At 62.7% G+C, this 56461-nt stretch carries 50 protein-coding genes, 2 tRNA genes and 4 pseudogenes (2 of these 56 only partly in view); 24 read left to right on the forward strand and 32 right to left on the reverse strand.

Annotation, left to right across the window (positions count from 1 at the left end; genetic code table 11):
- Positions 1-1353, reverse strand: the 5' portion of a protein-coding gene (locus SPYCA_RS07405) for a CDC48 family AAA ATPase (protein WP_120219618.1). It extends 969 nt beyond the left edge of the window; 1353 of the gene's 2322 nt are visible here — the first part of the coding sequence; the start codon lies at positions 1351-1353; its stop codon lies off the left edge, out of view.
- A 143-nt stretch (positions 1354-1496) separates the two neighbouring features.
- Between SPYCA_RS07405 and SPYCA_RS07410 the strand changes: the two genes are divergently transcribed.
- A complete protein-coding gene (locus tag SPYCA_RS07410; protein ID WP_120219619.1) occupies positions 1497-2375 on the forward strand; it encodes a LysR substrate-binding domain-containing protein in 879 nt (292 codons plus the stop codon).
- A 28-nt stretch (positions 2376-2403) separates the two neighbouring features.
- Here SPYCA_RS07410 and SPYCA_RS07415 read toward each other — a convergent pair.
- A tRNA-Thr gene (locus SPYCA_RS07415) sits at positions 2404-2478 on the reverse strand.
- A 118-nt stretch (positions 2479-2596) separates the two neighbouring features.
- Between SPYCA_RS07415 and SPYCA_RS19690 the strand changes: the two genes are divergently transcribed.
- Positions 2597-2725, forward strand: a complete 129-nt coding sequence (locus tag SPYCA_RS19690; RefSeq protein ID WP_269462443.1) for a hypothetical protein — start codon at positions 2597-2599, stop codon at positions 2723-2725.
- Here the strand turns inward: SPYCA_RS19690 and SPYCA_RS07420 are convergent.
- Complete coding sequence (locus SPYCA_RS07420) at positions 2715-3095, reverse strand: DUF1905 domain-containing protein (RefSeq protein ID WP_232003582.1); 381 nt, start codon at positions 3093-3095, stop codon at positions 2715-2717. The two genes, SPYCA_RS19690 and SPYCA_RS07420, sit on opposite strands and share 11 nt — an antisense overlap.
- Before the next feature lie 34 nt (positions 3096-3129).
- A complete protein-coding gene (locus tag SPYCA_RS07425; protein WP_120219620.1) occupies positions 3130-4107 on the reverse strand; it encodes a peptidylprolyl isomerase in 978 nt (325 codons plus the stop codon).
- A 132-nt stretch (positions 4108-4239) separates the two neighbouring features.
- Here SPYCA_RS07425 and SPYCA_RS07430 point away from each other — a divergent pair.
- A tRNA-Ser gene (locus tag SPYCA_RS07430) sits at positions 4240-4330 on the forward strand.
- Positions 4331-4586: 256 nt separating this feature from the next.
- On the opposite strand, the gene SPYCA_RS07435 is transcribed toward SPYCA_RS07430, so the two are convergent.
- The 3 genes from SPYCA_RS07435 to SPYCA_RS07445 are packed head-to-tail and all read right to left on the reverse strand — an operon-like array spanning position 4587 to position 7191.
- Positions 4587-6281 carry a recombinase family protein gene (locus SPYCA_RS07435; protein WP_120219621.1) on the reverse strand — a complete coding sequence of 565 codons (1695 nt, stop codon included), beginning with the start codon at positions 6279-6281 and terminating at the stop codon, positions 4587-4589.
- Complete coding sequence (locus SPYCA_RS07440) at positions 6278-6706, reverse strand: DUF2924 domain-containing protein (protein WP_120219622.1); 429 nt, start codon at positions 6704-6706, stop codon at positions 6278-6280. The genes SPYCA_RS07435 and SPYCA_RS07440 overlap by 4 nt, the downstream gene beginning before the upstream one ends.
- A complete protein-coding gene (locus SPYCA_RS07445; RefSeq protein ID WP_120219623.1) occupies positions 6706-7191 on the reverse strand; it encodes a DUF3489 domain-containing protein in 486 nt (161 codons plus the stop codon). Before SPYCA_RS07445 ends, SPYCA_RS07440 begins: the two co-directional genes overlap by 1 nt.
- Before the next feature lie 156 nt (positions 7192-7347).
- Here SPYCA_RS07445 and SPYCA_RS07450 point away from each other — a divergent pair, with 156 nt between their 5' ends.
- Together SPYCA_RS07450 and SPYCA_RS07455 are read left to right on the forward strand one after the other, a co-directional pair.
- Positions 7348-7638: a hypothetical protein gene (locus SPYCA_RS07450; RefSeq protein WP_146625099.1), complete on the forward strand. Its 291-nt coding sequence runs from the start codon at positions 7348-7350 to the stop codon at positions 7636-7638.
- Between the two features lie 216 nt (positions 7639-7854).
- A protein-coding gene (locus SPYCA_RS07455) for an IS3-like element ISSpma3 family transposase (protein WP_120218809.1) occupies positions 7855-9026 on the forward strand; the annotation gives its coding sequence in 2 pieces (ribosomal slippage) (positions 7855-8107 and positions 8107-9026; 1173 coding nt in all).
- Positions 9027-9104: 78 nt separating this feature from the next.
- Here SPYCA_RS07455 and SPYCA_RS07460 read toward each other — a convergent pair.
- Together SPYCA_RS07460 and SPYCA_RS07465 are read right to left on the reverse strand one after the other, a co-directional pair.
- Positions 9105-13973, reverse strand: a complete 4869-nt coding sequence (locus SPYCA_RS07460; protein WP_197715374.1) for an ATP-binding protein — start codon at positions 13971-13973, stop codon at positions 9105-9107.
- A gap of 262 nt (positions 13974-14235) precedes the next feature.
- Complete coding sequence (locus SPYCA_RS07465) at positions 14236-15405, reverse strand: DUF6414 family protein (protein WP_443029505.1); 1170 nt, start codon at positions 15403-15405, stop codon at positions 14236-14238.
- A 29-nt stretch (positions 15406-15434) separates the two neighbouring features.
- Between SPYCA_RS07465 and SPYCA_RS07470 the strand changes: the two genes are divergently transcribed.
- On the forward strand, positions 15435-16514 hold the full coding sequence (locus SPYCA_RS07470) for an IS5 family transposase (RefSeq protein WP_120220341.1): 1080 nt from the start codon (positions 15435-15437) through the stop codon (positions 16512-16514).
- 92 nt (positions 16515-16606) lie between these two features.
- Here the strand turns inward: SPYCA_RS07470 and SPYCA_RS07475 are convergent, their stop codons facing one another.
- The 3 genes and pseudogenes from SPYCA_RS07475 to SPYCA_RS07485 form a co-directional block, all read right to left on the reverse strand.
- Positions 16607-16909, reverse strand: a complete 303-nt coding sequence (locus SPYCA_RS07475; RefSeq protein WP_120219626.1) for a DUF6414 family protein — start codon at positions 16907-16909, stop codon at positions 16607-16609.
- Positions 16910-18139 carry an ATP-binding protein gene (locus SPYCA_RS07480; protein WP_120219627.1) on the reverse strand — a complete coding sequence of 410 codons (1230 nt, stop codon included), beginning with the start codon at positions 18137-18139 and terminating at the stop codon, positions 16910-16912.
- Between the two features lie 453 nt (positions 18140-18592).
- Positions 18593-19033 (reverse strand): annotated as a pseudogene (locus SPYCA_RS07485) (transposase); the annotation flags it as partial.
- A gap of 158 nt (positions 19034-19191) precedes the next feature.
- Here SPYCA_RS07485 and istA point away from each other — a divergent pair.
- Positions 19192-20433 carry an IS21 family transposase gene (gene istA / locus SPYCA_RS07490; RefSeq protein ID WP_114268144.1) on the forward strand — a complete coding sequence of 414 codons (1242 nt, stop codon included), beginning with the start codon at positions 19192-19194 and terminating at the stop codon, positions 20431-20433.
- Positions 20430-21275: an IS21-like element helper ATPase IstB gene (gene istB / locus SPYCA_RS07495; protein WP_053554354.1), complete on the forward strand. Its 846-nt coding sequence runs from the start codon at positions 20430-20432 to the stop codon at positions 21273-21275. Before istA ends, istB begins: the two co-directional genes overlap by 4 nt.
- Before the next feature lie 66 nt (positions 21276-21341).
- Here the strand turns inward: istB and SPYCA_RS07500 are convergent.
- From SPYCA_RS07500 to SPYCA_RS07510, 3 genes and pseudogenes are all read right to left on the reverse strand, one after another.
- Positions 21342-22115: pseudogene (locus tag SPYCA_RS07500) on the reverse strand (IS256 family transposase); the annotation flags it as partial.
- A gap of 116 nt (positions 22116-22231) precedes the next feature.
- Positions 22232-25642 (reverse strand): hypothetical protein, encoded by a 3411-nt coding sequence (locus tag SPYCA_RS07505; RefSeq protein WP_120219628.1) that lies wholly within the window; start codon positions 25640-25642, stop codon positions 22232-22234.
- Between the two features lie 375 nt (positions 25643-26017).
- Positions 26018-26461 carry a very short patch repair endonuclease gene (locus SPYCA_RS07510; protein WP_120219629.1) on the reverse strand — a complete coding sequence of 148 codons (444 nt, stop codon included), beginning with the start codon at positions 26459-26461 and terminating at the stop codon, positions 26018-26020.
- 69 nt (positions 26462-26530) lie between these two features.
- On the opposite strand from SPYCA_RS07510, the gene SPYCA_RS07515 reads away from it, so the two are divergent.
- From SPYCA_RS07515 to SPYCA_RS07540, 6 genes are all read left to right on the forward strand, one after another.
- Entirely contained in the window at positions 26531-28048 is a 1518-nt protein-coding gene (locus tag SPYCA_RS07515; RefSeq protein WP_120219630.1) for a DNA cytosine methyltransferase, read from the forward strand.
- Positions 28049-28175: 127 nt separating this feature from the next.
- Complete coding sequence (locus SPYCA_RS07520; RefSeq protein ID WP_120219631.1) at positions 28176-28397, forward strand: hypothetical protein; 222 nt, start codon at positions 28176-28178, stop codon at positions 28395-28397.
- Positions 28398-28437: 40 nt separating this feature from the next.
- Positions 28438-30288, forward strand: a complete 1851-nt coding sequence (locus SPYCA_RS07525) for a hypothetical protein (RefSeq protein ID WP_146625101.1) — start codon at positions 28438-28440, stop codon at positions 30286-30288.
- Positions 30272-31036 carry a hypothetical protein gene (locus tag SPYCA_RS07530; protein ID WP_120219633.1) on the forward strand — a complete coding sequence of 255 codons (765 nt, stop codon included), beginning with the start codon at positions 30272-30274 and terminating at the stop codon, positions 31034-31036. The genes SPYCA_RS07525 and SPYCA_RS07530 overlap by 17 nt, the downstream gene beginning before the upstream one ends.
- Entirely contained in the window at positions 31033-31743 is a 711-nt protein-coding gene (locus tag SPYCA_RS07535) for a hypothetical protein (RefSeq protein ID WP_146625102.1), read from the forward strand. The genes SPYCA_RS07530 and SPYCA_RS07535 overlap by 4 nt, the downstream gene beginning before the upstream one ends.
- Positions 31744-31769: 26 nt before the next feature.
- The gene (locus tag SPYCA_RS07540) at positions 31770-32048 is read left to right on the forward strand and encodes a hypothetical protein (RefSeq protein ID WP_120219635.1); all 279 of its coding nucleotides are present in this window, start codon (positions 31770-31772) and stop codon (positions 32046-32048) included.
- A 77-nt stretch (positions 32049-32125) separates the two neighbouring features.
- Here the strand turns inward: SPYCA_RS07540 and SPYCA_RS19525 are convergent, their stop codons facing one another.
- On the reverse strand, positions 32126-32344 hold the full coding sequence (locus SPYCA_RS19525; protein ID WP_120219636.1) for a DUF5818 domain-containing protein: 219 nt from the start codon (positions 32342-32344) through the stop codon (positions 32126-32128).
- 122 nt (positions 32345-32466) lie between these two features.
- Between SPYCA_RS19525 and SPYCA_RS07550 the strand changes: the two genes are divergently transcribed.
- Entirely contained in the window at positions 32467-32673 is a 207-nt protein-coding gene (locus SPYCA_RS07550; protein WP_120219637.1) for a helix-turn-helix domain-containing protein, read from the forward strand.
- Between the two features lie 6 nt (positions 32674-32679).
- On the opposite strand, the gene SPYCA_RS07555 is transcribed toward SPYCA_RS07550, so the two are convergent.
- The 3 genes from SPYCA_RS07555 to SPYCA_RS07565 are packed head-to-tail and all read right to left on the reverse strand — an operon-like array spanning position 32680 to position 34876.
- Positions 32680-33075: a DUF5681 domain-containing protein gene (locus SPYCA_RS07555; protein ID WP_120219638.1), complete on the reverse strand. Its 396-nt coding sequence runs from the start codon at positions 33073-33075 to the stop codon at positions 32680-32682.
- Positions 33072-33551, reverse strand: coding sequence for a DUF5681 domain-containing protein (locus tag SPYCA_RS07560; RefSeq protein ID WP_120219639.1), 480 nt, complete (start codon positions 33549-33551; stop codon positions 33072-33074). Before SPYCA_RS07560 ends, SPYCA_RS07555 begins: the two co-directional genes overlap by 4 nt.
- On the reverse strand, positions 33548-34876 hold the full coding sequence (locus SPYCA_RS07565; RefSeq protein ID WP_120219640.1) for a site-specific DNA-methyltransferase: 1329 nt from the start codon (positions 34874-34876) through the stop codon (positions 33548-33550). Before SPYCA_RS07565 ends, SPYCA_RS07560 begins: the two co-directional genes overlap by 4 nt.
- A 412-nt stretch (positions 34877-35288) precedes the next feature.
- Here SPYCA_RS07565 and SPYCA_RS19000 point away from each other — a divergent pair, with 412 nt between their 5' ends.
- Together SPYCA_RS19000 and SPYCA_RS07575 are read left to right on the forward strand one after the other, a co-directional pair.
- Entirely contained in the window at positions 35289-36095 is an 807-nt protein-coding gene (locus SPYCA_RS19000; RefSeq protein WP_146625104.1) for a hypothetical protein, read from the forward strand.
- 84 nt (positions 36096-36179) lie between these two features.
- Positions 36180-37001 (forward strand): IS5 family transposase, encoded by an 822-nt coding sequence (locus SPYCA_RS07575; protein WP_066114500.1) that lies wholly within the window; start codon positions 36180-36182, stop codon positions 36999-37001.
- 203 nt (positions 37002-37204) lie between these two features.
- Here SPYCA_RS07575 and SPYCA_RS07580 read toward each other — a convergent pair.
- Positions 37205-37345 (reverse strand): annotated as a pseudogene (locus SPYCA_RS07580) (IS3 family transposase); the annotation flags it as partial.
- 158 nt (positions 37346-37503) lie between these two features.
- On the opposite strand from SPYCA_RS07580, the gene SPYCA_RS07585 reads away from it, so the two are divergent.
- Positions 37504-38715, forward strand: a complete 1212-nt coding sequence (locus SPYCA_RS07585; protein ID WP_066120009.1) for an IS256 family transposase — start codon at positions 37504-37506, stop codon at positions 38713-38715.
- A gap of 55 nt (positions 38716-38770) precedes the next feature.
- Here SPYCA_RS07585 and SPYCA_RS07590 read toward each other — a convergent pair.
- Both SPYCA_RS07590 and SPYCA_RS07595 read right to left on the reverse strand, forming a co-directional pair.
- Positions 38771-39810: pseudogene (locus SPYCA_RS07590) on the reverse strand (IS3 family transposase); the annotation flags it as partial.
- Positions 39756-40661: a phage head morphogenesis protein gene (locus SPYCA_RS07595; protein ID WP_120219642.1), complete on the reverse strand. Its 906-nt coding sequence runs from the start codon at positions 40659-40661 to the stop codon at positions 39756-39758. The pseudogene SPYCA_RS07590 and the gene SPYCA_RS07595, both read right to left, overlap by 55 nt.
- 93 nt (positions 40662-40754) lie before the next feature.
- Here SPYCA_RS07595 and SPYCA_RS07600 point away from each other — a divergent pair, with 93 nt between their 5' ends.
- The 4 genes from SPYCA_RS07600 to aguB all read left to right on the forward strand — a co-directional run bounded on the left by SPYCA_RS07600 (position 40755) and on the right by aguB (position 45174).
- Positions 40755-42446: a M28 family metallopeptidase gene (locus SPYCA_RS07600; protein WP_120219643.1), complete on the forward strand. Its 1692-nt coding sequence runs from the start codon at positions 40755-40757 to the stop codon at positions 42444-42446.
- A gap of 129 nt (positions 42447-42575) precedes the next feature.
- Positions 42576-43559: an agmatine deiminase family protein gene (locus SPYCA_RS07605; protein WP_120219644.1), complete on the forward strand. Its 984-nt coding sequence runs from the start codon at positions 42576-42578 to the stop codon at positions 43557-43559.
- Positions 43556-44215 (forward strand): energy transducer TonB, encoded by a 660-nt coding sequence (locus SPYCA_RS07610; RefSeq protein WP_120219645.1) that lies wholly within the window; start codon positions 43556-43558, stop codon positions 44213-44215. Before SPYCA_RS07605 ends, SPYCA_RS07610 begins: the two co-directional genes overlap by 4 nt.
- A gap of 107 nt (positions 44216-44322) precedes the next feature.
- Complete coding sequence (gene aguB, locus SPYCA_RS07615) at positions 44323-45174, forward strand: N-carbamoylputrescine amidase (protein ID WP_120219646.1); 852 nt, start codon at positions 44323-44325, stop codon at positions 45172-45174.
- 109 nt (positions 45175-45283) lie between these two features.
- Here aguB and SPYCA_RS07620 read toward each other — a convergent pair whose 3' ends face one another.
- The 9 genes from SPYCA_RS07620 to phhA all read right to left on the reverse strand — a co-directional run bounded on the left by SPYCA_RS07620 (position 45284) and on the right by phhA (position 53656).
- Complete coding sequence (locus SPYCA_RS07620; protein WP_120219647.1) at positions 45284-45907, reverse strand: PilZ domain-containing protein; 624 nt, start codon at positions 45905-45907, stop codon at positions 45284-45286.
- A 273-nt stretch (positions 45908-46180) separates the two neighbouring features.
- Complete coding sequence (locus tag SPYCA_RS07625) at positions 46181-46933, reverse strand: maleate cis-trans isomerase family protein (RefSeq protein WP_269462444.1); 753 nt, start codon at positions 46931-46933, stop codon at positions 46181-46183.
- A 7-nt stretch (positions 46934-46940) separates the two neighbouring features.
- Entirely contained in the window at positions 46941-47849 is a 909-nt protein-coding gene (locus SPYCA_RS07630) for a fumarylacetoacetate hydrolase family protein (RefSeq protein ID WP_120219648.1), read from the reverse strand.
- A gap of 16 nt (positions 47850-47865) precedes the next feature.
- Entirely contained in the window at positions 47866-48999 is a 1134-nt protein-coding gene (locus SPYCA_RS07635; RefSeq protein ID WP_120219649.1) for a cupin domain-containing protein, read from the reverse strand.
- On the reverse strand, positions 48999-50012 hold the full coding sequence (locus SPYCA_RS07640) for a carbon-nitrogen hydrolase family protein (RefSeq protein ID WP_120219650.1): 1014 nt from the start codon (positions 50010-50012) through the stop codon (positions 48999-49001). Before SPYCA_RS07640 ends, SPYCA_RS07635 begins: the two co-directional genes overlap by 1 nt.
- Positions 50009-51250 carry a kynureninase gene (kynU, locus tag SPYCA_RS07645; protein WP_120219651.1) on the reverse strand — a complete coding sequence of 414 codons (1242 nt, stop codon included), beginning with the start codon at positions 51248-51250 and terminating at the stop codon, positions 50009-50011. The genes SPYCA_RS07640 and kynU overlap by 4 nt, the downstream gene beginning before the upstream one ends.
- Complete coding sequence (kynB, locus tag SPYCA_RS07650) at positions 51247-51876, reverse strand: arylformamidase (RefSeq protein WP_120219652.1); 630 nt, start codon at positions 51874-51876, stop codon at positions 51247-51249. The genes kynU and kynB overlap by 4 nt, the downstream gene beginning before the upstream one ends.
- Positions 51873-52778: a tryptophan 2,3-dioxygenase gene (locus SPYCA_RS07655; protein WP_120219653.1), complete on the reverse strand. Its 906-nt coding sequence runs from the start codon at positions 52776-52778 to the stop codon at positions 51873-51875. The genes kynB and SPYCA_RS07655 overlap by 4 nt, the downstream gene beginning before the upstream one ends.
- On the reverse strand, positions 52775-53656 hold the full coding sequence (phhA, locus tag SPYCA_RS07660) for a phenylalanine 4-monooxygenase (RefSeq protein ID WP_120219654.1): 882 nt from the start codon (positions 53654-53656) through the stop codon (positions 52775-52777). Before phhA ends, SPYCA_RS07655 begins: the two co-directional genes overlap by 4 nt.
- Positions 53657-53842: 186 nt before the next feature.
- On the opposite strand from phhA, the gene SPYCA_RS07665 reads away from it, so the two are divergent.
- Both SPYCA_RS07665 and SPYCA_RS07670 read left to right on the forward strand, forming a co-directional pair.
- Positions 53843-54322: an Lrp/AsnC family transcriptional regulator gene (locus SPYCA_RS07665; protein WP_120219655.1), complete on the forward strand. Its 480-nt coding sequence runs from the start codon at positions 53843-53845 to the stop codon at positions 54320-54322.
- 123 nt (positions 54323-54445) lie between these two features.
- Entirely contained in the window at positions 54446-55582 is a 1137-nt protein-coding gene (locus tag SPYCA_RS07670; RefSeq protein ID WP_232003584.1) for a GGDEF domain-containing protein, read from the forward strand.
- A 72-nt stretch (positions 55583-55654) separates the two neighbouring features.
- Here the strand turns inward: SPYCA_RS07670 and SPYCA_RS07675 are convergent, their stop codons facing one another.
- Positions 55655-56461, reverse strand: the 3' portion of a protein-coding gene (locus SPYCA_RS07675; protein WP_120219657.1) for a sugar MFS transporter. The gene runs 489 nt beyond the window's last position; the window shows 807 of its 1296 coding nt (coding positions 490-1296); its start codon lies off the right edge, out of view; its stop codon occupies positions 55655-55657.

Consider the following 56461-nt stretch of genomic DNA (forward strand, 5'->3'; position numbering starts at 1 on the left):
CAGCACACTGAGTTCGTCGAGCACCTCGGGCGGGATCGTCCCGTCCTCGAGGTTCAGCCTGGGCATGATTCGCCGCACGGCCTCGATTGCCGCCTCGCGCGTCAGCGCGGCCATGTCGGCGCCGACGAAGCCAAAGGTGGTGCGCGCCAGCTCGTCGAGGTCGACATCCTCGCCCAGCGGCATCCCGCGCGTGTGAATCCCCAATATCTCGCGCCGTCCCTTTTCATCGGGGACGCCGATCACGATCTCGCGGTCGAAGCGGCCGGGCCGCCGCAGGGCTTCGTCGATCGCGTCGGGGCGGTTGGTCGCCGCGATCACGACGAGGTTGGTGCGCGGCTCCAGCCCGTCCATCAGCGTGAGCAATTGCGCAACGAGGCGCTTTTCGGCCTCGCCCTGCACCTGTCCGCGTTTCGGCGCGATCGAATCGATCTCGTCGATGAACAGGATCGACGGCGCGGCCTTGGCCGCCTGCTCGAAAATATCGCGCAGCCGCTTTTCGGACTCGCCATAGGCGCTGCCCATGATCTCCGGCCCGTTGATGAGGAAGAATTGCGCCTCGCTCTCGTTCGCGACCGCGCGCGCGAGCCGCGTCTTGCCCGTTCCCGGCGGGCCGTGCAGCAGCACGCCGCGCGGCGGATCGACCCCCAGGCGGCGGAACAGCTCGGGATAGCGCAGCGGCAGCTCGACCATCTCGCGCAGCTGGTCGATCGTCTCACCCAGGCCGCCAAGATCGTCATAGGTGACGTCGGTGCGGCGCGCGTCGTGCGGCTCCTGATATTCGGGGAGAAGTTCGACCTCGGTATTCTCGTCGATCGTGACGACGCCCTTGGGGCTCGCCGACACGACGAGCAGCCGCACTTCGGCCAGCGCATAGGCCGGCGCATTGAGCATCTGGCGCAGCTGTGGCGGCATGTCGCCCGCCGACACGCGTTGCTGCCCCGCGGTCGCCACCGTATCGCCCGCGACGAGCGGACGACCGAAAAAACTGCGCTTCAGCGCGTTCGCCGAACCTTGCAGCCGCAGATTCTCCTGCGCGGGCGCAAAGACGACCCGCGTTGCCGCGCGTGTTTCGACGCGGCTCAGAACCACCACATCGCCCGCGCCCGCTCCGGCGTTGGCCCGCTGCAGCCCATCGAGGCGGATGACGTTCAGGCCCTCGTCCTCGGGATAGGGGGCGACGACGCGCGATGCCGTGTCGCGCTTGCCGCTGATCTGCACGATGTCGCCTTCGCTGACGCCCAGCGCGGCCATCGCCGCGCGCGGAATGCGCGCGATTCCGCCGCCGCTTTCCTCGGCGCGGGCGTTCGCAACCTGCAATTTGACCTGTTTTTCTTTTACCGCTGCATCGGCCAAGGCGTGTCTCCCGCAAAATGGTCAGAATGCCGAAGATAGGAGGCCGGTTCCCGATTTGCGACCCCCCGGCGCCCGGCGATTCATGCCGCAGCGCACAAAACTATGGCATGTCCCGCGCGCCCATGTCATCAACCGCGGTCGTTATGCCTCGCCTTCCTCCCCTCAGCAGCATGGAAGCCTTTCTGGAGGTTGCCCGTCACGGCACGGTCAAGGCGGCCGCGATCGAGCTCGGCCTGTCGATGCCCGCGTTGTCGCGGCGCATCCAGACGCTCGAACATGTCGTCGGGCGGCCCCTCTTCAACCGCCACCATCATGGGCTCAGCCTGACCGAGACGGGGCGTACGCTCCAGGGACAGCTTTCGCCGATTCTCGACGAGCTGCGCGCGGTCATCGCCCAGGCGGGCAGCCCAAATGCCTTGCTGCGCCTGCACCTCAACGTCCTGCCGCTTTTTGCGCAGCAGCGGCTGTTCCCGCGTTTGCCCGAGCTGAGGCGCCAGCATCCCGAACTGCATATCGACATCGACACCATGTCGCATGCCGAGGCGCGGCTGGGCGACGGCATCGACGCCGCCATTGCGCTCGCGCGGTCGATCGACCCGGCGCTCTACGCGGCGCGGCTCGATCAGGACAAGGTGTTCCCGATCGCCGCGCGGACGCTGACCGACGGCGACCGGCCGATCACCGTGCCCGAGCAATTGCAGCGGATGACCGTGCTTTTGCACCGCGAAATGCCCGAAACCTTCAGCGAGTGGAAAAAGGCGATCGGCATGCCCTATCTCGAACCCGCGGGGATCGACTATTTCGATTCGGGGCCGCTGATGCTCGAGGCCGCGGCGCAGGGCATCGGCATCGCCTTCATGCACGGCCATCATTTCGACGATGCGCACGACCCGCGGCTCGTCCGCCTGTTCGACTATGACGTCGACAGTCCCTACAGCTACTGGTTCGTCTGCCGCCCGCGCGCGCTGCGCCAGCCGGCGGTAAAGCTGTTCCACGACTGGCTGCTCGCGGCCAGAATCTGACGCTCCGACTATCGCAATCCAGGGGAAATGGTGCTGCTGGACAGGATTGAACTGTCGACCTCGTCATTACCAATGACGCGCTCTACCACTGAGCTACAGCAGCAACCGGGCCGCCGTGCAAAGCGATGCGCACGGGGCAGGCGCGGCCTATGGCGGGGCGTCCTTCGCCTGTCAAGGTGCGAGGCTTGACGATCGGATGATTTCGCGGGCATGCCGCATTCGTGAGCAAGACGCCCTCCCCCGCCGATCTCGAACGCGAACGCCGTCTGGCGGAGGCGCTGCGCGAGAACCTGCGCAAGCGCAAGGCGCAGGCGCGCGGGGCGAAGGGCGAAACGCCGCCTAAAGACTGACCGTCACCGTCACATCGTCGCCCTCGGCCAGCCCCTCGGCCTTGCGCACCGCGGCCTTGACGGGAAGCAGCCAGCCACCGCTTTCCCTGTGCGGAAAGACCGAAGTGGTCCAGCTGGTGTCGCCGATCGTCGCGCGCACCTTGGCCGATCCGAACCCGCGCCGCCCGTCGAGCCATTGTCCGCCGATCGCCGCCAGCCGGATGCCGTCGGCCGCCTCGCCCGCGATGGTCACGAAATGCCACGCCCCCGGCGAGGTCACCGATTGCCAGCGCCACAGCGGCGTCGTGACGGTGAAGGATTCCACCCGCGCTAACCCGCTCGTGTCGAGCGACGTCGAGACACCCAGCGTCGGTGCCCGCCATCTGGGCATCTCGACTTCGCTCGATGCAAACGAATTATCTGCGTCATTTCACTGCCGCCCGAACCGGCACCGGAATGTTACAGATGTCGGCGCCGCCCGCGGGTTTTATGAAAAAGGGATCGCGGCGATTGGCGCGCGCATCGGCATAACGCGCAAAGCTCTCGCTCTCGGTCGACAGATATTCGAATCGCGGCCGGTCGGCCTGCGGCAAATCGGTGGCGAGGCGAATCGATGCGATCGGCACCCGCTCCGCCTCCTCCTCGTAAAAGCCGAGCGCGCCTGTTCCGCGCGGCAGGCTCGACAGATGCTCGATCCCCTCGACGACGCGGCCGACGAGCGCGATATTGCGGTCAAGATGCCGCGGCGCATGGCCGATGACAGTATAAAGTTCGGCGCCGCTGCCGGTATCGGGCGACAGATTGCGGCCGACGCCGACCATGCCATAGCAATGAATGGCCCAGCCTGACCGACCGTCGTTGCTGCCAAAAGGCCACCCGAGAAAAAAACTATGCTTCTTAGCATAGGCATCCGGATGATCGACCCAAACCCAGCCCGGCGAGTATCCGCTCCAAAACATCGGTGGCGTTTTTCCGTCGGAAGGAACGCTACCGCCTGTGCCTTTTGTCGCGGTAACATATTCGCGCTCCGACACCTTCGCCAATCCCGCGGGGAGCGGCTTCTTCTCGGTCGCATCGCCCCACTGGACGACATAATTGTCCTGCACCCGGTTGATGCTCGTCCCGTCCCACCAATGCGCGGCGGCGAGCTTGCGGATGTTGCCGATCCATCCCTGGCTGAAGGGCGCGGGCATCAGCTGGATGACGACGCGGCGCGGCTTGCCCGCGCTATCGGGCGCCAGCTCCATCACCAGCAGGTCCGATGGCGCGATCGCGATCCAGTCCGCTGCGGGCGCCGCGGCGACGATTTCGCCCGGCGACGGCGGCGCGGGCGGCGCGTCCTCAGCAGCAGCGGGAGCGATGAGAGCGAGGGCCGCAACGGCGGCGAGCAGGCGATGGTTCATACGTCCTGTCTGCCACGCCCAACCGGCTTGCGAAAGCCCCGCCAACCGACTAGGGCGCGCCTTCCAGTGCGAATTGGTTCGGCACCCGATTCACGCTCCGTGCTTCGCACGAAACGACCGGGTGCATGATGCGGAGCGGTGGCCGAGTGGTCGAAGGCGCTCGCCTGGAAAGTGAGTATACGTCAAAAGCGTATCGAGGGTTCGAATCCCTCCCGCTCCGCCATTCCATCATAAGTTATTGATATAAAATAGATTTTCCTCCAGTCGCAAGCCCGGATTTCCGGTCCTTTCCCGTGCCATTCGCACCCCGGAGATCTGGCCAGATTCGGGGGCTTCTGGACTTCTGCCGCATTTTTCTCTCGGCGCCTTTTGCGTGCTACCAAGTCAGAACCCGCTGCCCCGGAGTAATCCGGAGCCGGACAATAGGTGAGCCGTCCCCGTCGGTCGGCGGGGACGGCATTAATTTGGTCTGATCGCGATTAACGCCGTTCCGATATTCCGAGACGCCGCCGCTGTTCGGTCCAGCTCAACGGGATGGCATCGGATTGCGTCAGCCGCTTGGTGTCGATGTGCGGCGGTGCTTTCCCATCGACGATCCGCGCGACGATGGCGGGATCGAGAAAGGCAAGCCGGATGACGCGCGTGATCCAGGAGGGGGTAACGCCTTCGGCCCTCGCGATTTCACTGATGGTGAGACCTGGCTCGTCGACCAGTCGGTTCCACCAGCGATGTGCTTTCGCGATGGTCGAGATCAGACCGCCGTCCGGCTCCCGCTCGTTGGCGGCGCGGCCATTGTCGAGCATCATCCGCATCGCCCGGCCGGAGCGCTTCACGATGGCGGGCACGACGATCGGCTGGAAGGAAGCATCCGAAGGAATGGGAATACCGAGATGCTTGCCCAGGCCGGAGGGATTAAGCTGGATCCGGACCTCGGCGGGCATGATGTCGATCCGGCTGATCAGGTCGCGCAGGAACAACTGAACGGCTGCCGCTCGCGAATCTCGCAACCTCTCGACCAGCACGCCACCCTGCTGGCCAATCATACCGATGTCATGTCCGTTGGGCAGGCGCGCGCCGATGATCTCGAACAGGCTGACAGGATCGGACAGCAGACCGCACAGGCGATCAAGGACCAGCCGCTCGATCTCTTTTGCGGGTACCCGCATTCCGCCGCCGCGAGGACCACCGGCGTTCCTGACGAGTGAACGGCTGACATAGTAGCGATGGCGAACCTGTCCCTTGTTGGCGTGTGTCGATATCAGAGGTTCGCCCCGATCGTCGAAAAGCAGTTGGGACAGCAATGAAGGGTGACGGGCTGACGGAGCCGAGCGCGGGCCGCCTCCATGTTCGAGGAGCTGGTGTTGCGCTCTGTCCCACAATTCCCGGTCGATGATCGGAGGATGCAGACCCGGATAGCTGGTGTCGCCATGGCGGATGCGGCCGATGTAGATCGGATTGCGCAGGATGGCGTGGATTTCGCTGCGAATGAACGGCTTGCCCCCGAAGGTCCGATCGCCCTTCATCGACAGGCGAACCGGTTTGCGGGTCCCATCCGCTTCCAGGCGATTGACCACCGCGCGGACGCTGCCGAGTTCCACATAGCTCTCGAAGATGAAATGGATAAGCCCGGCATGCTCCTCGGCGATCTCAAGCGTGCGACCATTTGGCTTGTAGCCCAGAGGGACGACCCCGCCCATCCACATGCCCCGCCGCTTCGACGCGGCGAGCTTGTCGCGGATGCGCTCTGCGGTCACCTCGCGCTCGAACTGCGCGAAGGACAGCAGCATGTTGAGGGTGAGACGCCCCATGCTCGTGGTTGTGTTGAACGACTGGGTGACGGACACGAAGCTGGTTCCGGCCTTGTCGAAGGCCTCGACCAGCCTGGCGAAGTCGAGCAGTGAACGGGTTAGCCGGTCGACCTTGTAGACCACCACGATGTCGATCCGGCTAGCGGCGATGTCGGTAAGCAGACGTTGGAGCGCCGGCCGCTCCAGCGTGCCGCCCGAGATGCCGCCGTCATCGTAACGCGCGTCGATCAGCGCCCATCCCTCGCTTGCCTGGCTGGCGACATAGGCGGAGCAGGCGGCGAACTGCGCGTCGAGCGAGTTGAATTCCTGCTCCAGCCCTTCCTCATGCGACTTGCGGGTGTAGATCGCGCAGCGGACCTGCTTCATTTGACTGGGTCTCGCTTGGACCGGAAGCCGAAAAAGGCAGGCCCCGACCATTGTGTGCCGGTGATGGCGCGGGCGACCTGGCTGAGGCTGCGCCATTCCCTGTTATTCCAGTGGATCACGCCTTTCTCATCCATGGTCACCACATGGGTGACGCCTTTCCAGACGCGCATGAGCCGCATGCCCGGCAGGATGGAGGTTCTCGGGTTCCCGGTGGCAACGGTTTCGCGCAGCCGGCGGCGTGTTGCGTTGGAGAGGCCGCCCATCGCCTTCTCCTGAAATCGATGGGCCAGCGCCAACCGGAGGAGACCGGCGCTGACTTTGGGCGGCGGCGTCCGGTGCCGCCGCCGCCACGTCTCGCGAAGTTCCTCGAGTTCCATGACCTCGAGCTCTCCGATCCATGCCTCGTGATCGCGGAGCTTCGGCATCAGCCCACGATCCTCCAGGCACGAACGCCATCGACCTTCTCGCTGGTGATGCCACGTCCCTTCTTGCGCAGGCCGGTGAGTGCAGCGCGTACCGTGTGCGGCAGCCAGCTTGTGTCAGCCGTGAGATCATCGAGCGTGGCGCCGCCCTCGCGGGAGAGCAGGTCGATCAGCAGAGCGGCCTTGGTTCCAGCCCGAGTTGGTGTCGGATCGGTGACCTGAGGAGTGGCCTTCGCATCAACAGCTTCGACGTCGGTCGCCAGCGCGGGAGACTCCTCCGCGCCGATCGCGGTTCGGCCAGCTTCGGTAATGGTGACACGCTCCCCCACCTTCGCGACGAGCTTGCGCCGGACAAGTGAGCTGATCGCCGCCTTCAAACGCTCTTGATCAGCCGAGACGCTGTCCGGCGCGGGCAGCAGGCCGCCATCCGCGCGATTGCTGGCGGCAGAGAGCAGGATGAGCTGCAGGTCATTAAGCTTGATAGTCATGAGTGGTGTCTCCTTCGACATAGAGCGACATCGCGCCGCTCCCACCACCCATGGCCCCGCCGGTCAGCCGGTCGGGGCGGCGGCCGTCCAGCCGGCCGCGATTCATGACGGCAGCAATGCTTCGTTCGTCCGCGAAGTCGAATGGAATGTGCGAGTGTGCTGGAAAAGCTGCGTCTGGACTTCGGCGATCGGCTAAGGCTTGGTCGGGCCATGTCCGGAGACGTCGAAACTCGCCAAGAAGCTATCCGCCGATTGTTCTATCTCGTGACCATTGCCGCCGAGGACGCGGCGGCATTGGCGGTCGAGGGACAGTCGAGAAGCTTGTCACCGGACCACGCGAAGGCTTCTGCGGCAACTCTTCGGGAACTGGGCATGAGGATTGACATTCTCTCATCGGCTATCCCGGAATTGATTGAGGATGTCGGAAATGGAGATGAGACGGCTTAGCCACCGCAGTCTTTGGAGCGCAAAACGAAAAAAGCTGTCGTTCCAATCCGACGATATCATCCTCAGCAACGTGCCACAATGTCGACCATCAGATGCGGAAAAGGGCGCTCGCGAAAGCAGATGTTCGCTCCAACTGGGATGTCACGAGGTCTGACGTGACCCCCTGATTTTCCTCCAACAGTGATTAGAGTCCGGTCTTGAAGGAAGGACGGACAGATGAAGCGTTTGAGGTTTTCGGAAGAGCAGATCATCGGGGTGTTGAAGGAAGCGGAGGCGGGCGCGAAGACCGGCGAGCTGGCGCGGCGACACGGGGTGTCGGAAGCAACGATCTACAACTGGAAGGCCAAGTATGGCGGCCTTGAGGTGTCGGAGGCGAAGCGGCTACGCTCGCTCGAGGACGAGAACGCGAAGCTGAAGCGGTTGCTTGCGGACTCGATGCTGGACAATGCGGCGCTGAAGGATCTTCTCACAAAAAAATGGTGACGCCCGCCGTTCAGCGGGAAGCGGTCGCCCATCTCCAGGCTTGCCATGGGATGAGCGAGCGGCGGGCGTGCCGTGTCACAGGCGCCGATCGGAAGAGCATGCGCTACCGGTCGCAGCGTGGCGACGATGCCGAGGTTCGGGAGAAGCTGCGCGAGTTGGCGCAGCAGCGTCGCCGGTTCGGTTATCGGCGCCTGCATATCCTGCTGCGCCGGGAGGGCGTGATGATCAACAGGAAGAAGACCCAGCGCCTGTATCGAGAGGAGGGGCTGATGGTCCGACGAAGACGCAACCGGCGCCGGGCGATCGGTGCGCGGGCGCCCGCACCGGTGCTCGCGCTGCCGAACCAGCGGTGGAGCCTCGACTTTGTGCATGATCAGATGGCGTCAGGTCGGCGGTTCCGGGTGCTCAACATCGTGGACGATGTCACGCGGGAGTGCCTGCGCGCGGTGCCCGACACGTCGATCTCCGGGCGCCGGGTCGTGCGCGAGCTCAGCGATCTGATCGAGGAGCGCGGCAGACCGGGGATGATCGTCAGCGACAATGGGACCGAGCTGACATCGAACGCGGTGCTCGCATGGTGCGGTGAGGTCGGGGTCGAGTGGCATTATATCGCGCCGGGCAAGCCGATGCAGAACGGCTATGTCGAGAGCTTCAATGGCCGGATGCGCGATGAGCTTCTGAACGAGACGCTGTTCCTCGACCTCGATCATGCCCGCACAGTGATCGCGGCCTGGGCCGAAGATTACAACCAGGCGCGGCCACACTCGGCCCTTGGATATGAGACACCGGCGGCGTTCGCCGCCGAACTGCATAAGCAATGGCCTGTGCAGCTACGCCCTTCGGGCTCCGCTGCACAGGCCATTGCTTACACTGCGCTCATGCGCAACAAAGCTGCTGGGCTCTAATCCCCGCTGGTGGAAACCAGGGGGTCACGTCAGGTCCTACCACATAAGCACGTTTCCCTTGGAACGGTCGGATCGCTGTCAGCGCAGCAGATCGGGCAGGTCGTAGAGGAGCCTCAACGCGTCGGACCAGCCGACGTCGGAGAACAGGCGTAGGATTTCGACAAGCGCGGCACGGCGGTTGTCGTCCTCGAAGATCGAGCGATGATCGGCGATATAGCGAGTCACCATCCGCACGATGACTGGAGCCGCCAGGCTTTCGTGATGATAACCTTCGCGCGCCGCCGATCCTGTCAACAGCGCATGCAGCGCATCGAAAACGCCAGCGGGATCGCCGGGGATCAAAAACTCATAGAGTTCGACCAGATGGTGGTGCGTCGACGGTTCATGCGATGCCGCCAAAAGCGCCAGAACTAGGCGATAGTCGTCGAGGAACCGCCGCATCGTTTCCGCCGACATCAGACCCAACGCGGCTTCGCGATTGTCGGCATGCGCACCCGAGCCGAAATAGAGCTGGTTCATCAGATGCCCGATGATCGACTCTGCGGCTCGATAGGTCGCAACGGCAGTATCGCGCGCGTCGCCCTCGACCTGACCCTGCGTCACGGCGGCATGGCTGGCGGCCGCTGCTGCGGAACAGGCCTCTAATATGATCATGGCTGCCTGCTGTGAGCGATCGGACAGACCCACGTCGCATTCCTCGCCGCTCGCATAGCGCGTGAAGAACGCGCCGCGCAGCATCGACAGGAACGAGGTGAGATATTCGCGATGCGCGGCCGGATCGCCGGCCCAGGCGGTCAGCCAATCGAGCGCGACCGGCTCTTCCTGCCAGCACCAGAGCTGCGCGGTCACGCCGCCGAGCTGCTCGGCGACCTTGTCGCGCCCCGGCTTGTCGTCGCGCTCGATCGTCTCGCGACGGGCGCGAACGATCTCGATGATCGACTTGCACTTCTCGACATCGCGCCAGGTGAAGCGCGGAATGACATAGTGCAGGAAGGAACTCAGAACCCCGGTATGCGGCTCGTCGCGGGCGATGCGTTCAGCCAGCTCCCACATCTTGGGGAGTGCGATGCGGCTCAGCACTTGTATGCTCTGCGCGGCCTGCAAACGGACCTGCGGCACGGGGTCGGCGAGGATCGCGTCGAACATCTCGACGATCTCGCCATGGGCTTCGCCAAAGCGATCGGCGAGCGAGACATAGGCGTCGGCCGCATAGACGCGGACTTCCCAATTGCCCCAGCTCAGGCTCGAATTCTCGTCGCCACTCTCCTTGGTCTCCGGAAAGCGGCTCGCCCACAAACGGCGGAGCACGGCGAGTAGCTGCTCCATCGACGGCATGCCGTCGACGCCCGGCGCGTAGGCCGCCGCGCCCGCGATGCGCTCGACCGCATTGCTGATATGCCCCCAAACCGGTTGCTCGACCTTGGCGTCCAGAGCAGCGGCATTGGCATCCCAGAATGCGAGCGTCTCGACAGCCGCAGCCCACAGCTCTGCGAACGCGGCACCTTCACTGGCGGACGGTGTCGCCTGCACCTTCTCGTAAAGCGCCTCGGATAGGGCTAGCATCTGCGCGTCGATGCCCTCGTCGACGTCGACGCCTTCGCCCGCGAGCAGGCTGCGCGTGATACCGCGCGAGGATCCCCAGCTTACCGTCATCGACCGGGTCGGCGGATTACCGGCGAGGTCTCCAGCCGCGTCCAGTTCATCGCGGAAGGCGCGCATCGCCTCGGTGGCAATCGCTTCCGCATCGACCAGCGACAGCCAGCGGCTCAGCGTGCGCCGCCACCAGCGTTGCTCGTCCTCGTCGCTGAAAAGATCAGATCGCAGCGCTTGCGCTTCGAACGCCGCACGCTCATCTAGAGTGCGCGAGGGATAGACCGCCGCCAAGAACCGCACCGCTTCGCGGACGATGTCTTCGTGCGCCAGGATCGTGACGTTGCTGGCGAACGGCCAAAGCAGGTCGCCGACCTCATCCACGCGCTCGGCGCCAACGCCCAAGATCCGCGTCCATATGGCCGGTCCCGCATAATCGCTCGCGGCCGCCTCGACCGTCGTGGCGAACGCCTCGGGCGCGCAGCCCCGCAGGTGTGCGACCAGGTGCGCCAGAACGTCGTCGTCTTGGGTGCCGTGACGGCCCTCAGGGTCGTCCCACGCGTCAAACGTATAGTCGCGGCCCAAAAGATCGAATGGCGCGCGGTCTTCGATCGCCACCCGTTCGCGATCATCGCCGAGCGGCATCGCACGGTCGGTGTCGCCGAGCGCCGCTTCGACGATCGCGCGCGTGCCGAGCGACGCCGACAGTTCCAGCAGCCGGGTTACGCGCCGGCCGAGATCATAGCGACAGCTCTGATAATCCTGCCGGCGGTTCGACGAGAGCGGCATGATGCGGCTCACCTGCCCGCCGAAGTGGGAGGTACTGTCGTCGGTTATGTTGGACGAATAGAGCATACGGTATATTTCGATCGCGAAGTCGGGATCGGTCCGAGCGATTGGCATGATCTGTTCGGAGAGCCAGCGGGCTTCGCGATCGGCATTGGCCGAGAAATGCGGTTCGCGCAGAATTCGGTCGAGCAACGCGCGCGATGCGGGGGGATCGGAGGCGAAGCTTTTCCCGACAAAACGGATCGCACTGGTCGAAGTCTGCTGCATCGGCGGATCGGCCGCCCAGGCAAAGGCGAGCAGCGCCCGCGACGCGCGCCCGAACACCTCAAGCAACTCGGTTTCGGCGAGGTCGGCCTTTTCGAACAGCGTATGGAGCAGGAAGCGCGTCGCATCAGACAGATCGCGCGATCCGGTGGCGATTGCCGCATCGGCGATGTGTGCCCAAGCGATCGCCTCGCTTGCCACCACGCTACCGGCCAAGTCGACCGCAAGCCCGACAAACCGGGCGAGCCTGGACAGCTTCGTCGCCAGCGCTTCGTCGGTCGGGCGCTCCGCAATCAAGGCTACCAGCCCCGCAATATCGGCGGCCGTCGCGACGCGATCGATCGCTGTCCGCAGGGCGACGTTGGCGAGCACCGGATCGACTGCAGGATCGGCATAGATGTCGGCGACGAGCCGCCAGACCTGCGCTTTGCCATCGGCATCCTGGCGCCACAGCCGCTCGATCGCAAAGCGCAGGGCCGGCGCAAGCATCAGCGCGATCGAGCTGTCGCCGCCGAGCTGTCCGATCAGACGAGCTGGATCGTCCCATTCGAGGAAGAAGCGGCCGGCGACATGGTCGAACAGGACATGGTGGGCGAAGCTGACAAGGTCGCCGGTATCGGTGAGCACGCCGGTCTGGATCACGGCGTCGAGCTGATCGTGCCCGACGACGACCTTGCGCACGGCGAGCCGGCGCCGGCTGACCATCGCGCCGACCGTCGCCGCCGCGGCCGCATGCAGGGTGGTGCCGGCAAGCCGGCGATCTTCATAGGCATCGATCAGGTCGGACTGCGTGGCGACGGTGCGGATACTGTCGGGGCTGGCGCCATCGGCGAGCAATTGCGCGGCGAGCGAGAGGTTGAAGACATTGCGGAGCAGATCGCGCAGCTTGACGGGCGCGGCGCCAAGCAGGCTTCCGAGATCGGCGGCGGCGCCACCGGCCGCATCGAGATCCTCGTCCGCGAGGCGCGGCACCTGAAAGTGCCGAACATTGCCCAGACCGGGTTCGGCAAAGGCCGGATCGGGCGGCGATCCCGGCATGGCGTCACGAAACCGGCGCCCATTGCGCAGGTCGAACGTGCGGATCGACGCAATGACGGCCCAGTCCGTGCCCGAGGCGCGAAGGGTTTCGATCAACTGCGCGAACACGCCTTCGGCGGGTCCGCCGCGCGCGGCGTCGAGGGCATCGATAATGAGGAGCTTGGCGCCCGAACCGGGAGCCGCGTCCAGCACCTCGACCAGTGGATGCTCCAGTCCCAGCTCGGACTGAAGATCGGCGGCGATGGCGACACCCGGAAAGCGATCGACCGACAGAAACACGACCGTATCGCCGGCCGCACGGCGCGCCTGCGCCAGCGCGACCAGCGCCCCGGTCTTGCCAGCACCAGGTTCGCCGATAACGATGAGCGCGCCGGAGTCGACTGCCGCGCTGAGCGGACCATCACTCGCCCGCGCGATCGGGATGCCGCCGGCAATCGGCAGGCGGGTGTGACCGGCGAGCCGCGCAAGCTCATCGTCGGTTGCCGCCGACAAGCGGCCAAGATCGGCCGTATAGTCCGCCGCGCCGACGTCATTATGGCCCAGCCGACGAAGCTCGCGCAGCAATCCGGCCCGGTCCGCGGGCGCGCCGCTGCCGATCATGCCGCGGATGATGGACTTGAGATCGCGCAGCGGCGCGTCGCCGGCGGCTTCCGACCCGTAGAGCCGGCCGCCAATGAGCCGCGATGCTTCGCGCCAATTGTTTTCGCCCTCGTTCATCGAGAAGCGCACGACGCGGAACAGGCGCGCCATCATCGCCAGATCGTCGTCGGTCGGCGGCGTCGCGGAAAGCATCGCCCACGCGCGCCGAGCATGGGTTTCGAACAGATCGAGTGCGTCGCGCTCGGCCAACGACCGCCCGGCCTTGGTCGTGGTCCAGGTTCCGCCGAGGTCGAACGCGCGGCACCCGCGTTCAAGCGCGTCGAGCGACCGCGGTGCGTCGGCAGCCACCGCCAGTACCGCACGCGCCTTGACCGGATCGATCGCGGTCCCGGCATCGCGGGCATCGATCATCAGCCGCGCTAGCTGGCTGATCGTCTTGCCCAGTGGACTCTTGGGGCTTTTCGCAAGACCCGCGCTAGTCTTACTCTGGAGGTCGATGCGGCTGGCGTCATCCTGATCCAGCCGGATGTCGTCGAGCCCGTCGCCGGTTTCGAGCTGGATTGTGGTCGGCAGCGGCACATTTGCGAGACCGAAGCGCCCGCCGACCGGCACGCGCGCGAGTAGATGCGCAGCGAGCCAAGTGCCGACCTCGGCTTGGAAGTCCATTCCGGCTTCGGTTGCCCGCCCACCCGCGCTCATTTTAGGTGCGGGGGCCGCTTCGCTGGTCAATTGCGTTCCTCTATTGATATAGCGTCGCCCATTATTTCGTCAGAACAAAAGCAGTTCTGATTAGGTCCCGGCTTCGATCTAGGTAAGTGTTTGCCCTTTTCCGTTATACGAACCGAGATCAGGATTTCGAGACATCGAATTTTTGGTCGCAGAAAATTCCATTCTGCAGCGCGTTGTCGCAAAGCTGCCTTCCACGAACTCACCAGTATATTGCGACCACTTCGACGTCGAGAAGGTTTGCTTCTTCCATTTGGGCTTCAAGATTATCCGGTCCAGTCAAGTGTCGCCTCTCTTGAGATGGCTGCGGGAACAGTGGGATTTCCAAGCTGTTTCGAATGTTCTCACGCAGTTCCAAATCGGCGGACGACTCGATTGTCAGACCAGTGCGGTCTTCGATCATCGCCCTGACGGATGCGAACGCCGACCTTTGCCCCTCAGCGGTAAAACCGTCGACAGCAAGGCTGGCGATCGCCCGATCCAACTCGGAGAGCTGGTCACTGGTGAGGCCATGATCGATTTGCCCAAGCAACTTATCCTGGTACTTGGCCAAGGCAAAAGTCAGCTTTGCGGTTGCTGGGTCCATGCTTTCTTCACTTCGACCGCTGGTCGATTGCAACATCGCAGTCCGGCTGGCGACCTCGATCTGCTTGGCTAAATCTGGAGCCAGTTCCTTGAAAATATCTGCGGCCTTTATCGGGTTCCAATCGTTTTGAATGCCATTCTTTGATAGCCTGCATAATATAGTGAACTCGTTGTCGGCGAACAATATTCTGCGAATATCTTTCCAGTAGCCTAGATGCTCTGTAACGCCAACGATTCTCAAGAGTGAAAAATCACCGTTCAAGTTTCTGGCGACACCCTTGTGAACTATAAATTTTTCTGCACCGCGCTCAATTACCAGATAGTCTGATACTACTCCGTCTACCGGTATTAGGCCAGCCAGTAGCTTACTGACTATTTTATTGGCATTCTTCGCTTGATACAGATCCTTAAATTTAACGTGATCCATGAAAAGCATTGGACTTTCATCAAACATTTCGGAAAACTCAGCTATCATGGAGCTGATCTGAAAGATCCACGACGCCGACAATTTGACCTTGAACTCGACCAGATCGCCTCTCGCCAAATCTCCAGCATTGTGAATTGCCTTGGAGAATTTACCCGAAAATAGATCCTCGAGTGAGTCTGCCGCTTCGATAGCTTCTATCGGCTGTATTTTCCGGAGCTTGGGCAGCTTATGCAGTTCGCGGAAAAGCGATTGAGCAGTAGCCTTCCGCAGTGTTTGCAGGGCACTGCTATTAGTGGTTTGAAATCGGGAGCTGATCTGGACACCCGCAAAAACCCCTCGCGTTTGGGGCCATGATCTGATTCACTCTGTGCATTGGACGGAGAGGTTTGATGCACTCACGCAGCCTGTTTTCGCTGGCGGAGCACCTGGAGCGGCTGAGCAAGGACGGCGACCCGCTGGAGGTTTTGGCGGGCACGGTGGAGTTCGAGCGTTTCCGGCCGCTGTTGACCAAGGGCCTCGGTTATAGTGACGGCGCCAAGGGCGGCCGGCCAGCCTTCGATCCTGTGGCGATGTTCAAGGTACTGGTGGTTCAGGCGCAGCATAATCTGTCGGATGCGCGGATGGAGTTCATGATCCGGGATCGGCTGAGCTGGATGCGCTTCTTCGGCTTCGACCTTGGCGGCGCGATGCCAGACGAAAACACCATCCGCCACTATCGCAACCGGCTCACACAGAGCGGCACGCTCGAGGCTTTGATGCAGGCGTTCGAGCAGCAACTGCGCGAGGCGGGATATCTGGCGATGGGCGGTCAGATCGTCGATGCCACGCTGGTGCCCGCGCCCAAGCAGCGCAACACCGAGGACGAGAAGGCCGCGATCAAGGCGGGCAAGTCGGCAAGGCAGATCTGGCGCGGCAAGCCGAACAAGGCGCACCAAAAGGATGTCGACGCGCGCTGGACGGTGAAGATAGGGGGCAAGGTCCGCCATCGTCCCGATGGGACGCCGCTGCCGCAGATCGCCACGCCGGTGTTCGGCTACAAGTCGCATATCAGCATCGATCGGCGCTACGGCTTTATCCGCAAAGCAACCGTCACCTCGGCAGCCGACAGCGACGGGCGCCAGTTGCGCAGGGTGATCGACACGAGCAACACCGCTGGCGATGTCTGGGCAGACAGCGCCTATCGCAGCAGCAAGAACGAGGCATGGCTCAAGGCCAACATGCTCAAGAGCCGCATTCATCGCCGCAAGCCCAAGGGCAAGCCGATGCCCGAGCGCATGGCGCGGGCCAATGCGGCAAAGTCAGCGATCCGGGCACGGGTCGAGCATGTCTTTGCGCACCAGAAAAACCGCTATGGCCTGTTCATCCGCACCATCGGCATTGCCCGTGCTCAGGCCAAACTCACGCTCGCCAACCTCGCCTACAACTTCGACCGCCTGATCTTCCACGAACGGCGCGCAGCCACGGCATAGGTGCGCCCGAAATCCGCAGCAGCGGATGAAAAGCCCATCAAAACCAGCGCAAAAAGGACAATCTGTCCGCACAAACGGTCATCCTGTAGGCATCATGCCGCACCGCGGCCAATCAAGTCGCCAAAATCACGGTTGTTGCGGGTGTCCATCTCGGCAGAAGGTAAAACCGGGCTGTTTGTTGAAATTTTTCCGCCGGTCTCTGAGATTTTCTCATTTCCCATCTGCGACGTGATGTTCTCGGTGATCTCGCCTTTCTGCGAAGCTAAAAGACTACCAAGGCTGACTTCGTCCAGGTAAACAAACTCTCTCAAAGGTTCCGATGCTTCTTCCGGACCTTTGCCAAGTTCAACGTTTTTACGCCCTATCCAGGGGAATTTACGCTTGAAACTAATCATCTACGACCGGCTTTCCATTTTTCGATCGGGTCGGCGCGCAACGCGTTCGTAAGCTTGGGCCATATCTTCGCCAGCGATCCGCGAGCGTCTATCTGATGCGGCGATCATGGCGGCTTCCGTCCAGATTGACGTCAGGCGAGCAGCCGACCAATCGTGCGACCTTATAGCGATATCGACGAGGGGGAGGTCTTCCGAGCATTGGATTCTACGGGCGCCGATTCGAAGAATTTCAAGACGATCCAGAATGGTTGGAAGTCCAAACTCGATCTCCCAGTCGAAGCGGCCAGGCCGGGTGAGGGCTGGGTCGAGAGCGTCGGCTCTGTTTGTGGCGGCTATGACGACCGTCGCATTTTTGCTGGAATCGAAACCATCCATCAGAGTCAGAAACTGCGCTACAAGTCGACGGGATGCTTCGTGGGAGTCTCCTGTTCGGCTTTCCGCAATACTGTCTATCTCGTCAAAGAAAATGATCGACTTTCCCGAGTCCGAGTTTTTTGCGTGATCGAAGATTTTACGGAGCAAATCTTCGGTATCTCCAACCCATTTGCTGACGATCGATGGACCGCTTATGTCGTAAAAATTCGCACCAGCTTGATTCGCGATGATCCGCGCCAGATGTGTTTTCCCGGTTCCAGGGGGGCCTGTGAAAAGTATGCCCTTGACGGGACGAGCTCCAATGGCTTCGAGTTCGGCATGACGTTCGAGCTGGGTCTCAATGAGTTCCTTTGCTCGAATGACCACATCTCGGTACCCGCCAAAATCATCGAACGTCAAACCATCACTTTGAGGCCGGACCAAAAATGAACCTGGCGAAATTTGTTCGTCTGCGGGGTGTTGACGTACCCGGAGTGGCTCCTGTGCAACCACGCGGTTGATTGCTGACGTCGAACTATCGATTTCGACGGTAAAGTCCGGCTTCACCTCCAAATTGCTCGGATTTCCTAAGACCAGAAGGGCGTTCCCGGACTCTCCGAGGATGGTTCCGTCATCCAGAATCGTTCTGACAACTGAGGTGAGAAGAGACCGAGGCCAGACCTCTTCAGGGACGATTACCCATCCTTCGTTATTGGACAGAATAACGTCATTCTTCGCCAATGTACCTAGTTCGATATTGGTCAGGCGAGCAGTTCTTCCATCGGCGTACCTGACGAAAACTGTCCCGGACTCTTCGTCGATATGGATGACACGGAAAAGGTCGCCCTTGATTTCGGCGCTATCAGCTCGGCTCATACAACCCAGCCTACACTCACGCTGAATTCGGTGGAAGCCTGTACAAGCTTTCTGATTGAAGACGAGCTGCTAGCAGTGCTTGATCTATTACCGTCTTTGGCCAAAAGTGAATGTAGGTCAGGTTTTGACAGCTCCATTGCAGTCGGGGAACGACAGCTATGTTGGTTCGGGCTGCCGGCAGTCACGCGCCCATTCGGTCGTCGGAGGATCAATCTAGAAACCCGAAAAAGGCGGACATCCGTGCGTCTTTGTTCTACTGACGATGTCATGGAACAGCATTCTACGGCTATTATTGATCAGCCAGTGGTATCACGACCCCGTGATTCCTTCGACGTTCTTCTGCTACGAGTGGGTAGCGTCTCCGGAGTATTAGCCATCTGTGTGCCATTACCAGATCTTAGGTCGTGTCCGTCAATGTGGTGTAAATTCGGGTGTGGCCAGCGGGCTTCATTTTCAGGCGGCCTTTGGTGTAATCTGTAGCGGCTGAGCCTCCTCGATTGTTGGTGTGGCGAGCGCTGCCATGCCCTCGATCTGCATGTAGCGGTGCTGGAGCTGGTATTCGTCGTTCTGCTCGAGCAGGACGGCGCCGACGAGGCGGATGATGCTGTCCTCGTTGGGGAAGATGCCGACGACATCGGCGCGGCGCTTGACCTCCTTGTTCAGCCGTTCGAGCGGATTGGTGCTGTGGAGCTTGACCCGGTGCTGCTCAGGGAAGGTCATGTAGGCGAGCACGTCATGCTCGGCTTCATCCATGCAGGTGCCAAGCTTCGGCCAGCGGGCGCGCAGCTGGTCGGCAACCTGACGCCAGACCTGTGTCGCAGCGGCATGATCGGGCTGGAGGAAGACCTGGCGGATGGCGGCGGCAACAACGGTGTTCTGGCCCTTGGGAACGTAGGTGTCGATACCGGATGTATTCTCCCCAGAAGTGCCGAATGAAAATTCCCCAGTTTGAGGTGAGCGCCAATTCGCTCCGGGGCTAGCCCCGGAGCGAATTGGCAACGACCCGCACGGATCCCTCCTATGCTTGCCCGGATTGGCGGGAGGCGTGGCAGGTGATCAGACTTGAGGAAATTGTCATGATCCATGACTTGAAGCGGCAGGGGCTGTCGGTGTCGGCGATTGCGCGGCAGACGGGCCTTGATCGAAAGACGGTACGCAAACACCTGGCCGGCGGCGTGAAGGCGCCGGTGTACAAGCCCCGGCCACCCCGTCCGCGGGAGCTGGAACCCTACGAACCATATCTTCGCGATCGCATCGCGTTATATCCTGGGTTGTCTGGCAAGCGTCTCTTCCGCGAAATCGCTGCGATGGGGTTCAAGGGCGGCTACACGACCGTCACGGACTTCCTGCGCCAGATGCGGCCGCGGCGAGTGGTCCCGTTTGAGCGGCGCTTCGAAACACCCGCGGGACGGCAGGCCCAGGTGGACTTCGCCCAGTTCAAGGTGGCGTTCAGCGATGAGCCGGGCGTGACCCGGATCTTCTGGCTGTTCTCGATGGTGTTGGGTCATAGCCGCTGGCTGTGGGGTCGGTTCTGTCCGACCCAGGATCTGCAGACGGTGATGCGCTGCCACATCGACGCCTTCGATGCGATGGGCGGTGCCCCGTCCGAGGTGCTTTACGACCGCATGAAAACCGCTGTGATCGATGAGGATGCCGAGGGTATTGTGATCTACAATCGGTCGCTGGTGGCCTTGCTGGATCATTACGGCGCTTTGCCGCGTGCATGCAGGCCCTATCGGGCGAAAACCAAGGGCAAGATCGAACGGCCCTACCGCTACATCCGTCAGGACTTCTTCCTTGGACGCACCTTCTGCAACGCTGATGACCTGAACAGGCAGTTCCGCGAATGGCTGGACACGGTCGCGAATGTTCGGTTGCATGCCACGACCCGGCGGATCGTCAGCGAGCACTTTGCCGAGGAGCAACCGGTCCTGACGGCCTTGCCTGCGGCCCCATACAATGCGGTGCTCACGATCGAGCGGCGAGTCAGCCATGAAGGCATGGTATCGGTTGGCGGCAATCTCTACTCGGTGCCCGACGCTACGCGCAAACGGGTCGTGGAGGTGCAGAATCATCCCCGTGAGATCAGGATCTTCGAGGATCGCAAGCTGATCGCGGTGCATCCCGTTCTCGATGGACGCAATCAGCGCCGGGTTGATCCTTCCCACCGGCGGCTCGCTCCGCCTCGCGCGGCAACAGTGCCGCCGCCTGCAGGGCTTGAGATTACCAGGCGCTCGCTGGGCTTCTACGAGGCGGTAGGACGGCGACTGGCCGGCAGCGAGGTACGGCCATGACGGAGATCATCGACCGCATCCGCACGAGCCTGGTTGGCCTGAGAATGCCCCGCGCGCTCGAGGTACTTGATCATACCATGCGGTGTCTGGAGCGCGGCGAAATGACCGCGCTTGAAGCCATCGATGTCTTGCTCTCGCATGAGTATGGCAATCGGGAAAGCAGGCGCTTCACTGTCGGGCTCAAGACCTCACGGCTCATGCCCATGAAAACCCTCGAAGGCTTCGACTTCTCGTTCCAGCCTTCGCTGGATCGCGGCCGCATCCTCGCACTGGCGCAGCTCGACTTTATCGAGCGCGGCGAGGTGGTCCATCTGCTGGGACCGCCGGGCACAGGCAAGAGCCATCTGGCGACAGCCTTGGGCGCAGAGGCTGTTCGCGCTGGCAAGCGTGTTTACCGCGCCAGTCTGGCTGAGGTGATCGACATGCTGGTGCGTGCCGAGCGTGACGGACGGCTTCCCGAACGGCTCCGGTTCTTCAACCGAAACACCCTCCTTATCGTCGATGAGATCGGCTACCTCCCGGTTACGCCCGGCGGTGCCAACCTCTTCTTCCAGCTGGTCAACTCCCGTTACGAAAAGGGAGCGATGATCCTCACATCCAACCGCGGCTTTGCTGAATGGGGCGAGGTGTTCGGGGATCCGGTGGTGGCAACGGCGCTCCTCGATCGCTTGCTGCACCATGCCATCGTGATCCAGATCGAGGGCGCCAGTTACCGCTTGCGCGCGCACTCCGACCTCGTGCCGGAACACACCAGGGCGATCTCAGCGATCACGCCGCCGCCGCCGCCCAAAAGGCGCGGGCGGCCACCGAAGGAGCGCACGCACGATCACTGGAACGGCTGATCACCGAAACCCAAACTGGGGAATTTTAACCCGGCACTTCTGGGGAATTATTAGTCAGCGTTGACAGTAGGCCAGCGCATTGCGCATGAAGTGGACACGGCAGCGCTGCCAGGTGGCGCTGAGGACGCGGGTGATCGCTGCCTTGAGGCCTTCGTGGGCATCCGAGATGACCAGCTTGACCCCTGTCAGACCGCGCCGGGCGAGGTCCTTGAGGAAGTCTGACCAGAACACCTCTGCCTCCGAAGGGCCGATGTGCAGGCCGACGATCTCGCGCTTGCCCTCGGTGTTGACGGCAACGGCGATTATCGCGGCAACGCTGACGATCCGGCCGCCCTGGCGCACCTTCAGGTAAGTGGCATCGAGCCAGAGGTAGGGCCAGTCGCCGGCAAGCGGGCGCTTGAGGAAGGCATGGACGCGCTCGTCGATGTCCTTGCACAGCTTCGAGACCGAGGATTTGGAGATGCCGGTCATGCCCATGGCCTGCACCAGATCATCGACGCGCCGGGTGCTGACGCCGGCGATCCACGCCTCCTGGATCACGGCGACCAAGGCCTTCTCGACTGTCTTTCGCGGCTCCAGGAAGCCCGGGAAGTAGGCGCCGGTCCGCAGCTTGGGGATCCTCAGGTTGAGCGTGCCGAGCCGGGTATCGAGGCTGCGGTCGCGGTAGCCGTTGCGCCAGGTCGTCCGCTCGCCGGAACGCTCGTGCCGGGCGGCACCGACCAGGCCCTCGACGTCGGCCTCCATGATGATCTGCAATACGCTTTCGGCAATGGTGCGCAGAAAATCTCCATCTCCGCTCTTCGCCAAAAGCTCGGCAAGCGGTAGTCTGTCTTCGGTCATCGGGATCAACTCCTTGGTTGGTGTGAAGTCTGGAAACTCCACCTTACCAATGAGCCCGGTGGCCACCGAGATCGAAATCGCATGGGGTGGGGCATGCCCCACCCCATGCGATCACCTCAATCTACACCAGAAATTACACCACGAACGCGGACGCTAACAGATCTTGATGGGTCGAGTGCATCCGTCCACCGTATTCGATAGGCCTCAACGTCGCTCAATTCGACCTCGCGCTGGAAGCTCGCGTGCATGGTGCCGCGCCAGGGATTCTCAGCATCCGGCTCGAACCGGAGCGAAACCGGCAGGCCGTCACCATAGTCATGGTAGCGCAGCCGGCGCAGCAACTGAGCGGGGAGCAGATAAGCCGCGCCGTAGGCGGTCTGCGCCCGATAGACTGGCGTGTCGTTCATTGTGAACTCGTAGCCTTCGACCTGGCCTTCCTGGCGCGTGATGACCAAGTCCGCCGGCTTGGGCGCACTGCCTTGGCGATGCGGCCAGAGCCAGTCGAGCAGCCATTGAGGGTCGGTCACATTGCCGATCACCAGAAGCGGATCATGGCCGGCCTCCCGAATCCGGACGCTGCCGTCGCGCACCGCGTTCCAGAACTCGTCCGCCGTTCGACCTTCAATCTCCTGAAAGTCCGCCTTGCACACGACATCCCACCAGACAACGGCCGCAACCTGGCCCGACATTGCGTCTCGCCACCATTCCTCTTCGTTGACGACCGCCTGCGCCATTGGAGGGTCGGTATAGGCGCCTTTGCTGAGGCCGCCAGCGCGTAGCGTGAAATTGGCTAAAACGGCAGCCGTCGGCACGATCTCCGCGAACAAATGGCGGGGGAATGCGGTTGGCGTGAATGCTTGGGAGCCCGCGGCGGCGGCCACCGCGCCGACGCGCGCAGGATCGATCTGCGCGTCAACTATGGCTTGGTCGCGATGGCCGGTCAGCACGCCGAGCGACTGTTCGACAAGCTGTCGGGCGTGGTCGCGCCGCACGTCGAACGCCGGCCCATCGTCCGGACCGACCAATGCGGCTAGCAAATTTCCATGCCTGTCGGCGTCGATCCCTTCGAACGCGGCTATCAAGGACCTGAGATAGCTCTCCCGGCGCCGCAGCGCCTCGTCGTCGGCTAGGGTAAGAAGGCGGCGTAGATCGCCGTCGATCGCCTGTGATCCCTGCGTCGTCGCCATGATCGCGATCGCCTGCGCTTCCGGCAACGCCTCGAAGGAGAGACCGCCGCTCGAGCTGTATATACGCATCGAAACCCAAGGCGAATCCCCGAGCTGGCCGAGACCTTCGAGTAGATGGTCCATGCGTCCGGCATAACTGTGTTCAGCGAACCGCTCGCCCGACCCTGTGATCCTGAGCGCTGATATCAGGATGTCCGCGCCTGACATGCCTCCATCGTCATGAACGCCGGCATCGCCGCGATCGTGCGGTTCGCCATGCAGCAGCATGCGTGCAGCCCGCGTCGCTGTTTCAGCGGCCCCGGCATGGATCGCCCAATGGATGAACAGGCTGGCGAGGACGACGACATGATCGCGCCAGGCATTGTGCATGATCGCGCCGAACACCACTGGCGCGGCAAGAGTGTCGCCGCTCTGCGTCAGCGGTAAGTCCTCGACCCGTGACCAATCAAGTTCCAGCGTTTCGAGCGTCAGCCCCTCGGACCGCACGCGCCAATAGGCGCCGCGCGTGTCCCACGCGCGCTCGGCCTGTATCCGCCAGTGAAGCATCAGGTCGCAGGTCCAGCTTGTCGCGAGCGTATCGCCCAGCCAGACGGCGCGCGCTGTCATTTGCGTCGTGGCCTGCAGATGCGCGCCTACATTTTCCGCAATACGCGTGAGGTCGTCCCATTTCCGACCCCCGCGTTCGCGCCGGTCTGGCGCCGCAGCGATGACCTGGAGCAGGCGTTCCCAACCAGCGACCAGTTCACGCCAAGCACGCGCATAAGTCTCCTCTTGGCGCGACAGCGCGTAGGCACGCTTGCCGCCCGCGCCCGGCGGCGTTTCCGCGCGATGCTCTCCCAGCGCCCAGTCGATCAGTCGGTAGGCAATGCTCTGCGCCATCCACAGTATCGGCTGCAGCGCCTTGGGCGTCACCTCGCTTGCCACGCGCCTGTAGATATGGGCAGGTGCATGGGCGATCCGGCCCATGAACTCGGCCTCGTCTGGCAGGCGCTCGACGGCGCGGCGGATCATGTCACGGTAGGCGCGTGCCCATTCCTCGGCGAGTGCCCTGCCGAACAAGCTCTGTCCGGATTCGAGCTGCGCGTAGCTGATGTCCTCGTCGGAGAGCTGCGCGAGCCGATAGAGAAAGGCATGGAACGCGATCACCTCGCCGAGCTGATCGGCAAACTCGTCAGCCTGACGGGTATCGATGAGGGCGATGAGGTCGGCGATCATCTCGCGCAGGATCGCGCCGGTTTCGCTGATGGCGCCGTCCTCGGCGGGCGCCCTGCGGAACCTGAGCGATGCCCGGACCGCCCAGCGCGCCACTGGACCCAGTGGAAGCGTTGCGCGGGCGAGCACCTGATCACCTTCATAGTCCTGGCCGGGCTGCAGCGGGATGACGAAGTCGTGGACCTGTCCGCCATCCGACCCGCGCGCCTGCGCCAGCCATGCGCGAACGATGGGCGCCAGTATCGCGAGGCGCACGTCGACCAGCCGCATCTTCCGACGCAAACGGCGACTGACACGAGGCTCACCGCCGTCCCAGAGCGCGGAATACCACGTGCGGGCGCGCTCGCCCGTTGCGAACGGGTCGGTCTCGTCCCCGGCCGGAAGATAGCCATAGCCAGCGACATTGGCCCATCGGTTGGCGGTGACGGTTCCGGTCAGCTCGCGCGGCCAGATCACATTGGCAACATAGGCTCGCATGATTGGCGCGCGTCGTTCCGGGTGCAGGAAGGCAATCGTCCGCAGCACGAAATAGGCGAGCGCGCCGACATTGATCGCAAACCAGGCGAGGTTGAGCAGTGTCACCGCGGCGCCCGCATCGCCCATCTTCGCGGCGAACGGGAGTTGTGCGGCGATCGCTACACACAGCAGCAACGAGCTTACGCCGACGAAGATCGCGCTCGACGACTCGATGTAGATCGTGAGGCGGGAGGCGAACGAAGCGCGCCCTCGATTGAGCAGCCCTACAAAGGCGATGACGAGGGGGAAGACCAGCCCGACCAGTGCGGCCTGCACCGCGAGTACGGCGATGTTGACAGTCCAGAAATCGCGGACGCTCGCTTGCTTATCGGTGGCGAGCGTGAAGCTGGGTAACCGATCGAAAAGGGTGGACAGGACGGCGAAGGCATAGAGAAGCGCGACAATCGCCAACGCGCGGATGGGGTGACGAACGATCCACATCGCAAGCCGCATGAGGCGCGGATAGCGATGGGTGCGAAACTCGGGGTTGCCGCGCAGGTGCCGCGCAACGATACGGCGCACCAGCTTTGCGAGCCCCGGTTGGAATAGGCCTCGGATAGTTTCGGCCAGCAGGCAGAGCTGCGGCCACCCGTTGGTGAGGACGCTATGCATCAACTTCAAGATCGGACATGATTCCCCCCCTTTCGTCGGCCGGTTCTCGAACTCCGGGAATGCCCTGACCATCCTAATGCATCAAGTCCTTGCCCTTGGACACGAAGCACTCTGCCATTAGCTAATTACGATGCGGTTGTTGACCTACGGTTACTTCGCCAACATCTCCTTCGCTTGTTCGATTGGCTGAATCGGATCTTCATGAAGTGACCCGAACCGCCCATTCGCAGAACGATGAATCGGGTCGATACTCATGCGGGAACGGTCGCTATGTTGACGGCAGTCCTCATTGGAAACGATGCAGCGTCCGCTTCTTCGATTGCGCCGGGAGTTTTCGGATTTTTCCGTCTATGGCCCCGCGCTCGGCTCGGCGTGTCAATCAGGAACAACCAATGACCCGCGGCCTTCAGCCAACCATTGACTGATCTTGTCACCGACCTGTTCGCCGCCATGTTCCTTGATCGCGCATTCCCACACGACTGCGGTTCGCCATCCCGACTGATCGAGAGCGGCAAGCGTCCTTTGATCCCTGAGTACATTCTGCTGGAATTTCTGCGCCCAGAATTCCGGTCGAGTGGCGGGCGTGGTCGTGAATCGGCAGCCTTCGTGACGATGCCAGAAACATCCATGGACGAACACGACGGCCCGAAATCTCGGAAAGACCAGATCGGGCCTGCCTGGCAATCCCTTGTAGTGCAGCCGGTATCTCAGGCCCCTTGCATGCAGCGCCTTTCGAAGGACGAGTTCGGGCTTCGTGTTTCGCCCCTGGATCCCCGCCATCATTCTGGACCGCGTTGCCTGGTCGACAACGTCGGCCATCACGAATTCCCCTGGCTAGATCCGCCGGTCCTGGTATGTGGTTGAACCATGAAAGGAATTGTCGGGCGGATGACCAGAAGTTTCAAGACTGTTGATCTGTTTGCGGGGCCGGGAGGTCTGGCGGAGGGTTTTTCTTCGCTGCGAGATGAAGCGGGAAACCGAATTTTTGACATTGCGCTTTCTGTCGAGAAAGAGTCCTCGGCATTCGCTACATTACGTCTCCGCAGTTTTGTTCGGCAGTTCGACAAAGTCCCGCAGACCTATTATGATTATATTGCAGGCCGGATCTCGAGAGATGACCTGATCGCGCAACATGAAGCCGAATGGGCCGCAGCGGTTCGTGAAACCATGATGCTCGAACTGGGCACGGAAGCGGCAACAGCCGCGCTGGATCCGGTGCTTGACGAAATTCGCGAAGCGGCTGGAAACGAAGCGATCCTGATCGGGGGGCCTCCCTGCCAAGCCTATTCGCTTGTTGGTCGCGCCCGCAATCGCGGCATCAAGGGGTATGATCCCGCCGAGGATCATCGTCACTTCCTCTATCGTGAATATATCCGGATCATCGGGAAGCTGAGGCCGGTCGCCTTCGTGATGGAGAATGTGAAAGGGATGCTGTCTTCCAGGGTCGAAGGCAAAGGCATCTTCGATCTGGTATTGTCCGACCTGCGTTCTGCGGGAGGCAGTCCCGACAGCTACACGCTCATCCCTCTGGTTGCAGGTGGCAAGGGGCGCCACGGCGGCCATATCATTCGGTGCGAAGACTATGGCATACCCCAGAGCCGCCACCGCGTGATTCTTCTGGGCATTCGCTCCGACCAGATTTCGAGTGACGACAGCGGGATGCTCTCCGGACATACGCTGGAACCCGTCGCCACTCAGGCGACGGTATCGTCGGTCCTGTCCGGCATGCCGAAACTTCGCAGCGGTCTCAGCCGTACCGAAGACGGCCCCGAAGCGTGGCGCAAGGCTGTCATCGCGGCCTATCGAGCGGCCGCCTCTGCCTGCCGCAATGAAGGCACCTGGTTGAACCGCGTTGCCGACACATTGACCGGTCACGCGCGCGATCTCCAGGAAATCGAGGAGCTTCCGCCGCGGTCCAGCAGGCAGATGACATCGGCATCGGACAACCGGCTGGGGGCCTGGCTGAGCGATCCGGAACTGCGAGAACTCCCCAATCACGAAACCCGTGGGCACATGGAGAGCGACCTCGCGCGATATGCCTTTGCCGCGGTGTTTGCCGAGCTCTTTCAACGTTCTCCCAAGGCGGATGAATACCCCGCTCAACTGGCTCCTGCGCATGGGAATTGGGACTCCGGCAAGTTCGCGGATCGTTTCCGGGTGCAGCGCTGGAACGCGCCCTCCAGCACCATCACCAGCCACATATCCAAGGATGGGCACTACTTCATTCACCCCGACCCGACTCAGTGTCGCAGTCTGACCGTGAGGGAGGCGGCGCGTTTGCAGACGTTCCCAGACAACTACTTTTTCGAGGGCAACCGGACCCAGCAGTTCGTCCAGGTGGGGAACGCTGTTCCACCACTCCTTGCTCGTCAGATTGCAAACATTCTCAAGAACTTGCTTGCATAAGCGCGAATGTCTCGATCGGCAGACTTTATGCACATTCTCACAATATTCTCGAAATGTAATCGAATGGATTGACGAGAAGCGCGAATCGTGACACATTTCCAGCATATTGTGAGAATGTGAGGTTTATATGCGCGACAAGCGTCAAAAGTTCGTCGAGCTTGCGGAGGCAAGGGTCAACAAGGCGCTGAAGGACATTCAGCTGATCGGCAATCTGTCCAACAGGTCGGCTTATGAATTCAGCGAGGCTGACATCCGAAAGATCTTTGGCGCCCTGCAGAAGGGCCTCGAAGGTGCCAAGGCGCGCTTTTCGAAGGAAAGCGAGGGCAGTGGCGGCGAGTTCCGGCTGTAGGCGTGAGCGGTATCTTCAGATCTGAATGTGGGGTTCAAGCATGAGTGGCTGGTCCTGGATATGGCCTTCGGTCGGAGGCACGCCCATAAATCAGGGGCTCGACAGCGAGATGTTCGACCGCGTCGACTATCCCTATTCGGAAACCTTCGTCCGAGAGGCTATCCAGAACAGTCTTGATGCCCGGCTGGACATGACAAAGCCGGTCGTCATCCGCTTCTCCTTCCATGAAGATCGTCTTGGAAAACGCGGGGCCTTCCTCAGGCAGGCAATGGAACACCGTCAGCGAGCCAACCTGCCTGTGCCAACAGGCTGGGCCAGTGAGCGGATCAAATGGATCGTGGTCGAGGATTCGAACACCAAGGGTCTGCTTGGCGATCTGAAGGATCGAAAAGGCGATTTCTGGGGGTACTGGCTCAACTTCGGTCTCTCGAACAAGACCGGCACCGGACGGGGAGGCAGAGGTATTGGGCGGGTGACCTTTCTGATCGCCTCACAGATGCACACCGTCATTGGGCTGACCCGGCGCTTCGACGACAAGGCCCTTGCCGCATGTGGCATGTCTGTACTGAAGGCCGATCAATATGGATCGGACTTCAAATCCACTCATGCATATCTTGCTGAAAGCGAAGAAAACTCGATTTACAGGCTGCACGATGGAGCGGATTTTCACGCATCGCTGGTCGATGCATTCCGGCTCTCGCCTTACCCCCAGGATGCCAATCTGACAGGGCTTTCCCTCGTCATCCCGTTCCCTCACGACGAACTGGATGAGGACGGCATTCTTGCCGCTGCGATAGATCATTTCGCTCCGGCAATTCTGAATGGAACCTTGGTCGTCGAGGTGGGTGTGGATCGCCTCGACAAGGATACAATCAAGCAGGTTGCGCCCTGTGTGTCGCAACACATCAAGTCGAAGCCAGTCAAGGGCGGGACCAGCCGTTATCTGGCAATGATCGATGCTGGTCTTGCCGGTTCAAAGTCGGCCATCCAGCTGCCGGATGCCAAGGCAAAGTTGGCCGATCACCGGGAACTGCCCGATGCAGAACGCTACCGAGAGAAGCTCGCCAACGGCGAGACGATCGCCTTCGAGCTCACTTTCCCGATGACCAAGTCTGGCCAGACCACGGAAGTTGGCTTGACGATTGTTGCTGCACCGACACCGTATGGCAAGATGCCGTTGGACCGCCTCTTCCGGGAAGGGATGAGTTTGCCGGATGTTCGCAGCCGGCGGCCCGCTGACATTGATCTCGTCATGCTGATCGATCAGGAGCCGCTGGCTCAATATCTCAATTTCTGTGAAGGCAAGGCGCATCTCGACCTGCTTGAATCCAAGGAGGTTCGGACGAAGCTCGCCGATGCCGGCTTTGATGGAATACACGTGAAGCGGCTGGTGAAATCGCTTCCGGACGATCTTCGCGAGTTCTTGACCGAAGAAAGTGCAGAGCCGGACACTTCGGTGTGGGAGGGATATTTTTCCGTGCCGGACCCGTCCAGTCCGAAGAAGAAAGTGCCGAAGCCCAACGAGAAGGATCCGAATCCGGATCCTCCCACTGTTGTCGACCCGCCGCCGGCCAATGCAAGTGCGGTAACGGTAGACGCACTTGAAGATGGCTTTCGCCTCAATTCCAATGTCGACTATACAAAGTTTCCGGCCTTGGCGGACGTCACGGTTGCCTATGCGGATGGGTCGGGCAAGCCGACATGGAGCGAGTATGATTTCCGGTTCGAGGATCTGGAAATCCTTTCGGAAAACTGCACGCCCAGCTTCACGGACAATCGTCTGCGAATTCAGGACTGGGTGTCCAGCAGCATGATCGAAGTCAGAGGCTTCGACACTCGCCGTGAACTCGACATACGCATAAGGACCGAGAGCAATGCGTCGGCGGATTAGGCTCACCGGGAGACGCCAGCTCAGCAAATCTGTCGTCAGGGTCTCGCTGACCGAGATCGGCGGAAAGCCGCTGGTGACCATGACCTTGGTCAGTCCCGATGCATTCAAGCAATTCCCACAGAATGCACGGGTTTCCTTGCGCCTCGTCGAGAACAAGCGGGTCGAGATCGTTGATCTCGGAACGATTGGCAAGATGAGCAGCAGCCGGGAGCTGCAATCTCAGGGCTTTGTCGCGCCGAGTTGTCAGCTCCGAATAGCCGATCCGGGCACGAAGGCCATGGGACTGCTGCTCGCCAGCACTGACAGCTGGACCTTGAAGAAGAATGACCACAAGGATCAGGAAAGCAGCAAGGGCATTCTGCTGTTCCTCGCGGATGATACGGCTCCCCAGTCATGGAAGCTCGAGATCCGGGAATCGGACTATCCCTTGGTCAAGGTGGACAAGCGTATAGCAAACGCAGCGATGTGGGCCCGCAACGATCCCGTTTTTGTCGGCGCAGTGCTTCCCAGCGTCGTGAAACAAGTCTTCGAGGAAATCCTGCGAGGAGAATATTCCGACGATCTGCCTTGGGTCGAGGACTGGCTGAAATGGGCTGATTCCATCATGCCCGGCGACAACCCGCCGACAGATCCTGAGGAGAAGGACGAGAGGCAGAACTACATCGAACGTCTTCTGGATTCCTTTTGCTCTCGCCACAACCTGGCAGACCAGCTGCTTCAGGCAACCCAGCCGGGAGACGCCGAATGACAGAATATCCAGCCATATACGAATTCACACCGATGGGGCTGGTCGCTTTCAAGCGGATCTTTGAGGGAGACCTGTCGGAGAGCGCCATCAATCCTGTCGACCCGCAATTTGCACTGCCGGTCTCGGGCACCAAATCGATCAGCGATGCTCCTGCCGCAACTTCGAAAGAGTTGGCTGCTCGAGTGCTTCAATCACTGGGTCCCGAGTGGACGCATGTGTTGCCCAGAGCCGGCATCTGGGCCTGGCTGACATTCATACTGCGTGACGTTGTGTTCCCGAAAAACTCCGAAGGCGACAGGAAGCCAAAGGAAATCCATCGCTGGTATCCGAGTAGCCCTGGAGACTGGCAGAAGGCCCAGCGCCATCTGATCCGGATGCCGGTGGTCCTGTTGGGCAGCCTCGGCGATGCCGCTGATCACCTGCTGTGCGCCCACCCCTCGGTTCTGCCTGAAATACGCGAGCAGCTGACAAGTCAGCAGGACATGTTCAGCATGGAATTCCAGAGAGCGGCCCGTCAACTTTATTTCGATGATGGCAAGAACGGGCTGAAGCGAGGAGCGGGCGGCAAGACGGCCGGTACGCCTCGACGGCTGGCCAAGGTGCGACAGCAGCTGGATGTCACCTGGAATCTTTTCGATTTGGATGCAGCGCACATCGTGAAACTGCTTCCCAGGGAATTCGATCGCTTCAAACCCAAGACACAATAGGCACCCGAAAGGCGGACGCAGAAAAAATGGCCTATCCTTATGTATTGGCGCAGGATGCGATGGCGAAGCTGCGGGAGGCGATCTATCTGCTGCTGAACGAAGCGTCGGCATCCGGCTTGAAGAACGCCCAGATCGGCCGATCGCTCGGCATATATTCAGGGCACGTCGGCCACGAAGGGCATATTTCCCGTACCGTTCTTGCATTGATGGAAGCTGAAGGGGTGGTCGAGCAGAACGCGGAGACGAAATGCTGGCGCATCCGCGACAACAAGACCGGTGATGGTCCAGGCAACAATCAGCAGTGATGCTCGGCGGGTTGGCGCGGTTTCTGCATTGCCTTTGATGAAAGTCTGATCCTCGGGGACGAGCTACGATCTTGAGATCAGCTGAGTCTGTGGCGCAGTCCCATCTCGTGGACATCCAGCAGATCGAATCCCGATCGTGTTCCCACAACCGTCACGCGCTGACCCACCAGTTTCCGCACCCGGCGCCACGACATTATGTCGAGCGCCCAGACCCCGCCACCATCAACGTGCAGTTCAAAACCGCGGGGGGCGAGGTGTAGTATTCCGGTGACCGTATGACGAGCGCCGCGCGGCATCGAGCCCTCTCCGAATGTAGACAATAAGTGACACAACGAAGGCTTCCGCGCCGAACGAAGTCAAGCGGAATGTCACTGATCGTCTGTAGACGGATCGACTGCGGGCGCGTGTTTCTCTGGCGATGGACGATGTTCGCCAGCGGCTCGCCGCCAATTTGAGAAAACTGCGTCAGGACAAGGGCCTGAGCCAGGAAGCCTTTGCCGATGAGGCGGGGCTGCACCGCACCTATGTGAGCGACATCGAACGCGGCGCGCGCAACCCCACGATCACGGTCGTGGAGAAGCTCGCCCATGCGCTCGGCGTATCGATGGGCAAGCTGCTCGACTGACGGCGCTCAGCGTTCGTCGGGATGTACGACCGAGCGATTGTGCAACTCGACCATCGCCTGCCATTCTTCCTTGCTCATGGTTTCGGGCACCACCAGCCAGCCGCCCTTGACCTCCGCCGGACCATGCCGATCGTGCAGCCGGTCGATATCGGCCGCCGCCCGCACATCGCCGCTCAGCGCCTTCCGTCGCAACGCCAGGAGCACCAGTTCGGCCGTGGTCAAGCGACGGATCTTGCCATCGATCTTCACCTTGTGCTTCTCCATCGCGATTTCGCGGACGATGGTCTCGACATTGCGTGCACCCTTCCGTCGTCCCTTGCGGGGGGCGGGATTGCTCGGGCCGAAAGGACGGCCCCTGGGCTGAGCATCGCGCTTGTCAGCTTCGTTCACACCCTTGCTCACAGGTCCGGATACCCCCTTGCTTCGTCATAATGCCGATCCTCGTCGCTCCGGTTCGCCAGATAGCGCTCCCGCGCCCACGCCTTCTGCTTCTCGTTCCAGGGCGGCGGCCCGACATTCTCGGCGAGATCCAGCGCCATGGCCCTTGGCATGCTGTTGGGGAGCAGCAGCACACCCCCGCCAATGCCGGAAGGTGGCGCCTCGAGAACGCCATGGCGATCGAACTGGGCGATCAGATAGCGGATCGCCCGCAGATCGTCGTCCTTGAGCGCCTTTCGCACCATCTTGCGCAGGACAGCCTCCCTGGGGGAGACCGTCCGCGCGCGCCCTTCCTGGATCGCGGTCATCGGCTCATCGAGAATGGCGCGCACATCAATCGCGCCCTTTTTCCTGGGCCGACCGCCGGGATTACCCGACTGACCGGGCTTGAACTGCCGGTTACGGGGCGGACGGCCCTTGCCGACGGTGTAGTCGCTCATTCTGCGGCCTCCTGGAAGTCGGTCAGCCTCTCGGCGGTGACTTCCTCAAAGCTCCGGCCATCAGCGTCGAGCAGGGTTTCGAGCCCGCAGATGTCGCGCATGCGGTGGATGATCACGTCACAATAGGCCGGATCAATCTCGATGCCGTAGCCGCGCCGACCGGTCCGGTGCGCGGCGACGAGCGTGGTGCCGGAGCCAGCGAATGCGTCGAGCACGGCGTCCTTGCGCCGCGAGCAGTCAAGGATTGCATCCGCGACCATCGCTACCGGCTTCACCGTCGGGTGCATGGCCAGATCCTCATCGCGGCTGGCGCCGAAGCTGTTGGCGCCGGCATAGGTCCACACATTGGTACGGTAGCGGCCGTGCCTGCCCAGCTCGACATTGTTGACGTGCGGCGCCGTGCCCGACTTGAACACGAACACCAGTTCATGGGCGGAGCGATAGAGCGAGCCCATGCCGCCGTTGGTCTTTGCCCAGACGCAGAGATTCTTGAGCTCGGTATAGGCGGCCTCACCAGCCGCGAGCATCTCGCCCATGTGGCGCCAGTCCATGCACTGGAAATGGATCGCGCCGTCGACCGAGAAGGCGGCAAGGTGGCCGAACACGCCGGTGAGGAAATCGGTGAACTCGGCGCTGGACATTTCGCCCGATGCCATGGCGAATTCGCGATGGCGGACATTGCCGAGTCCCGACACATGCCCGCTGATCGGAACATTATAGGGCGGATCGGTGAACACCATCGCCGCCTTCTCCTCGCCCAGCAACGCGGCGTAGGTTTCCACGAGCGTGGCATCGCCGCAGATCAGGCGATGCGGCCCGATGCGCCAGATGTCGCCAGGATGGGTGACGGCGGGTCCGGTGGCGGGTTCGGGAACCGCATCGGCGGGATCATCGGCGTCGCCATCAAACGACAGCTCGCCGATCAGCACGTCAATCTCGGGCGGATCGAAGCCGGTGATCGTCACATCGAAGTCGATGTCGAGTTCGGACAGATACCTGAGCTCAAGCCCTAGCAACTCGCGGTCCCAGCCGGCATTCTCCGCCAGCCGGTTGTCGGCGATGACATAGGCGCGGATGTCGGCCTCGCTCATGTCGGCGAGGCGCACCGTCGGCACGTCGGTCATGCCGATCAGCTTCGCGGCTTCGACCCGGCCGTGGCCGGCGATGATGCCGTCCTCCTCGTCGATCAGGACCGGGTTGGTGAAGCCGAAGCGCCGGATGGACGCAGCGATCTGCTCCAGCTGCTTCTTCGTGTGCGTGCGGGGATTGGTGGCGCGGGGGCGAAGATCGCCGATCGCGCGATAGATGATTTCAAGCCTAGCCATGATGGGCTCCGTGTCGCTACCGGAGCCTGCCACATGAAAAAGGCGTGGGCTCCGGATGTTGATCCGAAAACCACGCCTCACCCATGCTCGGCGGTGGACCTTCTTGGGCGGGGCCGAACCCATGTCCAGCTTGACCGCCCCGCAACGGCGCGATCATCGCGGCCCATGCCGCGCGTCGTCAGTCCCGTCTAAGGCGCTGCGACCATAAGCCGACGTCGCAAGAATTTGAAGAGCAAAAACCCGCACCCAGCAAGAACCTCACGCTGTTTTGATATACGAGGCACACCAGATGCAATAGTCATTGACCATGACTCTGGTCCTCTCTTTCACCAGCCCTGCCTTGGTGGTGCACTCATCAGATCGACGGGTTACCGCCACAGCGAGACATGGTCGCAGCTGGGTTCACAGCCCTGTGGAGAACAAGACCATCATCTTTCGCGGTAAGGATGCGGTTGGTGTGATAGGGTACACCGGATTTGCTTATGTGAAGCGTCAACCTACCGACCAGTGGTTAGCCAATGTGCTCGCGCCGCAGCCTGCGGGCCAACCACAACTTGGCGAGTTCGCTTTTGGAGGGCGCGGTATAGGCCCGGCCAGGTTGAAAACCCTCATACATCGGCTGCGTGAAGCTATACGGAGTGAAGCGTCTTTTTCGGCGAAACCGGGCCTGACTATACTTGTATCCGGTTATCGACAGCGTCGAAAGAAGGTTATCCCTTTCGCACTTGAGCTCAATTCGTTGAAACCCTCTTGCGTCCAATGGAGTCAGATGCGCCTCCCTCGTTCTCCTCGGGAATTCGTTGGTTTTGCCTCTGTAGGTGACGCCTTGCCGCCCAGCGAGATTATGTCAGATTTCGAGAAAGGCTGTGCGGCAAGCGCTCACGAAGACCTCGCAACCAAAGTCAGAGAGGGATTGGTAGCAGCAACTCGTGCCCGCGCTAGAAAGAGCGCCTTGGTCGGCTCAGATTTGATGCTTGTCACGATTCCCCACCCATCGATTGAGCGAAAGATATACTGGAGATATGAAGCAGACGAGCAGCGGATGGAGGAAATGATCGTCCGAAATGGAAAGGCGATCAAGTTCCCTGCGATCTACACGCCTTGGATTTTGACTGTAGACTCTGTGACATGCCCTGGAAATGGCACTGGCGGCTGGACCATGCAGGCGAGTGACTACGAAATCTTTTGTGACACGCCTAAGAGCCTGATCCGAAATTAAGTTGAGTGGTGCCAGCGGGTTAGCTTGACGCGAGCCCAAGTCGCTGATTCACGGGGTTTTGCAACAAACTTCGGGAGTTCAACGATGTGGACCGACACCACCCGGGCGCAGTATGCCCGTGCCGACCTGGCTTTGCCAAGCGATTTGACCGATGCGGAATGGGCCGTGCTGGAGCCGTTACTTCCGGGCCCTTGCTGTGTAGGGCGACCGCGCAAATGGCCGCTGCGGCGGATCATCGAGGCGATCCTGTATCTGCTGCGCGGTGGGCTGCCCTGGCGGATGTTGCCGCCCTGCTTTCCTCCGGTCTCGACGGTGCGGCGCTGGTTCTATCTGTGGCGCGACAATGGTCTGTGGCTCTCGCTCAATCACGCCCTGCTGCTGATCGGGCGGGAAGCCCTCGGGCGCGAGGCTTCTCCGAGCGCTGGGGTCATCGACAGCCAAAGCGTGAAAACCACGGAAAGCGGCGGGCCTTGCGGCTATGACGCAGGCAAGAAGATCAAGGGCCGCAAGCGACACATCGTGACCGACACCGAGGGCAATCTCGTTCATGCCGTGATCCACACCGCTGACGTGCAGGATCGCGATGGCGCGCCGTTTGTTCTGGCCGAGATCATCCGCCGTCACCCTTGGCTCAGGCACATCTTCGCCGATGGCGGCTATGCTGGCGACAAGCTTCGCCAGGCGCTGCGCAAGATCGGGAAGTGGACGGTCGAGATCATCAAGCGATCCGACCATGCCAAGGGCTTCGAGGTCCTGCCCAGACGCTGGGTGGTCGAGCGGACCTTTGCGTGGCTCGGTCGCAACCGCCGCCTCGCCAAAGACTTCGAGCAGACCATCGCATCGGCAACCGCGTGGCTGTTCATCGCCTCAATTCAGCTCTTCGTCCGCCGTATCGCAAGAGCATGAAATCTATCGCGATAATTTTGAATCAGACTCTAATGTCAAGACTTCGGCGGGCGATGGTGTGATCGAAGATGAGCAAGGCAACTTTCTTGCAGTATTTGGTCATCAGCGCCGGCGTCCACCGCCCGCATGATGGATCTGTATATTCGAGAGCCTAACGAAAGCGGCGACCTTGTGATCTTCCCCCGGTTGCGCGGACACCAGGGTTAGCCCGTCATGCGTTGCTCGGCCTGTTCGGGGGTGAGATACCCGAGGGCCGAGTGCATGCGGTTCCGATTATAATAGCCTTCGATATATCCGAACAGAGCCTGCCGGGCTTCGAGATGCGTTGCCCAGCGGCATTGATGGTTAGCGTCCGCGTTCGTGGTGTAATTTCTGGTGTAGATTGAGGTGATCGCATGGGGTGGGGCATGCCCCACCCCATGCGATTTCGATCTCGGTGGCCACCGGGCTCATTGGTAAGGTGGAGTTTCCAGACTTCACACCAACCAAGGAGTTGATCCCGATGACCGAAGACAGACTACCGCTTGCCGAGCTTTTGGCGAAGAGCGGAGATGGAGATTTTCTGCGCACCATTGCCGAAAGCGTATTGCAGATCATCATGGAGGCCGACGTCGAGGGCCTGGTCGGTGCCGCCCGGCACGAGCGTTCCGGCGAGCGGACGACCTGGCGCAACGGCTACCGCGACCGCAGCCTCGATACCCGGCTCGGCACGCTCAACCTGAGGATCCCCAAGCTGCGGACCGGCGCCTACTTCCCGGGCTTCCTGGAGCCGCGAAAGACAGTCGAGAAGGCCTTGGTCGCCGTGATCCAGGAGGCGTGGATCGCCGGCGTCAGCACCCGGCGCGTCGATGATCTGGTGCAGGCCATGGGCATGACCGGCATCTCCAAATCCTCGGTCTCGAAGCTGTGCAAGGACATCGACGAGCGCGTCCATGCCTTCCTCAAGCGCCCGCTTGCCGGCGACTGGCCCTACCTCTGGCTCGATGCCACTTACCTGAAGGTGCGCCAGGGCGGCCGGATCGTCAGCGTTGCCGCGATAATCGCCGTTGCCGTCAACACCGAGGGCAAGCGCGAGATCGTCGGCCTGCACATCGGCCCTTCGGAGGCAGAGGTGTTCTGGTCAGACTTCCTCAAGGACCTCGCCCGGCGCGGTCTGACAGGGGTCAAGCTGGTCATCTCGGATGCCCACGAAGGCCTCAAGGCAGCGATCACCCGCGTCCTCAGCGCCACCTGGCAGCGCTGCCGTGTCCACTTCATGCGCAATGCGCTGGCCTACGTTCCCAAGGGCCAGAACACCGTTGTTGCCGCCGCCATCCGCCAGGTCTTCCTCCAGCCCGATCATGCCGCTGCGACACAGGTCTGGCGTCAGGTTGCCGACCAGCTGCGCGCCCGCTGGCCGAAGCTTGGCACCTGCATGGATGAAGCCGAGCATGACGTGCTCGCCTACATGACCTTCCCTGAGCAGCACCGGGTCAAGCTCCACAGCACCAATCCGCTCGAACGGCTGAACAAGGAGGTCAAGCGCCGCGCCGATGTCGTCGGCATCTTCCCCAACGAGGACAGCATCATCCGCCTCGTCGGCGCCGTCCTGCTCGAGCAGAACGACGAATACCAGCTCCAGCACCGCTACATGCAGATCGAGGGCATGGCAGCGCTCGCCACACCAACAATCGAGGAGGCTCAGCCGCTACAGATTACACCAAAGGCCGCCTGAAAATGAAGCCCGCTGGCCACACCCGAATTTACACCACATTGACGGACACGACCCATTGATGGACCAGTTCGACCTTCAGCGTATGGAAGAAGCTCTCCATCGGCGCGTTGTCGTAACAGTTCCCAGTGCGGCTCATCGACGCGGTCGCGCCGATCGCAGTGAGTTGATCGACATAAGCCCCGGCGGCATATTGCGATCCGCGATCGGAGTGATGCACGAGTCCGCGTAGCGGTCGCTGCCGTTGGGCGGCCATCATCAACGCAGCGAGCGTCAGTTCGGTGCGCATGTGATCCCGCATCGCCCAGCCCACGATCTTGCGAGTCGCCAGATCGAGCACGGCGGCCAGATACAGCCAGCCTTCGCCGGTCGGGATATAGCTGATATCGGCCAGCCACACGCGGTTCGGCGCCGTGGCTTCGAAGCGCTGCGCGAGCAGGTTCGGCGCGATCGGCAGGTAATGGCGGCTGTCGGTCGTCGAGGGCCGAAAGCGGCGACCGGCAAGCGCACGGATGCCGTGGCGGCGCATCAGCCGCTCGACACGACCGCGGCTGCAGCCGCGCCCTTCCGCGCGCAGCGCGGCATGCATCCGGGGACTGCCGTATCGCCCGGAATGCCGCGCCTGGATCCGACGGATATCGCCGAGCAACACGGTGTTCGCCGTCGTGCGCATACTCGGCGGCCGATCGCGCCAATCGTAATAGCCGCTGCGCGACACACCGAGCATGCGGCACATGACGCTGACCGGCCAGGTGCCAGCATGGGCGCGGATGAACTGGAACTTCACCGTGGCATCTCCGCGCAAATGCCGACCGCTTTTTTCAGAATGTCGCGCTCCATGCGCGTGCGATCGAGTTCGCGGCGCAGCCTGGCAATCTCCGACGCCTGATCCGCCGGCGACGCCATCGGCGATGATAGCGGCTTCGCCGCAGGCACTGTCCCCTTGATCTCCAGTGCCCGCTGCCAGCGCCTCAACATCGTCGGCATGATCCCCAGCTCACGCGCAACGTCGGTCTGCATCCGACCGCTCGTCTCCCACAGCGTCACAGCCTCGCGCTTGAACTCGTCTGTGAAATATCGCTTCCCAACCTTCGCCATCTTACACCTCCTCGCTCCAATGAGCCGTTCATCGGTGTCCGCGCAACCGGGGGAAGATCATTCTCGCCATCGCGGGCGACGACGTCGGGGCGATCGCCGAGGCCGGGGAGCTGGCGATAGATGTCGGCGGCAAGATCGCCGCGCTTGTGCAACTGCTTTGCCATCGTCTGTTCGGACAGGACGGCGACACGCGCCTTCGCGCCGATCGCGCCGGCCATCATGTCGTCGAGGATCATGACGGGGAATTGCGGATCGGGCAGCGCGAGGAACTGATCGAAGGCGGGATCGGCGACCAGCTCGCGCAGCGTCTGCCGCGCGACGCCTTCGAGGCCGGCGCCGATCGCCGAGGTCAGCGACGCCGTCGCGCGATCGGCGAGGACGCGAAGGTGGGCGGTGCCGGGATTGTAGCCGAAGCCCGGCGCGATCCCCTGCGGCACCGACACGATCTCGCCCGCCGCCGTGATGAAGTCGTGGCGGGGCGGATTGGGCGCCTCGTCGACCTTCCAGCCCATGCGGCGCATCCGCGCTTCGCTGACCTGCTCGACGCGGCAATTGCAGCCCCAGCCGTTGGGCGGGAAGAGCCATTGCCACGCGGGATCGTCGACGCGGAGGATCAGGCCATGCCAGCTCTTGTGGTCAAGACGCGGGTGCTTGCGGAAATGGTCCGAGCGGTAACGCAGATAGGGGAACAGCCCCTTTTCGCGCTGATATTTGCGCCAGCGACCCGCCGCCATGCTCATCCGGATATTGGTCCGGTAGAAACTGCGCCCCAGCCCTGAACCGTGAGCGTCTCGAGTGATCCGCCTTTCCCAGGTCCGGTCGGCCGGTTCGTCGGCTGAGTTTGCCGCCATGATCGGGGGATATTCCCGATCGCGCTGGCCTCCACGGTTGCACCTCCGCTCGCGCTCTGGCAGGATCGCAAGATTATTACAAAGAGGAGCCCCATGCTTATCCCTCCCCCGCTCAAGGTCGCCGGGCTTGCCGCGCTGGCGCTGCTCGCCGCGTGCAACGGCAACACCGAAGCGCAGAAAATCACGGCTGCTTCGATCCCCGATGTCGAGATTCCTGATTTGTCGCTTGCGACCTTGCAGGAGGTGACGAAAGAACTGTCGTCCGACGCTTATGAAGGCCGCGCCCCCGGCACAGCGGGCGAGGAAAAGACCGTCGCCTATATCATCGAGAAGTACAAGGAAGCAGGCTTGCAGCCCGGCAACAACGGCAGCTGGACGCAGGATGTGCCGCTGGTCGAGATCACCGCGAAGAACGCCACCCCGCTCACCTTCACCGGCGGCAAAACGCCGGTCACCGCGCGATATGCCAGCGACTATGTCGCATTCAGCTATCGCGTCCAGCCGCGAACCGAAGTGAAGGACAGCGACGTCGTGTTCGTGGGCTATGGCATCAATGCCCCCGAAAAGGGCTGGAACGATTACGCCGGGCTCGACGTCAAGGGCAAGACGGTGGTGGTCCTCGTCAACGATCCCGACTGGGAAACCAGGGAAACCGAAGGCCCGTTCAACGGCCGCGCGATGACCTATTATGGCCGCTGGTCGTATAAATATGAGGAAGCCGCGCGTCAGGGCGCCGCGGCGGTGCTGATCGTCCACGACACCGAACCCGCCGCCTATGGCTGGAACGTCGTCGAATCGAGCAACACCGGCACCCAATATCTGGCCGAAAGCAAGGATGGCGGGGCGAGCCAGACCGTCGCCAACGGCTGGATCCAGCTTGCCAAGGCGAAGGAGCTTTTCGCAAGCGCCGGACAGGATTTCGACAAGCTGCGCGAGGCGGCGAAGCAAAAGGGCTTCAAGCCCGTGCCACTGGCGGGGGTGAAGGCGAACTTCGCGTTCGACAACGACATTGCGAAGAAGATGTCACGCAACGTCATCGGCGTGCTGCCGGGCGCCAAGCGGCCCGACGAATATGTGCTTTACACGGGTCACTGGGATCATCTCGGCCGCTGCACGCCGGTCGATGGCGACGACATCTGCAACGGCGCGGTCGACAATGCGAGCGGCATCGCGGGTCTGGTGACGCTGGCGCAGGCGTTCAAACAGGCCGGCGCACCCGATCGCAGCATCGTCTTCCTGGCCGTGACCGCCGAGGAATCGGGACTGCTCGGATCGAAATACTACGCCGAAAACCCCGTCTTCCCGCTGGCGCAGACGGTCGGAGGCGTGAATATGGACGCGCTGAACTCGGTCGGCCCCGCGAAGGACATCGTCGTTGTCGGCGCCGGCAAGTCCGAGCTCGACGCCTATGTCGAAAAACTCGCCAGGATGGAGGGTCGCACGGTCAAGGCCGAGCCGACCCCCGAAAAGGGCTTCTACTACCGTTCGGATCATTTCAGCTTCGCCAAGCTCGGCGTGCCGATGTTCAACTTCGGCAGCGGCGACGATCTGGTCGAGGGCGGCGTCGAAGCGGGCCAGAAGGCGGCGGAAGATTATGAAAAGAACCGCTATCACGCCCCCGGCGACGAATATGAGGCGATCACCAACTGGGACGGCATGATGTCGGACCTGCGCCTCTATTACGCCGCGGGCCGGATGCTCGCGATGACCGAGGCGTGGCCGAACTGGGTCGAGGGCGACGAATTCCGCGCGGCCCGCGACAAATCGCGCGCTGCGGCGAAATAGGGCATCGTCATTGCGAGCGAAGCGAAGCAATCCAACGCGGTATACGCCTACTCTGGATTGCCGCGTCCCCCGGATCAAGTCCGGGGTTCTCGCAATGACGATGCTCGTAAACCAGGGACAGCCGACCAGATGATGCTGAAAATGCCTGCCGAATGGGCGCCGCACGAGGCTGTCTGGATCGGCTTCCCCCACCTCGCCGAGGAATGGGCGGGGACGATCGATGAAGGGCGGCGCGACGTCGCCGCCTTCGCCAACGCGGTCCACGACGGCGGCCGCGGCGAGGAGGTGCGGCTGGTCGTTAACGACGAACGGCAGGCGGAAATCGCGGCGAAGCTGGTCGATCCGGGCGTAAAAATCCTCGTCCAGCCGCTCGGCGACATCTGGCTGCGCGATACGGGACCGATCATCGTCGGCACGGGCGCCGCGCGGCGCGCGCGCAATTTCCGGTTCAACTGGTGGGGCGAGAAGTTTGTCATGCCAGGCGATCAGGAGGTCGGCGCCGCGCTGGCGCGGACAAGCGGCCTGCCCAACGACGATCAGGACTGGGTGCTCGAAGGCGGCGGCATCGATGTCGATGGCACCGGGCTCTGCGTCACGACCGAGGAATGTCTGCTCAACGCGAACCGCAACCCGACGCTGACGCGCGAGGACATCGCAGTGCGGCTCCACCAGTCGCTCGGCATCGACCGCCTGCTCTGGCTCGGCAAGGGGCTGGTCGGCGACCACACCGACGGCCATGTCGACAATCTCGCACGCTTCGTCGGCGAAGGGCGGCTTGCGCTGCCCGTCGCGGCAGGGCCGGACGATCCCAATGCGCATATCTATGCCGACGCCCGCGCGCGAACCGCGGCGTTCGGCGGGGTCGAAATCGTCGACCTCCCCTCACCCGGCCGCGTCGAGATCGGCGGAGAGATTGCGGCGGCGAGTTATATGAACTTCTATATCGGCAACAGCGTCGTCGTCGTGCCGACCTATGGCACCGCGAACGACGATGTCGCCGTAGACGCGCTCGCCGCACTCTTCCCCGACCGCCGTGCCATCGGCGTGCCCGCGCGCGGGATCATCGTAGGCGGCGGCAGCTTCCATTGCTCGAGCCAGCAGGTGCCTAGATGACCGCGAACTTCATTGCCTTGCCACTACTGGTCGCCGGTAGCGGCGCCTATATTGTAAGCATGGAATCCTCGTCCGATCCTCAGCATCGGATGCGCCTCGCTTATCCCGTTGTTGCCTTGCAGGCGGATGCTGAAGGCGACGCGCGGTTCGAGGTGCAGGTCGACAAGGAAGGGCGGCCGGCGAACTGCAAAATAATATCATCGTCGGGCCACCCCGCTCTGGACACGGAAACCTGCACGTTGATGATGCAGAGAGGGAAATGGCATCCGGCGACGGCGCCAGACGGCCAACCGACCGAGTTTATATATTCCGACACCATGAAATGGCGCCTAGATCGCTCGAACAACACCGGTTTGCAGACACAATATCAACAGGATACGGATTATCCTGCGGCAGCGCTGGCTTTGGGTGTTGAAGGCGTATCAAAGGTCGAACTGGCAATCGACGAAGCCGGAAATCCGAAATCCTGCAAACTGCTTCAGTCTGCGGGCCATCCCGACCTTGATCACGCGGCCTGCAATATGTTGATGGGCATGCAAGGGTTTCGGCCACGGGCCAATACCGACGGCATACTGCGACCTTTGATATCGGTACAATCGGTAAGATGGAAAATTCCCCGACCGGCATCGGAAAACAAGACGCGCAAAAGCGAGTAAGTCCACAACTGCCCCGATGCGCTGGCTCGGGTCGCGCCGCCCTATGATCGCTGGCATAGAGCCATAGCGCCTTTTCTCGCCGCACGGTGCGTGGCATGAGACGCCCCATGACCCGCACCATCACCGTCGCCGCGTTGCAGCTTCCCCTGCCCGGCCCTGTCCAGCCCAATATCGAGGCCGTCGCCGCGCTCGTCGAGGAAGCAGCCGCCAAGGGCGCGCAGATCATCCTGCCGCCCGAACTCTTCGAAGGCCCCTATTTCTGCCAGGTCGAGGATGAGGCGCTGTTCGCGTCGGCGCGCCCGACCGCCGAGCATCCGAGCGTCACCGCAATGCAGGCGCTCGCCGCGAAACTGAAAGTCGCGATCCCGACGAGTTTCTTCGAGAAGGACGGGCCGCATTATTACAACACGCTCGCCATGATCGGCCCCGATGGCGCGATCATGGGCACCTATCGCAAGAGCCACATTCCCGACGGGCCGGGTTATGAGGAGAAATATTATTTTCGCCCCGGCAACAGCGGCTTCAAGGTCTGGGACGTCTTCGGCACGCGCATCGGCGTCGGCGTCTGCTGGGATCAATGGTATCCCGAATGCGCGCGCGCGATGGCGCTGATGGGCGCCGAGCTGCTCTTTTACCCGACCGCGATCGGCAGCGAGCCCTATGACGCCGACCTCGACACCAGCCGCATGTGGCGCCGCGCGATGCAGGGCCATGCCGTGTCGAACTGTATGCCGGTGATCGCCGCGAACCGCATCGGAACCGAGGGCGACGCCAGTTTCTATGGCCACAGCTTCATCACCGACGAATGGGGCGACATGACGCAGGCGTTCGGCGCCGACGAAACCGGCGTGCTTGTCGAGACGATCGACCTCGACCGCGCGGCGAAGCACCGCGCCGGCATGGGTTTTTTCCGCGACCGGCGGCCGCAGCTTTATGCGCGGCTCGTCGAAGACATCTAGGGTCAGGATCCTAGCGTGCCGGTTTTGATGCAATCAAAACCGGCACTCCAGATTCTTGTTTTGCCGTGTTTTCCGAGTCGTCAGATGATCCCGCCCGACTTGAAAACACTCAAGCCTCGAAGCGGCGGATGCTTTCCAGGTCGGCGCGGTCGAGCGGCTGCGTCAGCCACAGCCCGCCGCGTCCCTCGCGCGACCAGCGCACGATCGCACGGCGGCGGACCCCGCTCGCCAGGATCAGGTCCAGTTCGCGGCCCACGTCGAAATGCCCGTCGTGGACGAAGCCGGCACCATGCTGCGAAAGGTCGACCAGTTCGATGCGGCTGACGGTGCCGTCCTTGGCGACAATCTGCGCCTGGCTGTGAACCGGCAGGCGCGGCTGGCGATAGCCCAATGCGCGCTGCTCCGCTGCCAGCTGCTTGAGCAGGTCGGCAACATCGACTTCGGTATCGAATGCCACGCCGCACCGGCCGTCATTGGCCCAGACGACCTTTCCGCGCAGCATCACCGTGTCCGACAAGGCGATATCCAGCGTTTCACCGACCGCGATCGGCACCTCGGCGGCAAGCATCATGCCACGGTTCGACATATTGCGTACGCGCCACAAACCCGCGTCGCCGTTGCGTATCACCTTGGCGATGCGCCAGACGGTGCGATAGCGGTCGCCGCCCCGGCGATCGCCCGCTGCGGCATATTCCGGGCCCCCTGCCGGATCCGTAAAGCGACGTGGGTTCATGTCTTCCACCTTGCCGGATCAGCACCGCACCGAGCGTAAGGCACTGTAGATGCTGTAAAATAATCGCGGACGCCCGTTTTCATTATCTCATTTTTCGTTAAGATTCAATGACGTTGCAGTTTATAGTTAACATCGCTTCTTTCACGCTCCGCACGGCTGTCGGCCGGGTTACCGGTGGCAATCCTTCGTATTTTATCTGTTTTACGGCCCGGCGCGTCGCCCATTAAGCGGATTTTTCCGCTTTTTTCGTCGTGCGACAATCATTGCCGTGGATCAGTATCGCCCCGACAGCAGGACGCCGGCGCCGGGCACTTCCGTGCGCAGGCCAAGGCGAACGAGCATTTGATAGGCAGTGCAGATCGCCGCCGAAACAACGGGCAGGCCGATCCGGTCCTCGATCTGCTGCACCGCGGGAAGCGACGGCATCTGGACGCACGCCGACACGACAAGCGCGTCGACGCCCGACAGATCCAGACGCCTGTAATGGTCGAGAAGTCTGGCCGGATCCTGGGCGGCGACCTCCAGATTGTCGGGGATTTCGAGCGCCAGCCAGTCGGAGACCGCCACCCCCTCGCCCTCGATATAGCCCACGACCATTTCGGTGAGCGGTTTCATATAAGGCGCAACGAGCGCGATGCGCCTGGCTCCCAGAGCGTTCAGCCCCTCGATGAGCGCACCCGCGCTGGTCACGACCGGAGCGGCATGGCCGTTGTCGACCGTGCGCTGGTGCAGCCGCGCTTCCGACACGCGATGATAGCCCGCGCCCATGCTCATGATCGCAACGAGGCAGGCATAGCCGAGCACGTCGACCGCGGCGTCGGAAAGTTCGAGCGCACAGCGATCGGAATCGGCGTCCATCGCCGCCAATTCTTCCTTGGTCACCTTCTTCATCCGCATCCGCGACGCGTGGAAGGTGAAGCGTTCGGGCGCGACGCCCTCGCGCGCGCGCAGCAACGCCGGGATTTCCGTCTCCATCGTGACGTTCGAGCTGGGCACGATCTGCCCGATGCGGATGGGTCTCGTCATGGCGCGTTCAGACCGCGACGATCGGGTTGCGGAGCGTGCCGATGCCCTCGACCGTCGATTCGACGACGTCGCCGGGCCACAGAAACTCCTGCGGATCGCGCCCCGCCCCCACCCCCGCCGGAGTGCCCGTCGCGATGATGTCGCCGGGTTCGAGCGTCATCACGCTGGAGATGTCGGCGATGAGCTGGGGCACGTTGAACAACATGAAGCGCGTGTTGCCGTTCTGCTTCTCGACCCCGTTCACATGCGTCAGGATATTGAGGTTGTGCGGATCGCCGATTTCGTCGGCGGTGACGATGCACGGCCCCATCGGCGCGAAGCTGTCCTGTCCCTTCGACACGATCCACTGCCCCGCGCGCCGACAGTCGCGCGCCGACACATCGTTGATGACGGTGTAACCGAACACATGGCCCAGCGCGTCGGCTTCGGCCACGCCGCGCGCGGTGCTGCCGATGATCACCGCCAGCTCGGTTTCCCAGTCGAGCTGCTGCGTCACCTTCGCATTGTGGCGAATGGGGTCGTTCCACGCGATCACCGCCGTGGGGGGTTTCGAGAAGATCACCGGCTGCTGCGGCAACTCGTGCGACGTGTCGAGCGCGCGTGCCGATTCAGCGACATGCTCGGTATAGTTGAGCCCGATGCCGAAGATATTCTTGCGCGGGCGCGGGATCGGCGCGAGCAGGGTGGCGTTGCCCTCGGGAAGCGACGTGCCCACCAGATCGGCGGTCGTCGCGCTTTCGACCGCTTCGCGAAGGAAGCGCACGCCAATCGGCCCCAGGTCGATGAAGTCGAGCATTGTCGAAGGCAGATCATGTCCGATCGCATCGCCGAAACAGGCAACGTCGATTATCAGCCCGTCGTGAAGAAGGCCGAGGCGCGGTTCGGTTTCGACCGTGCGATACGTCACAAGGCGCATAATCTGTCCTGTCTGGTCAGGCGGGCTGGTGGCCGCCGTGGTCGGGATAGGCTTCCTCGATCCGGACGCCGAGCGCCTCCATCACGGGAAAGTCGTTGAACGAGAAAAGGAAGGCCTCTTCGTCCGGGTCGAGATTGACATGCTCGTGCCAAACCCAGGCGGGCACACAGAAAATATCGTGCGTTTCCCAGTCGAAGCGTGCGCCGCCGATGATCGAATAGCCGCGCCCGCCCGCGACATTATAGACGACATTGCCCGTGTGGCGGTGCGCTTTCCCGCGAAAACCGCCTTTGAGCATCTGCATGTGCGCGCCCATCGTCTGGAGCGCCCAGCCGCCCGTGAGCGGGTTCGAGTAGCGCAGCATATGCCCGTCGAAGGGCGACCCGTCGGACACTTTGGCGAGGTTCCACAGCGCGTCGCGCGTCGCGTCCCAGCGATAGACCATGACCGGCGAATAGGGCTTCTCCCACGCCGCGACGCCTTCGGGCCGCAGCGCGGCGCCGCCAAAGGTGTGCGGCAGGTCGTCTATCGGAAACGCCGCGGCCTGCGTCGGCTGGTCATAGACCGCGTAGAAATTGGTCTCGAGGCTGTTCATCAGCGGAATGTCGAGCCCGTCCTGCCAGATTGACACCTCGCCGTCCGCCACAACCCCATGGTCGTGCCAGCAGCCGCCCGGCGTCAGCACATAATCATTGGCGCCCAGCGTGATGTGGTGGCCGTCAACGACGGTATAGGCCCCCTTCCCCTCCATGATGAAGCGGTGCGCCGAGGCGGTGTGCTTGTGCGCGGGGGTAATCTCGCCGGGGCGCATCGCCTGCATTCCACTGAACAGCCAGCCGCAGACCGCGACATTCTCGCGCCCTGCGTCGCTGTCGTTGAGCAGCGTCACGACGCGGCGCCCCGCCTCTTCGGGCCTTACGAGGTCGAGCGCGCGGAGGCACATGGCGCGCATGTCGGCGTAGCGCCAGAGCGTCGGGCGATAGCGTGTTTCGGGCTCCCACGGCTCGATCGCATTGGCGCGTTTCCAGAAGGCGCCGGCGTTGCGCGCTGCAAGCTCCTGATAAAAGGCCTCCAGTTCGGGCGTGTCGGTGACCCGCGACCGGCCGAGCACATCGTCGCGCGGGTCGATGGTTGTGGGATTATCTGCCATCATGGCGCCTCCTCGCCGGGATCGACGGGCGGCACCTCGTCGACGAACAGGGCCGACGCGCGCGGCGTGCGGTCGACCGTCAGGTTGAAGATGTCGAAGCGGTTATAGCCGCCGATGATGTCGTGCATCAGCTTGGGCCGGACGCACTCGCCAAGGTCGATGTCGGCGTAGACGATGCCTTCTTCGTCGATCAGCGGCTCGCCGACCGGATGGCCGTGCGGGTCGATCACGCCCGACCAGGCACTGTTCGGGCGCGATAACAGGTCGCGGTTCTGCGGGCGGTCGGCGCTCATCGCCGCGACGATCTCCTCGCTTATCGCCGAGCAGGCGACGATGGTGAAGACCTTGCCCTCGAAGCTGTGGGCGGTTGCACGGATCTTGATGGCTTCCGCCATATTGTAGGATGCGGGCGCGACGGGCAGCGCGATATAATTGGCGACGTGAACCAGCTCGCCCTGCGACAGCAGCGCGAAGCGCGCGAGCGTGTTGGTATTTTCCCCGCACGCCAGCGTGCCGAGCGGCCCGACGGGCGTGTCATAAACGCGGATCGAGCTGCCGTCGCCACCCGCCCAGGTCAGTTTCTCGGCCCAGGTCGGCACCAGCTTGCGGTGCCGCCCGAGCAGGCGGCCGCCGGCGCCGATGATGAGGTTCGTGTTATAGAGCGTGCCGACGCTGACCGGATCGCGTTCGTTGATGCCGATGACGACGGTGCAGCCATAATCGCGCGCGGCGTCGCAAAGCGCCGCGACTTCGGGACCATCGACAAGCACCGACGCGCGATAAAGCCGCTCGTGCCATTCGGCCCCTTCGATCGGCGTCATCAGCCAGTTCCAATAGGGATAGGCGGAAACAAACACTTCGGGGAAGGCGACGAGCTGCGCGCCGTTTCCGGCCGCCTCGGCGATCAGCGCGCAGGCCTTGTCGACGGTGCGCGCGGTGTCGAGGAACACCGGCGCGGCCTGCACCGTGGCGACGCGCGATTTGGGCAGGACGGGCGCCGAGACGTCGCTCATGTCACCGCCGCGCGCTGATGATACTGCGGCTTGTCCCATGCCCGCATCGCGCAGACGATTTCGAGCCGCCGGGCCGTCTCAACGATGTCGCGATAGCGCAGATACAGCGGCGTCAGCCCGAAGCGCAAAATGTCGGGGGTGCGGAAGTCGGCGATGACATCCAGTTCCTTGAGTGCCTGGACGATCTGATATCCCTGCGGGTGCGCATAGGCGACCTGGCTGCCGCGCAGCGCATGATCCTGCGGGCTCGCCAACGCGAAGCCATAGGTGTCGCAGAGCGGCCGCATAAGCTCGATAAACAGGTCGCCGAGCGCGAGCGACTTGCGGCGCACCTCGCGCATGTCGGCTTCGAGCATCAGATCGACACCGACTTCGAGCGCCGCGAGGCCGAGCACCGGCGGCGTGCCGCATTGGAAGCGCTCGATCCCCGCGGCGGGATCGTAATCTTCTTCGAAATCGAACGGCCGCGCATGGCCGAACCAGCCCGACAAGATCGGCGTGGCGCCATGGTGCCGCGCGGCGGCGAAGAGATAGGCGGGCGCGCCCGGACCGCCGTTCAGGAACTTGTAGCCGCAACCGATCGCAAAATCGGCGTTCGCGCCGTTGAGGTCGACCGGAATCGCGCCCGCGCTGTGGCTCAGATCCCAGACGATAAGCGCACCGGCGTCGTGCGCCGCGCGCGTGATCGCCGCCATGTCGCGCACGCGGCCCGACTTGTAGTGAACCTGCGTGAGCAGGAGCACCGCAACATCGTCATTCAGCGCATCGACCACCTCCTCGGGCGCGACGGTCAGCGCCTTGACGCGCCCGCCCGAAAAGGCCTCGATGCCCTGCATCATATAGACGTCGGTGGGGAAGTTGGTTGCTTCCGACAGGATCACCGTGCGTTCGCGTCGCAAGGAAAGCGCGGCAGTCAAGGTCTTGAAGATATTGACCGAAGTGGAGTCGGTTGCGACGATCTCCCCAGCCTTGGCGCCGAGCAGCCGGGCGATCTTGTCGCCGATCCGCCGCGGCGCCGTCGACCATTCGGCGGCGAGCCACGAGGTAATCAGCCCCTCGCCCCATTCTTCGCCAATAACCCCCGCCAGCCGCTCGCCCGTCGCCCTGGGCAGCGCGCCGAGCGAATTGCCGTCAAGGTAGATCAAGCCTTCGCGCAGCTGGAAGCGCCTGCGAAAATGCGCGAGCGGATCGGCGGCGTCGAGCGCCGACACATCGGGGGCGGTCATCGTGCCGGTCATGCCATCTCCCTCAATATCGCGCGCACCGGGCTGGCGTCGGCGCCGACGATGCGCAGCGGCAGCGCAACGAGTTCGTATCGGCCGGGCGGCGCGTCATCGAGCACCAGCCCCTCCAATATCCGCATATCGGCCGCCTTCACCGCCTGATGCGCGTCGAGCGTTTTCGACTGTTCGGGGTCGAGCGAGGCCGCGTCGGTGCCGATCAGGCGCACACCCATGCGGCCCATTTTTTCGACCACTTCGGCCGCGATCGCGGTGAAATCGCTGTCCCATTCATCGTGCGGAAAACGCGCATAGGTGCGCAGCAGCACGCGCTCGGCGCCCTCGACCGCACCCCAATCGACATCGCCGACCTCGACCCGCCCGCGCGCGTGGCGCACGTCGAGCAGCACGCACGGTCCGATATAGGGTTCAAGCTCGCAGTCGGCCGACGAAGCGCCGTCATTGGCATAGTGGAGCGGCGCGTCGCCATGCGTTCCCGCGTGCAGCGGCGTGAACATGCCGCCGACATTGACCGGGCAGCCATCGCCGATCACCGCATGGCTGTGCAGCGCGAAGGCGGGCTCGCCCGGCCATACCGGCACCGCGGCGTGGAGCGGCTGCGAAATGTCCCAGATGCGGCTCATTGGCGCTCCCCCGTCGCATAGTCGCCACCCTCGCGCGGCGCGACCATCTCGGTGCGCATCGACCAGAGTTCGGGAAAGAAGCTGAGACCCAGCGCCTTGACGAGATAATTGACCCCCGACGAGCCGCCGGTGCCGGGCTTGTGCCCGATCACGCGCGCGACGGTCTTCATGTGCTTGAAGCGCCATTCCTGGAAATAATACTCCAGCGCGGTGATCTTTTCGGCGAGCATATAGAGGTCCCAATGATGCTCGGGGTCGGTGTAGATGGCGAGCCACGCCTGCTCGACCGCTTCCGACGCTTCATAGGGCTGCGTCCAGTCGCGCTCCAGATGATCGGCGGGAATGGCAAAGCCGCGCCGCGCGAGCAGCCGCAGCAGCTCGTCATAGAGCGACGGCGCCTCGAACGCCGCGCGCAGCCGCGCGGTGGCTGCGGCATCATCCTTGTGGACGATCATCATGTCGCCGCGCTTGTTGCCGAGCAGATATTCGAGCTCGCGATATTGCTGCGACTGAAAGCCCGAGGCGCGACGCAGGAAACCGCGAAAGGTCAGGAAATCATGCGGAGTCAGCGTCGCGAGCACTTCCCAGCTGTGGATCATGTGACGCTGGATCGTCGCGATGCGGTCAAGCCCCTTGCCCGCGACCGCCAGCCGGTCGGCCTTGATCGCGTCGTAAACGATCCGCCCCTCGTGCAGCACGAGTTTCAGCCACAGCTCCATCGTCTGGTGCATGATGATGAACAGCATCTCGTCGGGCTTGTCCGACACCGGCACCTGCGCCGACAGCAATTGCGCCGTCTGGATGTGCCGCGCATAGGTCAGCCCATTGTCCCACTGGATCGTCTCGCCGTCGATCTCGGTTTCAAAAACCTCGGTATCGCCGTCGCGCGTCTGCCTGATCATATGCCCGCCTCTCCGTCGCCCGACCACGGCGCCGCGGTCGGCAGGCGTCCTTCATAGGCGACATCGCCGCGCCACGCATCACCCGGCGCGATGGCCGGTTCGCTCGCGATCTTGCGATAGAGGCTGGCGAAATCGGCCTCCTCGGTCGCGCGCAGCAATTGCTCGAACCCCGCGACGACGAAATAGGTCTGCTGAAAGGCGTCGAAATGATAGCGCGTCCGCATCACGCGCTCGACGTCGAGCCAGACGCGCCGCGGTTCGGGCGCGGTCAGCGCAAAGGCCGTTTCGGCGAGGCTCGACAGCAGCCCGCCGCCGAAGGCGCGCAATTCGCCCTCCTCCACCACCAGCCCGAACTCGACCGTATAGAGCCAGAGCCGCCCGAGATAATCCGACGCCCCCAGCTTTTCGGCGCGCAATCCCGCCTCGCCATAAGCGACCAGAAAATCGCCGAAGGCCGGATCGGCCAGCATCGGCACATGCCCGAAAATGTCGTGAAACATGTCGGGCTCTTCGCTGTAGGCGATCTGTTCGGGCGGGCGCAGGAAATTGGCGGCGGGAAAGCGCCGGTTCGCCAGATGCTCGAAAAAGGGGGCGTTGGGAATCCAGCCGGGGACCGCGACGACTTCCCAGCCCGATGCGAGTTTCAGCCGCGCGTTAAGCTCGGCAAAGTCGGGAACGCCGGGTTTCAGCCCGCGCAACAGGTCGAGCCCGTCGAGGAAGGCGCGGCAGGCATAGCCGCCCAGCGCCGCCGATTGCCGGTCGAACAGGGTCTCCCACGTTCGATGCTGTTCCGGTGTGAAGGCCTGCCAATCCTGCCGCATCGTCCAGTCGGCCGCGACGCCTTCGGGCGGGGTGTCGAAAATGTGCGTCGCGGCCAAGCCTTCCTCCCAAGCTCTCGTTTCGCAGCGTAGCGCGGACCCGAGCGAACATTGTTCGGATTATCGGCCGTTGAGCCACGAGAGCCGAACAAACGTCCTTTCAATTCGACGTTTGCCGGAACATAATTCCGCCAAGCGGCGCGATGACCGCGCCATTTGACTACACAACGATTCGGGACGGAACGCATGGACAGGCTCGACTGGAAGATCATCGCCAACCTCGAACGCGACGGGCGGCTCTCCTATGCCGAGCTTGGCGAGCAAGTCGGCCTGTCCAAATCGCCCTGCTGGTCGCGGGTCAAGGCGCTGGAGGCGGACGGCGTGATCGCGGGCTATGCCGCGCGGATCGACCCCGAGACGATCGGTCTCGCGGTGCAGAGCTTTGTCGAGGTGCAGATCCGCTTCGACGCGCATGGCGAGTTCGAGGCGGCCGTGCTCGCGCACCCGGCCGTCGTCGAATGCCACACCACCGCCGGCGAAAGCGACTATCTGCTCAAGGTTTTCGCGCGCTCGGCCGACCATCTCGACGAGCTGCTGCGGCACAATCTGTCGAAACTGCCCGGTGTGCAGCGGCTCAAAACGGTCGTCTGCCTCAAGACGATCAAGCGCCACGGCGACCTGGCTGAATGGGCGCGCATCACCGAAGATCAGGGCAGAACACGCTAAATCGCTGTTTTGCCGATCGGATTGTCGCTACCGTCCACAGCCGCCCGAACCGCGCGGAAATAATCGCACCGAAACGGCGCAAATCCCCCTTAAATCCGGCATCATGCGCTCGTTAAAGCTCGCATGACCACCAAAGCGACAGCATCGAACGAGCCGGTAGGGCGGCTCATGGGTTGGCTGGGGCTTCGCCGCGCGCGCCGCGGCACCTCCGATGGCGGATATCCGCCCCCCGACCCCGGCGGCCCGCGCGACCTCGCGCGCGAGGCGCGTTACGAGCTCGCCGCCTCGATCACCTCCTTCCTCGTCGACAATGATCTCGAAGTTTCGCCCGCGAACCTGCTGATCGCGCATGGCGCCTTTTCGGGCAGCAATCCCCGGCTGGCGCGGCGCGTCGTGGCGCAGGCACAAAGTCCGCAGGGCATCACCCAGAAATGGCTGGACGAACTCGGCGAAGAGGAAAGCGGTCAGCCCGACCGCGTCGAACTCGACAAGCTGATGACGCGGCTCGAGGCGAATCTCGACGCCTTTCACACCAATACAAGGCAAGCGCGCTCCGCCACGAGCGATTACGGGATCGAACTCGAACAACATGTTTCCGACCTCGAGCAATTGCAAAAGACCGGCCGCATCGTTTCCAGCCTCGCCGATCTCGCCAAGGTCATGCTCGAACGGACGCGCAAGGCCGAAGAGGATATGCGCAAGAGCGAGGATGAGGCAAAGGCGCTGCGCCGCAGCCTCGACCGCGCCAAACGCGATGCCGAACTCGACTATCTGACCGGCCTGCCCAACCGCCGCGCGTTCGAAAACCTGCTCGACCGCCATTACAGGGAAGCGCGCGCCGCGCTCGAACCGCTGAGCGTCGCCTTTTGCGACATCGACGAGTTCAAGAAGGTCAACGACACGCACGGCCATGAAGCGGGCGATCGCGTCATCAAGGCGATCGCCGATACGCTGGCCCGCATCTCAAACGACAAATGCCACGTCGCGCGGCACGGCGGCGAGGAGTTTGTCATGCTGTTCCGCGGACTGACGCCGACCGAAGCGGCCGAAAAGCTCGACGACGCGCGCGAGGCGCTCGCCGACCGGCGCCTTATCAACCGCAAGACCGACGAGCCGTTCGGGCAGATCACCTTTTCGGGCGGCGTGGCCGATGTCTTCGGCTATGGCGACGCGCGCGCCGCGTTGAAAGCAGCCGATGAAGCGCTTTACCGGGCGAAAGCGGGCGGCCGCAACTGCATCCGCATCGCCGATCCGGCCTGATGGCCGACCTGCCGCGAGGGCGCGGGAGCCGCGGGCAACGCGCCTGATCGCCCGTTGCCCGCGGCCTTGCCGTCAGGCGACCGGACGCCGCGCGTAATAGCCGAATCCGGCGATCACGGCGTAGCACAGAGCGGGAAGCAGCAGCGCGGTTGCGAGGCTGCCCGTCAGATCGGCGATGACGCCTGTGGCCAGCGGAACGACCGCGCCGCCAAAGATCGCCACGTTGATGATACCCGATCCGTCGGCCGCGCGCGGCCCGAGCTTTTCCGACGCAAGGCTGAAGATCGTCGGAAACATGATCGCGTTCATCAGGCCGATCGCCAGCAGGCTGTAGCCCGAGACGACGCCGGTGGTGTTGGTCGAAATCAGGATCAAACTGATCGCGCCGATCGCGACGCAGGCCAGCAGCTTGCCGGGACTGACAACGCGCATCAGGCCCGATCCGATAAAGCGGCCGACCATCGCGCCGCCCCAATAATAGCCGATCAGCTTGCCCGCATCCTGCTCGGCCAATGCCATGACGCCTGGCTGCATCAGATAGTTGACGATGAGCGAGCCGATCGACACCTCGGCGCCGACATAGAGGAAAATGCAGAGCGCGCCGAAGCCGAAGCGCGGCCGTCGCAGCAGATCCAGACCCGCAAGGCCCGTACTCGCTTCATGCTTTTCGCCTTGCAAGCGGTTGCGGAACAGCCACACGGCGCCCGCGACGACCGCGAGCGCGGCGGCGATGCCCAGATAGCCGTGGACGATCGCCTGGCTTTCGGCGGTGCGATAGGCGTCGAGTTCGGCACCCGACAGTTGGTCGGCGCTGACGGTCGCAAGGCTGCCAAGGATCAGGATCGACCCGACGATGGGAAAGATGGTGGTCCCCAGCGA

Source organism: Sphingopyxis sp. FD7, from assembly GCF_003609835.1.
GTDB lineage: Bacteria > Pseudomonadota > Alphaproteobacteria > Sphingomonadales > Sphingomonadaceae > Sphingopyxis.

What these genes read in the sequence shown, in the direction of transcription:
- SPYCA_RS07625 (WP_269462444.1), bottom strand. Translation starts at nt 46,933, where the DNA reads ATGACGAGACCCATCCGCATCGGGCAGATCGTGCCCAGCTCGAACGTC.
- SPYCA_RS07520 (WP_120219631.1), top strand. Translation starts at nt 28,176, where the DNA reads ATGCGCGACAAGCGTCAAAAGTTCGTCGAGCTTGCGGAGGCAAGGGTC.
- SPYCA_RS07410 (WP_120219619.1), top strand. Translation starts at nt 1,497, where the DNA reads ATGCCTCGCCTTCCTCCCCTCAGCAGCATGGAAGCCTTTCTGGAGGTT.
- SPYCA_RS07635 (WP_120219649.1), bottom strand. Translation starts at nt 48,999, where the DNA reads ATGGCAGATAATCCCACAACCATCGACCCGCGCGACGATGTGCTCGGC.
- SPYCA_RS07510 (WP_120219629.1), bottom strand. Translation starts at nt 26,461, where the DNA reads ATGGCCGACGTTGTCGACCAGGCAACGCGGTCCAGAATGATGGCGGGG.
- SPYCA_RS07460 (WP_197715374.1), bottom strand. Translation starts at nt 13,973, where the DNA reads ATGGACTTCCAAGCCGAGGTCGGCACTTGGCTCGCTGCGCATCTACTC.
- SPYCA_RS07435 (WP_120219621.1), bottom strand. Translation starts at nt 6,281, where the DNA reads ATGAAGCAGGTCCGCTGCGCGATCTACACCCGCAAGTCGCATGAGGAA.
- kynU (WP_120219651.1), bottom strand. Translation starts at nt 51,250, where the DNA reads ATGACCGGCACGATGACCGCCCCCGATGTGTCGGCGCTCGACGCCGCC.
- SPYCA_RS07600 (WP_120219643.1), top strand. Translation starts at nt 40,755, where the DNA reads ATGCTTATCCCTCCCCCGCTCAAGGTCGCCGGGCTTGCCGCGCTGGCG.
- SPYCA_RS07440 (WP_120219622.1), bottom strand. Translation starts at nt 6,706, where the DNA reads ATGCCGAAGCTCCGCGATCACGAGGCATGGATCGGAGAGCTCGAGGTC.
- SPYCA_RS07480 (WP_120219627.1), bottom strand. Translation starts at nt 18,139, where the DNA reads ATGAGCCGAGCTGATAGCGCCGAAATCAAGGGCGACCTTTTCCGTGTC.
- SPYCA_RS07425 (WP_120219620.1), bottom strand. Translation starts at nt 4,107, where the DNA reads ATGAACCATCGCCTGCTCGCCGCCGTTGCGGCCCTCGCTCTCATCGCT.
- SPYCA_RS07630 (WP_120219648.1), bottom strand. Translation starts at nt 47,849, where the DNA reads ATGCGCCTTGTGACGTATCGCACGGTCGAAACCGAACCGCGCCTCGGC.
- SPYCA_RS07540 (WP_120219635.1), top strand. Translation starts at nt 31,770, where the DNA reads ATGGCCTATCCTTATGTATTGGCGCAGGATGCGATGGCGAAGCTGCGG.
- SPYCA_RS07530 (WP_120219633.1), top strand. Translation starts at nt 30,272, where the DNA reads ATGCGTCGGCGGATTAGGCTCACCGGGAGACGCCAGCTCAGCAAATCT.
- kynB (WP_120219652.1), bottom strand. Translation starts at nt 51,876, where the DNA reads ATGAGCCGCATCTGGGACATTTCGCAGCCGCTCCACGCCGCGGTGCCG.
- SPYCA_RS07620 (WP_120219647.1), bottom strand. Translation starts at nt 45,907, where the DNA reads ATGAACCCACGTCGCTTTACGGATCCGGCAGGGGGCCCGGAATATGCC.
- istB (WP_053554354.1), top strand. Translation starts at nt 20,430, where the DNA reads ATGACGGAGATCATCGACCGCATCCGCACGAGCCTGGTTGGCCTGAGA.
- SPYCA_RS07550 (WP_120219637.1), top strand. Translation starts at nt 32,467, where the DNA reads ATGGACGATGTTCGCCAGCGGCTCGCCGCCAATTTGAGAAAACTGCGT.
- SPYCA_RS07670 (WP_232003584.1), top strand. Translation starts at nt 54,446, where the DNA reads ATGACCACCAAAGCGACAGCATCGAACGAGCCGGTAGGGCGGCTCATG.
- SPYCA_RS07420 (WP_232003582.1), bottom strand. Translation starts at nt 3,095, where the DNA reads ATGCCCAGATGGCGGGCACCGACGCTGGGTGTCTCGACGTCGCTCGAC.
- SPYCA_RS07560 (WP_120219639.1), bottom strand. Translation starts at nt 33,551, where the DNA reads ATGAGCGACTACACCGTCGGCAAGGGCCGTCCGCCCCGTAACCGGCAG.
- SPYCA_RS19525 (WP_120219636.1), bottom strand. Translation starts at nt 32,344, where the DNA reads ATGCCGCGCGGCGCTCGTCATACGGTCACCGGAATACTACACCTCGCC.
- SPYCA_RS07445 (WP_120219623.1), bottom strand. Translation starts at nt 7,191, where the DNA reads ATGACTATCAAGCTTAATGACCTGCAGCTCATCCTGCTCTCTGCCGCC.
- aguB (WP_120219646.1), top strand. Translation starts at nt 44,323, where the DNA reads ATGACCCGCACCATCACCGTCGCCGCGTTGCAGCTTCCCCTGCCCGGC.
- SPYCA_RS07655 (WP_120219653.1), bottom strand. Translation starts at nt 52,778, where the DNA reads ATGATCAGGCAGACGCGCGACGGCGATACCGAGGTTTTTGAAACCGAG.
- SPYCA_RS07525 (WP_146625101.1), top strand. Translation starts at nt 28,438, where the DNA reads ATGAGTGGCTGGTCCTGGATATGGCCTTCGGTCGGAGGCACGCCCATA.
- SPYCA_RS07575 (WP_066114500.1), top strand. Translation starts at nt 36,180, where the DNA reads ATGTGGACCGACACCACCCGGGCGCAGTATGCCCGTGCCGACCTGGCT.
- SPYCA_RS07475 (WP_120219626.1), bottom strand. Translation starts at nt 16,909, where the DNA reads ATGATTAGTTTCAAGCGTAAATTCCCCTGGATAGGGCGTAAAAACGTT.
- SPYCA_RS07640 (WP_120219650.1), bottom strand. Translation starts at nt 50,012, where the DNA reads ATGAGCGACGTCTCGGCGCCCGTCCTGCCCAAATCGCGCGTCGCCACG.
- SPYCA_RS07505 (WP_120219628.1), bottom strand. Translation starts at nt 25,642, where the DNA reads ATGCATAGCGTCCTCACCAACGGGTGGCCGCAGCTCTGCCTGCTGGCC.
- SPYCA_RS07515 (WP_120219630.1), top strand. Translation starts at nt 26,531, where the DNA reads ATGACCAGAAGTTTCAAGACTGTTGATCTGTTTGCGGGGCCGGGAGGT.
- SPYCA_RS07595 (WP_120219642.1), bottom strand. Translation starts at nt 40,661, where the DNA reads ATGGCGGCAAACTCAGCCGACGAACCGGCCGACCGGACCTGGGAAAGG.
- SPYCA_RS07605 (WP_120219644.1), top strand. Translation starts at nt 42,576, where the DNA reads ATGATGCTGAAAATGCCTGCCGAATGGGCGCCGCACGAGGCTGTCTGG.
- SPYCA_RS07585 (WP_066120009.1), top strand. Translation starts at nt 37,504, where the DNA reads ATGACCGAAGACAGACTACCGCTTGCCGAGCTTTTGGCGAAGAGCGGA.
- SPYCA_RS07565 (WP_120219640.1), bottom strand. Translation starts at nt 34,876, where the DNA reads ATGGCTAGGCTTGAAATCATCTATCGCGCGATCGGCGATCTTCGCCCC.
- SPYCA_RS07610 (WP_120219645.1), top strand. Translation starts at nt 43,556, where the DNA reads ATGACCGCGAACTTCATTGCCTTGCCACTACTGGTCGCCGGTAGCGGC.
- SPYCA_RS07535 (WP_146625102.1), top strand. Translation starts at nt 31,033, where the DNA reads ATGACAGAATATCCAGCCATATACGAATTCACACCGATGGGGCTGGTC.
- SPYCA_RS07665 (WP_120219655.1), top strand. Translation starts at nt 53,843, where the DNA reads ATGGACAGGCTCGACTGGAAGATCATCGCCAACCTCGAACGCGACGGG.
- SPYCA_RS07470 (WP_120220341.1), top strand. Translation starts at nt 15,435, where the DNA reads ATGCACTCACGCAGCCTGTTTTCGCTGGCGGAGCACCTGGAGCGGCTG.